Source organism: Akkermansiaceae bacterium (assembly GCA_017798145.1).
GTDB lineage: Bacteria > Verrucomicrobiota > Verrucomicrobiia > Verrucomicrobiales > Akkermansiaceae > Luteolibacter.
The window spans coordinates 2,764,754-2,822,424 of the sequence record CP059069.1; the positions used below are offsets into that span (position 1 = coordinate 2,764,754).

The 57,671-nt window shown below is 62.7% G+C and carries 45 protein-coding genes and 2 pseudogenes (2 of these 47 running past the window's edge); 24 read left to right on the forward strand and 23 right to left on the reverse strand.

Annotated features, from left to right (window positions below):
* The 3 genes from HZ994_11785 to HZ994_11795 form a co-directional block, all read right to left on the reverse strand.
* Positions 1 to 1,250 carry the 5' portion of a right-handed parallel beta-helix repeat-containing protein gene (locus tag HZ994_11785; protein QTN32974.1) on the reverse strand. Its footprint begins 307 nt before the window's first position, so the window shows 1,250 of its 1,557 coding nt (coding positions 1-1,250); the start codon lies at positions 1,248 to 1,250; the stop codon falls past the left edge of the window.
* Positions 1,247 to 5,062, reverse strand: a complete 3,816-nt coding sequence (locus tag HZ994_11790; protein ID QTN32975.1) for an autotransporter-associated beta strand repeat-containing protein — start codon at positions 5,060 to 5,062, stop codon at positions 1,247 to 1,249. The genes HZ994_11785 and HZ994_11790 overlap by 4 nt, the downstream gene beginning before the upstream one ends.
* A gap of 473 nt (positions 5,063 to 5,535) precedes the next feature.
* Positions 5,536 to 7,338, reverse strand: coding sequence for a sulfatase-like hydrolase/transferase (locus HZ994_11795; protein QTN32976.1), 1,803 nt, complete (start codon positions 7,336 to 7,338; stop codon positions 5,536 to 5,538).
* Between the two features lie 219 nt (positions 7,339 to 7,557).
* Between HZ994_11795 and HZ994_11800 the strand changes: the two genes are divergently transcribed.
* The 4 genes from HZ994_11800 to HZ994_11815 are packed head-to-tail and all read left to right on the forward strand — an operon-like array spanning position 7,558 to position 12,836.
* A complete protein-coding gene (locus HZ994_11800; protein QTN32977.1) occupies positions 7,558 to 7,989 on the forward strand; it encodes a hypothetical protein in 432 nt (143 codons plus the stop codon).
* A complete protein-coding gene (locus HZ994_11805; GenBank protein ID QTN32978.1) occupies positions 7,964 to 10,765 on the forward strand; it encodes a DUF1800 family protein in 2,802 nt (933 codons plus the stop codon). Before HZ994_11800 ends, HZ994_11805 begins: the two co-directional genes overlap by 26 nt.
* Positions 10,766 to 10,773: 8 nt before the next feature.
* A complete protein-coding gene (locus HZ994_11810) occupies positions 10,774 to 12,336 on the forward strand; it encodes a DUF1501 domain-containing protein (protein ID QTN32979.1) in 1,563 nt (520 codons plus the stop codon).
* Positions 12,333 to 12,836, forward strand: coding sequence for a hypothetical protein (locus HZ994_11815; protein QTN32980.1), 504 nt, complete (start codon positions 12,333 to 12,335; stop codon positions 12,834 to 12,836). The genes HZ994_11810 and HZ994_11815 overlap by 4 nt, the downstream gene beginning before the upstream one ends.
* Here HZ994_11815 and HZ994_11820 read toward each other — a convergent pair.
* A complete protein-coding gene (locus tag HZ994_11820) occupies positions 12,823 to 13,686 on the reverse strand; it encodes a mitochondrial fission ELM1 family protein (protein QTN32981.1) in 864 nt (287 codons plus the stop codon). The two genes, HZ994_11815 and HZ994_11820, sit on opposite strands and share 14 nt — an antisense overlap.
* Before the next feature lie 87 nt (positions 13,687 to 13,773).
* On the opposite strand from HZ994_11820, the gene HZ994_11825 reads away from it, so the two are divergent.
* Entirely contained in the window at positions 13,774 to 14,403 is a 630-nt protein-coding gene (locus tag HZ994_11825) for a C40 family peptidase (protein ID QTN32982.1), read from the forward strand.
* Here HZ994_11825 and HZ994_11830 read toward each other — a convergent pair whose 3' ends face one another.
* Positions 14,404 to 15,411, reverse strand: coding sequence for an ATP-binding cassette domain-containing protein (locus HZ994_11830; GenBank protein ID QTN34384.1), 1,008 nt, complete (start codon positions 15,409 to 15,411; stop codon positions 14,404 to 14,406). It lies immediately after the preceding gene.
* Positions 15,322 to 16,068 (reverse strand): annotated as a pseudogene (locus HZ994_11835) (hypothetical protein). The gene HZ994_11830 and the pseudogene HZ994_11835 overlap by 90 nt, the downstream one beginning before the upstream one ends.
* 315 nt (positions 16,069 to 16,383) lie before the next feature.
* On the opposite strand from HZ994_11835, the gene HZ994_11840 reads away from it, so the two are divergent.
* The 9 genes from HZ994_11840 to HZ994_11880 all read left to right on the forward strand — a co-directional run bounded on the left by HZ994_11840 (position 16,384) and on the right by HZ994_11880 (position 27,084).
* Positions 16,384 to 17,049 (forward strand): prepilin-type N-terminal cleavage/methylation domain-containing protein, encoded by a 666-nt coding sequence (locus tag HZ994_11840; GenBank protein QTN32983.1) that lies wholly within the window; start codon positions 16,384 to 16,386, stop codon positions 17,047 to 17,049.
* On the forward strand, positions 17,046 to 17,579 hold the full coding sequence (locus tag HZ994_11845; GenBank protein ID QTN32984.1) for a type II secretion system protein: 534 nt from the start codon (positions 17,046 to 17,048) through the stop codon (positions 17,577 to 17,579). Before HZ994_11840 ends, HZ994_11845 begins: the two co-directional genes overlap by 4 nt.
* Positions 17,576 to 18,319 carry a prepilin-type N-terminal cleavage/methylation domain-containing protein gene (locus tag HZ994_11850; GenBank protein QTN32985.1) on the forward strand — a complete coding sequence of 248 codons (744 nt, stop codon included), beginning with the start codon at positions 17,576 to 17,578 and terminating at the stop codon, positions 18,317 to 18,319. The genes HZ994_11845 and HZ994_11850 overlap by 4 nt, the downstream gene beginning before the upstream one ends.
* Complete coding sequence (locus tag HZ994_11855) at positions 18,316 to 21,033, forward strand: hypothetical protein (GenBank protein QTN32986.1); 2,718 nt, start codon at positions 18,316 to 18,318, stop codon at positions 21,031 to 21,033. The genes HZ994_11850 and HZ994_11855 overlap by 4 nt, the downstream gene beginning before the upstream one ends.
* Positions 21,017 to 21,682: a PEGA domain-containing protein gene (locus tag HZ994_11860; GenBank protein ID QTN32987.1), complete on the forward strand. Its 666-nt coding sequence runs from the start codon at positions 21,017 to 21,019 to the stop codon at positions 21,680 to 21,682. Before HZ994_11855 ends, HZ994_11860 begins: the two co-directional genes overlap by 17 nt.
* Before the next feature lie 5 nt (positions 21,683 to 21,687).
* A complete protein-coding gene (locus HZ994_11865; protein QTN32988.1) occupies positions 21,688 to 22,257 on the forward strand; it encodes a hypothetical protein in 570 nt (189 codons plus the stop codon).
* A gap of 48 nt (positions 22,258 to 22,305) precedes the next feature.
* Positions 22,306 to 26,028, forward strand: a complete 3,723-nt coding sequence (locus HZ994_11870) for an Ig-like domain-containing protein (GenBank protein QTN32989.1) — start codon at positions 22,306 to 22,308, stop codon at positions 26,026 to 26,028.
* Positions 26,029 to 26,246: 218 nt separating this feature from the next.
* Complete coding sequence (locus HZ994_11875) at positions 26,247 to 26,642, forward strand: translation initiation factor (GenBank protein ID QTN32990.1); 396 nt, start codon at positions 26,247 to 26,249, stop codon at positions 26,640 to 26,642.
* A 208-nt stretch (positions 26,643 to 26,850) separates the two neighbouring features.
* A complete protein-coding gene (locus HZ994_11880) occupies positions 26,851 to 27,084 on the forward strand; it encodes a hypothetical protein (GenBank protein ID QTN32991.1) in 234 nt (77 codons plus the stop codon).
* Between the two features lie 51 nt (positions 27,085 to 27,135).
* Here HZ994_11880 and HZ994_11885 read toward each other — a convergent pair whose 3' ends face one another.
* From HZ994_11885 to HZ994_11895, 3 genes are all read right to left on the reverse strand, one after another.
* Positions 27,136 to 27,399 (reverse strand): DUF465 domain-containing protein, encoded by a 264-nt coding sequence (locus HZ994_11885; protein ID QTN34385.1) that lies wholly within the window; start codon positions 27,397 to 27,399, stop codon positions 27,136 to 27,138.
* Between the two features lie 229 nt (positions 27,400 to 27,628).
* Positions 27,629 to 28,285 carry a PEP-CTERM sorting domain-containing protein gene (locus HZ994_11890; protein QTN32992.1) on the reverse strand — a complete coding sequence of 219 codons (657 nt, stop codon included), beginning with the start codon at positions 28,283 to 28,285 and terminating at the stop codon, positions 27,629 to 27,631.
* Positions 28,286 to 28,459: 174 nt separating this feature from the next.
* Positions 28,460 to 29,263 carry a TatD family hydrolase gene (locus tag HZ994_11895; GenBank protein ID QTN32993.1) on the reverse strand — a complete coding sequence of 268 codons (804 nt, stop codon included), beginning with the start codon at positions 29,261 to 29,263 and terminating at the stop codon, positions 28,460 to 28,462.
* A 142-nt stretch (positions 29,264 to 29,405) separates the two neighbouring features.
* Here HZ994_11895 and secA point away from each other — a divergent pair, with 142 nt between their 5' ends.
* The 4 genes and pseudogenes from secA to HZ994_11915 all read left to right on the forward strand — a co-directional run bounded on the left by secA (position 29,406) and on the right by HZ994_11915 (position 35,462).
* The gene (secA, locus tag HZ994_11900; protein QTN32994.1) at positions 29,406 to 32,591 is read left to right on the forward strand and encodes a preprotein translocase subunit SecA; all 3,186 of its coding nucleotides are present in this window, start codon (positions 29,406 to 29,408) and stop codon (positions 32,589 to 32,591) included.
* A 208-nt stretch (positions 32,592 to 32,799) separates the two neighbouring features.
* Positions 32,800 to 33,951, forward strand: coding sequence for a hypothetical protein (locus tag HZ994_11905; GenBank protein ID QTN32995.1), 1,152 nt, complete (start codon positions 32,800 to 32,802; stop codon positions 33,949 to 33,951).
* Positions 33,948 to 34,397: pseudogene (locus HZ994_11910) on the forward strand (L,D-transpeptidase). The gene HZ994_11905 and the pseudogene HZ994_11910 overlap by 4 nt, the downstream one beginning before the upstream one ends.
* Before the next feature lie 732 nt (positions 34,398 to 35,129).
* Positions 35,130 to 35,462: a hypothetical protein gene (locus tag HZ994_11915; protein QTN32996.1), complete on the forward strand. Its 333-nt coding sequence runs from the start codon at positions 35,130 to 35,132 to the stop codon at positions 35,460 to 35,462.
* 66 nt (positions 35,463 to 35,528) lie between these two features.
* Here HZ994_11915 and HZ994_11920 read toward each other — a convergent pair whose 3' ends face one another.
* Positions 35,529 to 36,329 carry a M23 family metallopeptidase gene (locus tag HZ994_11920; GenBank protein QTN32997.1) on the reverse strand — a complete coding sequence of 267 codons (801 nt, stop codon included), beginning with the start codon at positions 36,327 to 36,329 and terminating at the stop codon, positions 35,529 to 35,531.
* A 74-nt stretch (positions 36,330 to 36,403) separates the two neighbouring features.
* On the opposite strand from HZ994_11920, the gene HZ994_11925 reads away from it, so the two are divergent.
* Positions 36,404 to 36,766 (forward strand): (2Fe-2S) ferredoxin domain-containing protein, encoded by a 363-nt coding sequence (locus HZ994_11925; protein QTN32998.1) that lies wholly within the window; start codon positions 36,404 to 36,406, stop codon positions 36,764 to 36,766.
* Here the strand turns inward: HZ994_11925 and HZ994_11930 are convergent.
* From HZ994_11930 to HZ994_11945, 4 genes are all read right to left on the reverse strand, one after another.
* Positions 36,747 to 37,784, reverse strand: coding sequence for a quinone-dependent dihydroorotate dehydrogenase (locus tag HZ994_11930; GenBank protein ID QTN32999.1), 1,038 nt, complete (start codon positions 37,782 to 37,784; stop codon positions 36,747 to 36,749). The genes HZ994_11925 and HZ994_11930 overlap by 20 nt on opposite strands.
* Positions 37,785 to 37,884: 100 nt before the next feature.
* Positions 37,885 to 38,913: a class II fructose-bisphosphate aldolase gene (gene fbaA, locus HZ994_11935; GenBank protein ID QTN33000.1), complete on the reverse strand. Its 1,029-nt coding sequence runs from the start codon at positions 38,911 to 38,913 to the stop codon at positions 37,885 to 37,887.
* A gap of 131 nt (positions 38,914 to 39,044) precedes the next feature.
* Positions 39,045 to 39,698: a 23S rRNA (guanosine(2251)-2'-O)-methyltransferase RlmB gene (rlmB, locus tag HZ994_11940; protein ID QTN34386.1), complete on the reverse strand. Its 654-nt coding sequence runs from the start codon at positions 39,696 to 39,698 to the stop codon at positions 39,045 to 39,047.
* A gap of 83 nt (positions 39,699 to 39,781) precedes the next feature.
* A complete protein-coding gene (locus HZ994_11945) occupies positions 39,782 to 40,447 on the reverse strand; it encodes a PEP-CTERM sorting domain-containing protein (GenBank protein QTN33001.1) in 666 nt (221 codons plus the stop codon).
* 325 nt (positions 40,448 to 40,772) lie between these two features.
* Here HZ994_11945 and HZ994_11950 point away from each other — a divergent pair, with 325 nt between their 5' ends.
* Complete coding sequence (locus HZ994_11950; protein ID QTN33002.1) at positions 40,773 to 43,778, forward strand: UvrD-helicase domain-containing protein; 3,006 nt, start codon at positions 40,773 to 40,775, stop codon at positions 43,776 to 43,778.
* Between the two features lie 33 nt (positions 43,779 to 43,811).
* On the opposite strand, the gene HZ994_11955 is transcribed toward HZ994_11950, so the two are convergent.
* Entirely contained in the window at positions 43,812 to 47,333 is a 3,522-nt protein-coding gene (locus HZ994_11955) for an ATP-binding cassette domain-containing protein (GenBank protein ID QTN33003.1), read from the reverse strand.
* A 301-nt stretch (positions 47,334 to 47,634) separates the two neighbouring features.
* Positions 47,635 to 48,048 carry a hypothetical protein gene (locus HZ994_11960; GenBank protein ID QTN33004.1) on the reverse strand — a complete coding sequence of 138 codons (414 nt, stop codon included), beginning with the start codon at positions 48,046 to 48,048 and terminating at the stop codon, positions 47,635 to 47,637.
* A 20-nt stretch (positions 48,049 to 48,068) separates the two neighbouring features.
* On the opposite strand from HZ994_11960, the gene HZ994_11965 reads away from it, so the two are divergent.
* The gene (locus HZ994_11965; protein ID QTN33005.1) at positions 48,069 to 48,230 is read left to right on the forward strand and encodes a hypothetical protein; all 162 of its coding nucleotides are present in this window, start codon (positions 48,069 to 48,071) and stop codon (positions 48,228 to 48,230) included.
* Here the strand turns inward: HZ994_11965 and HZ994_11970 are convergent.
* From HZ994_11970 to HZ994_11980, 3 genes are all read right to left on the reverse strand, one after another.
* Entirely contained in the window at positions 48,206 to 48,748 is a 543-nt protein-coding gene (locus HZ994_11970; GenBank protein ID QTN30774.1) for a hypothetical protein, read from the reverse strand. The genes HZ994_11965 and HZ994_11970 overlap by 25 nt on opposite strands.
* Before the next feature lie 45 nt (positions 48,749 to 48,793).
* Positions 48,794 to 49,243 carry a hypothetical protein gene (locus HZ994_11975; protein QTN30775.1) on the reverse strand — a complete coding sequence of 150 codons (450 nt, stop codon included), beginning with the start codon at positions 49,241 to 49,243 and terminating at the stop codon, positions 48,794 to 48,796.
* 618 nt (positions 49,244 to 49,861) lie between these two features.
* Positions 49,862 to 50,248 (reverse strand): hypothetical protein, encoded by a 387-nt coding sequence (locus HZ994_11980; GenBank protein QTN33006.1) that lies wholly within the window; start codon positions 50,246 to 50,248, stop codon positions 49,862 to 49,864.
* A gap of 207 nt (positions 50,249 to 50,455) precedes the next feature.
* Here HZ994_11980 and HZ994_11985 point away from each other — a divergent pair, with 207 nt between their 5' ends.
* Positions 50,456 to 50,674, forward strand: a complete 219-nt coding sequence (locus tag HZ994_11985; GenBank protein ID QTN33007.1) for a hypothetical protein — start codon at positions 50,456 to 50,458, stop codon at positions 50,672 to 50,674.
* A 29-nt stretch (positions 50,675 to 50,703) separates the two neighbouring features.
* Here HZ994_11985 and HZ994_11990 read toward each other — a convergent pair whose 3' ends face one another.
* Both HZ994_11990 and ileS read right to left on the reverse strand, forming a co-directional pair.
* Entirely contained in the window at positions 50,704 to 51,288 is a 585-nt protein-coding gene (locus tag HZ994_11990) for a signal peptidase II (GenBank protein QTN33008.1), read from the reverse strand.
* A 51-nt stretch (positions 51,289 to 51,339) separates the two neighbouring features.
* Positions 51,340 to 54,090, reverse strand: a complete 2,751-nt coding sequence (gene ileS / locus HZ994_11995; GenBank protein QTN33009.1) for an isoleucine--tRNA ligase — start codon at positions 54,088 to 54,090, stop codon at positions 51,340 to 51,342.
* A 139-nt stretch (positions 54,091 to 54,229) separates the two neighbouring features.
* Here ileS and HZ994_12000 point away from each other — a divergent pair, with 139 nt between their 5' ends.
* Complete coding sequence (locus HZ994_12000) at positions 54,230 to 55,057, forward strand: acetyl-CoA carboxylase carboxyltransferase subunit beta (protein QTN33010.1); 828 nt, start codon at positions 54,230 to 54,232, stop codon at positions 55,055 to 55,057.
* 42 nt (positions 55,058 to 55,099) lie between these two features.
* Positions 55,100 to 55,618 carry a hypothetical protein gene (locus tag HZ994_12005; protein ID QTN33011.1) on the forward strand — a complete coding sequence of 173 codons (519 nt, stop codon included), beginning with the start codon at positions 55,100 to 55,102 and terminating at the stop codon, positions 55,616 to 55,618.
* 40 nt (positions 55,619 to 55,658) lie between these two features.
* Here HZ994_12005 and feoB read toward each other — a convergent pair whose 3' ends face one another.
* Positions 55,659 to 57,542 carry a ferrous iron transport protein B gene (gene feoB / locus HZ994_12010; protein QTN33012.1) on the reverse strand — a complete coding sequence of 628 codons (1,884 nt, stop codon included), beginning with the start codon at positions 57,540 to 57,542 and terminating at the stop codon, positions 55,659 to 55,661.
* 8 nt (positions 57,543 to 57,550) lie between these two features.
* Positions 57,551 to 57,671, reverse strand: the 3' end of a protein-coding gene (locus HZ994_12015; protein ID QTN33013.1) for a ferrous iron transport protein A. The gene runs 128 nt beyond the window's last position; the window shows 121 of its 249 coding nt (coding positions 129-249); the start codon falls outside the window, past its right edge; the stop codon is at positions 57,551 to 57,553.

Sequence of the window (57,671 nt, forward strand, 5' to 3'; positions counted from 1 at the left end):
CGCGCCTCGTAGCTGCTGGATTCGTGCAGGGCGAAGATGCGGCCGATGCCGCCGCTGTCGATGATGGTGTTGTTGGTGAAGCGCAGGTCGGTCACCGGAGCCTTGTATTGCAGCAGCTCGCGGCCTGTGAATTTGCCGCCGCACGCCGCTTCGAAAATGTTGTGATGGATGTTGTGGTTCCGTGGGTGCTTCTGCCAAACCGCGATCGGATAGAGTCCGCCGAAGAAGTGATTACGGTCGATCTCGACGTTGTCCATCATCGCCTCCACCGCGTAGGCGTAGCGCCCCGGGCCGAGGTTGAAGAAGTTGTGATGGATGCGGATGCCGGTGCCGAGCGACGCGGTGCCCGCCAGCGAGATGTGGTTGTTGATGGTGTTGTGGTGGATCTCACAATCCTTTAGCGCCATGCCGAGAAACTCCGCGGAAATGGCCGGAGCTTTCCCGTTTTCCCAAGCTCCAGTGGTGGGAACGATCAGCGTGTTGTGATGGATCCTGAGGCCTTCCAGCACGTTCGATTCCGATACGGAATATTTCCGGTCCTGCGCCTTCAGGGCATAGCCGCCGAAGTCCGGGCGCAGGTTGCCTGTTTCCTCGATGTGGTTGTCGTGGATGCTGAGGTTCTTGCCGCGGTGATATTGCACGGCTCCGCTGTCGCCGCCACCCTCTCCGGCGGCTTTGGGGTTTCCATAGGTGTTGTTCTTGAAACGGCTGAAGCGGAGGGTGGTGTCATGCGCCTCGATGATCCACAGCCCGCTGTAGCGGAAATTCCTCACATGAAGATCATCGAAGACCACGCCCCGCGCCGATGCCGCGAAGATTCCGCCGTGGCAGCGCTTTTCCTGGCCGTCCAGCGAGAAACCTTTCACCACCTGGTTGCTGCCGTTCATCTGGAGGACGAAATGCTCGGGAAAGGTATGCACATGCGGGTTCGCATTCGGAATTGCGTCGGTGAGGTTGAAGTGGTGGTTCACCCGGATGGTGGTCTTGTCCGAACCCGCGCCGATGAGGCTGACTCCGCTCTTGAGCGTGAGGATTCCGCTCTCGATGAAGGTGCCCTCGCCGATATGTATGGTATGGCCCTCATCCGCTGGAACCGCATCGCAGGCCTTGGCGAGCGTGCGCCACGGGCTGCTTTCGAGGCCGGAATTGGCGTCGTTTCCGTCCAAAGCCACGTAATGCGAAGCGGCGGAGCCTCCGCCGACACCCAAGGCCGCGCAAACGACCCAAATGATGGATGATGCGATGCTCATGGGTCGGATGGACCTGAGGTGACAGCCAGTGAGCCGCCGCCGGTGAAATGAACCGGGTCTTTGGCCGCGTTCCAAACACCTTGCGGCTGTTGGATGCCATCGATCACGAGGGTGCCGACGGTTTCCGATACGCCGGGGGCGAGATGGAGTTTCCCGGTTCCGTTGAGCGTCACGGTGGCGTTGTCGGCCACGGCGCCGGCGGCATTTCGGAGCACGCAGGTCGCGCCGTTTTCGACTGTGAGGTTGCCGTTGCCGGTTTTTCCGGTGGTCTCGATGACGAGCGTCCCGGCGTTGACCGACGTCGCGCCGCTGTAGCTGTTAGAACCGGAAAGGGTCATGATGCCGTCGCCCTGCTTGGTGAGGTTGCCGTCGCCGCTGAGCGGGATGGAAACCAGCAGATCGCAGGTTTTATCGGAACCGCGCGCGATGTCGCAGAGCAGGTTTTTCCCGTTCAAGGACAGGCCGTAATTCGGCGCGGCGGAGAACAGGTTCTGCTCCCCGCCCGTGGAGCGGATCGTCATTTCGCCTTCCACCATCCAGGTCAGCCAATCCGATGAACCCCTGTTGACAAGCGTCCCGCCGCCGCCGGAGAGGAACTCGATGGTGACGTTGTTGAAGGTCAGCGGGGAAACCTGTCCGGAAACCGCAAACGTCGCGCCCTTGCCGATCCGGAACGTGCCGGACGCGTGATTGCCCTGCCAGAACGAGGAAGTCAGTTCCAGCGAGCCTTCTTCGATCGTGGTTCCGCCGGTCCATGTGATGGAGCGGTTGAGCCAGAGCCCGCCGCCGCCGGTTTTCCTAACAGCGAAGTTGTTTTCGTCCTGGCCGTGACCGCCCAAGGTGCCGTCAAACTGGTTTTGCCGGCTTTCCTCGATGTGCAAGGTGAGCGTGCAGGGCGTCGCGCTGCCGTTGATCACCCGGTTGCCGGCAGTTGCGCCATTGTCATAATCGGCGGTCCACAATCCATCCAGTTCCTGGCTGCAGCCATTGAGCTTGAGCGTGCCGAAAGAGGCCGGGCCGCCACCGCCGAGCGTGACGACGGTGCCCGGCGGCAGGCGGTTGTCCCCGCCACTCAGGGCCAGCGTGCCGCTTTCGACCGTCGTCGTGCCGTTGTAATTGTTGCTGCCGGACAAGGTGAGCGTGCCCGGACCGGCCACACGGATGCCGCCCAAACCGGTCATCGGCGCGCTGATGGTCGCGCCGAAAGTTTTAACGTCGATGGTGGTCATCGGCGCGTTGACGATGATCGGTGATGTGCCCTCGAGTGCGTAACCGGGTGCGGTGAAAATCAGGTCATCGGCAACGAGTGGAGCCGACAGGGTGATCGTGCCGCCCGGCTCCGCGAAGACCGCGGACTTGTCGCCCGAAGCAGCACTTGTCGGATCATCGTATAGCCCGATTTCCTCTACGGGAATCGCCCGCATGCCGAGGTTCCAGAAAAGGGTCGGGGCTATGGTTTTCCTCAACTCGACGCCGTCCACAAACCCGGGATCGGTGCCGGTGCTGGTGTTGGCGATGTACTGCCAACCGCCCCATTCGCTGTCCGCATAGTTGCTGTTTTTCGCGTTCGTTCCCGCTGCACTGACGCGCACGAGGGTGGAGCGCCAGATGGAATTCCGGCCCTTGCCATCGGAGAGATTCGCCAGCTCGGGAAACGCGGCGAGATGCGCGGGCGACACGCCGTTGGGCAGCCCTTGTGCGTACATGTGATTGCCGCCGTCGAAGTAGCCGTAGTTCAATCCCCGGCTGTCGGTGACGAGGTTGTTGTCATAGATATTGTCCCGGCCGCTGTTGTTTCCCATGACTCCGGCCGAGGTTCCCCACAGGTTGAAATGGGTGAAAAGATTGCCATACACCGTCTGTCCGCTGATCGCGTCATCGAAGCGGAAGGCGCTGGTCCCGAAGTGGCGGTTCTGCACCCATCCCTGGGTGTAGCCGCCGCCGCAATGGCTGAATTTGTTGAAGCGCCAGATGTTGCCGCGCCAGGTCGGGTTGCCCCACGCGTAGATCACGCCGTAGTCTTCGTTTTCGTTGCAGCAGTTGCGGAACTCATTGTATTCGACGAGAAAATTGAACCCTCCGAACCCGATCGCGCTGGACGGACAATCCTCAAAAACACAATGGGTGATCCGATGGCCCACGCCATTAAGGCTGATCCCCGGCGAGCGGCTGGTTCGCCCGAAATTGCGGAACCGGCAGTTGGCCAGCACATGGCCGCCCGGCGTGAGCGTATCGATGTCGCCGCCATTGATGTGCATAGCCGCGTCCTCCAGATCATGGAGGTTGCAGCCGATCATGGAATTCCGCTGGCCGCCGTTGATGCTGACGCCAATCCCGCTCACATTGCGCACGGTGCATCCGGCGATGAGGCAGTCGCTCGAATTCTCCAGCACCAATCCGCCGCCGCGGGAGCTTTCAAACACCAGGCCTTCGATGCGCACATGGCTGGCGTTGTTCACCGTGAGCATTGTGCCCGGCAGCATCGAGAGATCGACGACCGCCGTGCCGGGATCGACGCCCGGATAGAGGTAAAGCAAGCCGTTGGAGCGGTCCAGATACCACTCGCCCGGCTGGTCGATTTCTTCCAACAGATTGAAGATGGCGTAGGGGTGTCCAGACTTGATGTCCGGCCAGCCGCTCAAGCGATTGTAGCACCAGGCGGTGGTGATGGTCCTGGCTTGCGGATCGATGGAGCCGATGGCGACCGAGCCATACATCCAGTTGGTGGCGAGGTATCCCTGGAGCCAGGCGTCGGGCGCGGTCGTCCAACGCGATATGCGGTCGCTGGTGGTGAATATCTGCGGCCGGTTCTTCGTCGGGTCCTCGTGGTCGATGTTGCCGTTGTCCACCATGGTTCCGACCCTGACAAAACCCGAGTTCGGCCAGCGGGCGAGGTTCTGCGGCACGCCGTTGACCGCGAGGTTCACCATCGGTTGCTCTTGGATCGAGCCGAAATCGGTGATGCCTAGTTCCGTTAGATTGCATTGGAGAACTTTCCCCCGCGCTTCCTCCGGCAGGCGGGCCAGCACCGATTTTTCCGTCACCGCCGTGAACCCCGTCAGCCGCTTGCTGCCGGAGATCACCGCCGTGCCCGGCGTAGCCACACGGATGCTCAGTGGCGCATCGGGCTTGCCACTGTCGGCATCTGTTAGGGCGATCGTTTCCCCAAGCGGATAGCGTCCGGCGGCCAACTCGATGGCAGTCCCGCCCGCCACCGCCCCGGCCGCGCGGTTGGCGGCGAGGGCTTGATTCACGGTCGCAAACGGCAGTTCGCGCGTGCCCGGATTTGTGTCCTTGCCATCGGGTGCCACATGCAAGGTGCGCCCGGGTTTCGGCGCGGGCGTCACACGCACCCGGCTCACTTCGGGATCGCGCCCCGGCTTGCCCTGCGCGAGGCGGTCGCACTCCGCCTTGCATTCGGCGCCCTCGATCTGATGGATCTTCGGATACTCCTTGTTGTTCGCGATGACCCCGAAAATGGCGCCTGCTTCCTGGAAATCACCCGCCGCCTGATAGCTCCGTGCGTAGCGCAAATGAGCGATGCTCCGCCACGGCGCGGACAGTTCCGGGTCGTTGAAAACCTCCGGCAACGCGCTGCGCACTTGCTCCCAATCGCCAGCCGTCCACGCCGCGTCCGCCGCCGTCATCCGGCCCGTCGCAAGGGCGAAATGATCCATGGTCGCGCCGGAGGCATTCGACTCCGTGGCCGCGGCGAATTTGACATCATCCGCTGCGGTGGATCCGAGGAGAGATGCGCAAGTGAGGATGGCGAGAGATGTGAAATTGAGGTTTATGGCGGGCGGGGTGCTCATTGATTGCAGGGTCTCCTCCCCGTTTTCGTTTCCAGCGGACGATGACCGGTTTTCAATGAGAATGAGGCCGATGAAGATTCGGGTCTATGACGCCAAAGAGTCATTTGCGGGCGGGAGAACGAAAAAAGCATTGGTAGCGGCGCGGCAGCCCTGCCCTTGCCGGATCGTGGTCATCCCGTGGCCTGGCAACGGATACCGAGGAGGAATGAGCCATGCCTTTTGTTTCGAACGATCTCTCTCGTCGCCGGCGGTGTCGTCCGCTTCAACCTCAATGCGGAGAAGGCGGGGTCTTTCGCGAGGATCCGGAGCGCGCTCCCTGCGGCATGGCGATTTCCCGCCAGGAGGAAGCGGACAAATCGCTTCGCAAGGGTTCGGTCCCCCACGCTCACGCCGAGGCCGCCGTGCCCGAGGCAGCCCTGCGCACCGCCACCTCCCGCATCCTCGGCTGGTGAAATGCGCGGACGGATTTTCGTTCAGTCGCCTTTTGTCCTTTTTGAAAAGCGCTGGATGTAATCGTAGTCGCCGCCCTTCATGTTCTTGCCCTTCGCCCAGTTTTCCGGGAGTTGGTCGAGCAGGTCGAGGCGGCGGAGGGTGTTGAGGAGGTTGAGAAGGGAGGAGGCATCCATGTCCGATTTCACGTCCGCGACGAGGGCTTTCGAGCCGGCTTCCTTCTTCCCGAGGTCAACCAGCGTTTCCCCGGCGCTTGTCCGGATCAGGGGATGGCTGTCCTTGAGAAGCGGGAGCAGAGCATCCGTCTCCGCGGCGGCCTTGGCTCCGAGCAGGCGGATCCCGACGATCCCCCAGTAGCGCTCGACGACATCTTCCGACGCGAGCGCCTGCTTCAGGCGGGGAAGGTTTTCGGGGTTGATCTCGGTGGCCGTGAAGGCGAGGTCGGTGATCTTGCCGACGTCGAATTTGTCGCTTTGTGCATAGTCGGCGATGGTCGAGCCCTTGGAAAGCGCATCGAACAGCGGCTCGGGGATCAGACCGGTATCGACGATTCCTATCATGGTGCTTTTCAGGCGTTCGCGCAGGGATGCGAGTTTCTCCGCGTGGGCCGGATCGGCGGCGAGGTTGTGCATTTCCCATGGATCCGCGGAAAGGTCGTAGAGCTGTTCCGAGGTGCCGGGAGCTTCCCAAATTGTCTTGGGATAACCGCTGAGCTTGCCCTCCTCGAAGGCTTTCTGGTAGGCGACCCAGCCGGGCTGGCCGAACTGATAGAAGGAGTAAGGAGCGGTTGGGCGGTCGGGATTGAAGTTGCGGATGTATTTCCATTTGCCGTCGGTGAGGCCGCGGCGCATGCCGTAGAGTTCGTCGAAGCGGTCGGCGTAGAGGAACTCCATTTCATCGGCTGCTGGCTCGACGCGTTTGCTGCCGAGGAAGGGGCGGCCTTGCATTTGTTCGGGTTCGTCGAGGCCGAGGATGGAAAGGAGGGTGGGGGCGAAATCGACGAAGGAGACCGGCTCGGTCACGCGCTCGCCCGGCTTGAAGGGGGCGAGGTGCCGGAATTTTTCCGGAATTCGGATGATGAGCGGGACTTTCACGCCGGTTTGTTCGAGGTAGCGTTTGCCACGTGGCAGGATGCCGCCGTGATCAGCGTAGTAGAAAACAATCGTGTCGTCCGCTAGGCCGGATGCCTCAAGTTTTTTGAGGACTTCGCCCACCCGCGTGTCCATGTCGGTGATGCGGTCGTGGTAACGTGCCATGTCTTTGCGGATCTCCGGGAGATCGGGGAGGTATGGCGGGAGATCGATTTCTTCGGGTTTCAGGCGCTTCGGTTCCTTGGGCTTGTTTTCGAAGAGGGAGCTTTCGTGGGATTCGGTGAAATTGAAGACGGAGAAGAAGGGTTTGCCGTCGGGGCTTTTTTGGAAGTCGCCCTTGTCCCAGTAGGATTTGTCGTTGCCCTTGAAATTATAGTCGGTTTTCCCCGGGTTCGTGCAGTGGTAACCGGCGGCGCGGAGGTATTCCGGATACGGGCGGAATTTTTCCGGGATGGGATGGCGTGAGCGCATGTGCTGGGTGCCCATGCTCGGGGAGTAGGCGCCCATGAGGAGGGTGGCGCGGGCGACGGCACAGACGGGTGCGTTCGAGTAGGCGTTTTCGAAAAGGATGCTTTCTTTGGCGAGGGCGTCGATGTTCGGGGTCTGCGACTGCTTGTTGCCGTAGCAGCCGAGCCAGTGAGAGGAATTGTCCTCGCTGACGATCCAGACGATGTTGGGTTTGTCAGCGGCGGGCAGCAGGGAGCAGAGGGCGAGGAGGATGAGGAGGGGTTTCATTTGCTGCGCAGGGTGAAATCATTTCCCCAAGCGGTCTAGGCGGAAGTTTCCCCGAAGGAATGGAAGCCCAGCGAAAATGCCTATTGCCCACCCTTGCCGCAATGCCACGCCGCCATGGAAAACCGCTAGCCTCCGCTGATTATCAGAGACTTCCCGCCCGATGCGGGGTAGATATCCATGAGTTTGATGAGAAATCGCAGCTCCATCTCCCTTCTTTGCATGGCATGCCTCCTGTCGGACGCCCAGGCGATCGACACGAACGGCGACGGCATGTGCGATGTCTGGGAGGCGAGTTACCATGCGGGCGCGCTGCTCCCCGGCGACGACACGGATGGGGACGGCTTCACGAACCTCATGGAGTCAACGTCCGGAACCGACCCTTTCGACGCGATGTCGCACCCGAGGGCTTCGGTCGGAAACCTGCTTCCGGGAAACGCCGAGATCGTGGTGCCTTCCCTTCCCGGGAAACGCTACAGGCTGTTCACCGCAACCAGCCTTGGCGGTGAATGGATGCCTTCCGGCGAGGCCAGGACGGGCGACGGCGGCAACATGGTCTTCACCGAGCCACGCGGCGAAGACAGTCTTTTCTTCCGCGTCTCCGTCTCGGATGCCGATTCGGATGCCGATGGCGTTTCGGACTGGGCCGAGTAAACTTGCCGGTTTCGACAAGGATGACGATGACAGCTTCTCCTCCGGCAACGCGAACAACGACCTGGCCGCCGCAACCTCGCTCATGCAGGCGCTCCTCAACGGGGAAATCTCCGCCGAAGTGACCCAGAGGGATGCCTACGAAAAGGGAGCCCTGCCCGCGACGGTCGGCCTCACCCGCAGCGGGGCGACCACCTACCCGATGACGGTTTTCCTGAAAACCCATGGCGCCATCGATCCCACGAAATCCTCCGCATCCGCCACGGATTTCTCGCTCGCCGATGTTGTGGTGATCCCTGCGGGGAGCGCGTCCGCAAACCTTTCCGTGGTGCCGGTGGCGGACACCCTCAACGAGGTGCCCGAGGAGCTGCGTATCGACATATCCTTCGTCGCCGACGGACTGCTCACGCGGATCTGCGACGCACCGAATGTCCAGGCCAACGAGCGCTTTTTCTACGCCGCATTCACCTCCGAAGAGATCACACCCGCCTCGGGCTACAGCCTCATCCGGCTCCAGGGCGACAACGAGGTCGGCCTGCTTTCCTCCGTCTTCTCCGGCCTGACCAGTGCCCAGAGCGCTGCCGAAATCCACGTCCGGAACCCTGTCACCGGACCCTCGATCAAGTCGCTCGCCAGGGGGCAGCTCACCGATTACACATGGAATATCCGAGCCTCGCAGATCCTCCCCACGGATCAGGCCGTGCTCAACGCCCTCTTCTCGGGCCGCATCTACTCGGATGTCCAGACGGAGAACCATCCTTCCGGGGAAATCAGGGCGGACTACCTGCTCACAACGGCCTCGACGGAATTCGTCGCCCCGGCGGATGCACCGCCCATCGGATCCTTGGCGGACTCGGAACTCGACCGTGACATTTCCCGTTTCCTGACACAATCCACCTTCGGCCCCACTCCGGGCTTGATCGCGGAACTGCGGGATCTGGTGAATTCCCCGACCCATGGCGGCGACCGCATCTCCGCCTATTCCGCATGGCTTGATGAAAAATTTTCCGTGCCCCAGGCATCGCTGGAAGCCCTCGCCCGCGCAGAGGACGCGCAGCTCATCGACATCTACACGGGCGATCCATCGGCGCCATGGCACAATCCGTCATACTTCCTCCCTTCCTCTTCCCGTCGGCACTCCTGGTGGAGCGTCGCGCTTTTCTCGGACGACCAGGTGAGGCAGCGTGTCGCCACGGCGCTCATGGAAATCCTGGTGACCTCCTCGGTGGACGATGTCATCGATCAGCGCCATCTCGGCCACTCGCAGTACTATGACATGCTCGCCGCCGGGGTGGCGGGCAGTTACCGGAATCTGCTGGAAGGCGTCTCCACCCATCCCATCATGGGGCAATACCTTTCCAGCCTCAGGAACCAGAAGGAAATCACCGACAGCTCGGGCACGGTGATCGTCTCGCCAGATGAGAACTTCGCCCGCGAGATCATGCAGCTTTTCTCCATCGGCCTCGTGCAACTGCATCCGGACGGCTCGTTGAAACTCTCCGCCGCCGGCCAGCCCATCCCCACCTATGGCCAGGCGGACATCGTCGATCTCGCCCGCGTATTCACCGGTTGGTCGTTCTCAAAACGGAACAGCCCTTCGGCCTCGGACACCGTTATAGACAACACCAGCTTCACCTACGGGAACGGCAACTACCGCTATCAGGCGCAGTGGCTCCACCCGATGAAGCAGTTTCCCGCCTACCACGACACGGAGGCAAAAACCGTACTCGGCCTCGAATTCCCGCAAGGCCGCACCGGGGAAGAGGAGCTCACCGCCATCCTCGACCACCTTGCCGCACATCCGAACATCGCGCCCTTCATTTCTAAAAAGCTCATCCAGAGGCTCGTCACATCGAACCCCTCCGCAGGCTACGTGCACCGCGTCGCCACCGCATGGGCGGCTGGCGGCGGAAACCTGCAGGCCGTCACGAAGGCCATCCTGCTGGACTACGAAGCCCGCTCCCTTGATGCCGCCTCACTCATCGGCACCGGGAAGAAAAAGGAGCCGCTGCTCCAATACACCGGCTTGGCGCGGGCGCTGCAGGCGGACACCGAGCTGCGCATCGCGGATCTGGCTGCCTACGGCCCCGGCACGCTGCTTGCCGGATTGCCCGCAAATGCCGGGCGCTTCCGTGAGGGCAACACCGACTCCTCCCTCGGCCAGACCCCGCTTGAGCCACCCACGGTTTTCAACTGGTTCTACCCGGATTACTCCACCGGCAACGCCATCGCCGATGCCGGTCTCGTCACCCCCGAGTTCCAGATCGCAACCGAAATCAACACCATCTCCCACATCAACCGCAACCATACCCTCGCCACTTCCTCCAGCGGCGAATCCGCATCGAGCCTGCCGAACTTCTCCATCACCGGATACGGGAACAACGCCGACCACCTCATCCCAGACGTAACCCTCGGGCCTGCTGCGACCCAGGAAAGGGAAAAGGCCTACATGTCGGTCATGGATCAGGACGGCGATGGTTTCGTCACCGCCGCAGGCGACCCGCTCACCTTCAACAAGCCCGCGAAAATCCGCGAGGCCTGCGCAGCCCTCGTTGACCACCTCGACCTACTGCTCTGCGCCGGCACATTGAAAGCCGATCACGGGGCTGCTGCGGATCAGAACAATCCGCGCGACATCATCATCAACACGCTGGCTGCCGTCTCCACCAACCTCGACGACAACGACAACACCACCGATCAGGAAAAAGTCCGCCACGAACGCTACGAGCAGGCGGCCTACCTGATCTCCAATTCGCCCCAATCCATGATCCAGCGCTAGGGCTCCCCATGAAAAACCACGAAAAAGAAGAGCTCCGGACCCGCAGGGATTTCCTCCGGCAATCCGCCTGCGCCTCGCTCGGTGTCACCGGCATGGTCAATGTGCTCGCGAACCTCCGCCTCATCACCGCAGCCTCCGCGCAGGTGACGGGCGGCGGCTACAGGGCTCTCGTCTGCCTTTTCCAATCCGGTGGAAACGACTCCAGCAACTTCCTCGTCCCCCTCGCGGATGTCGGCGACCTGACGCTGCGGTCAGATTACCAGGCGGCGCGCGGAACCCTTGCCCTGCCGGTCTCGGACCCTGTTACCGGGGCGCCCGTCCTGCATCCGCTCACACCCGCCAGCAACGCCGCCTTCGCCCGCCATTTCGGCGGCACCGCCATGCCGATGGGCCTGCACCCTTCGTGCGCCGGCATCGCGGAGATGTTCGGCGCGGGTGAACTCGCACTGCTCGCGAATGTCGGAACGCTCAGCTACCCCGTGCCGACGCGCGAGGACTACATCAACAGGACCGTGCCGCTGCCGCAGCAGCTTTTCAGCCACTCGGACCAGCAGACCCAATGGCAGTCCTCGGTCTCCGACAAACCCTTCACCAGCGGCTGGGGCGGGCGCGCCGCAGACCTGATGAACGCATCCTACAACGCCGGGTCGAAAGCCTCCATGTCCATCTCGCTGGCAGGGGTGAACTCCTTCCAGGTCGGCACGGCGGGCGGGGTCGCACAATATACGGTGGGCACCGGCGGGGCGATCAGCCTCAGCGGATACGGCACCAACTACGCATCCGCCTACAACGATCCGGAAAACCCCTCCCTCGGATACAAAAACTCGGACACCGGCAGGAGGCTGCAGGCCTTCGAGCAAATCATGAACCTGACCCACGAGAACCTGCTCGAGGACCAATACAACCAGATCATCCGCGGCGCGCGCGCCACCGAGGGCGTGATCGGCGCGGCGCTCACCGCCGCAGCCGCCGGCGGAGTCGATTTCGATGCCCACTTCGCCGGGGCGCAGACAAAGCTCGGGGATCAGCTCAAGATGATCGCCAAGCTCATCGCCGGGCGCAACGCCCTTGGCAACAGCCGCCAGATCTTCTTCTGCCAGATCGGTGGGCACGATACCCACGCCTCGATGCTCACCGCCCACTCGAACCTGATGGCGGAGCTTTCCGGCGCCCTGCTCGCCTTCCGCAACGCCCTGAAAGATCCCGGCCTAGATGCATTCGGCGACGTGACCACCTTCACCATGTCGGACTTCAACCGCACCCTGCAGGCGAACGGCAACGATGCCACCGCCGGCTCCGATCACGCTTGGGGCGGCCACCATCTTGTGATGGGCGGATCGGTCAACGGCGGCGATATCTACGGACATTTCCCTCCCCTCAAGACCGGTGCCGGGCTGGACTCCCACAGCAGCCGCGGCCGCTTCATCCCCGAGACCTCCGTAGACCAGTATGCCGCCGTGCTCACGAAATGGATGGGCGCAGGCTCGAACGAGATCGAGGCGATCTTCCCGAACCTTCCGCGCTTCGACGACCCGTTTTCGGTGGCCAGCGCCAACCTCGGATTCCTGTGAAACGGAAGGCATGGCAAGCCGGCGCCTTGCTGATCGCGGCCATCGCGATGTTTTTTCTCTCCCGGCCGGATGACGCCGCTCCAGAGACGCCAACTGCGGCAGCCTCCCGGCCAAGCACCCCTTCCGGCGATCTCCCGCAGCCCCGCCCTGCACCAACCCGCCATCCCCTCGCGGAGAGCGCCGCAACGCTCAACGATCCCTCAACCACGGCGGATGACGATATCTCCATCCTGTCCCTCATCATTTCACAGTATGGGAAAATCCTCGGCGGCAACCCCGTCGGCGAGAACGAGGAAATCACCTCAGCCCTCATGGGAGACAACCCGAAGCGCCTGGCCTTCCTCCCGGCAAAGGGTGCTTTCCTCGACAGCTCGGGTCGGCTCACCGACCGCTGGGGCACGCCATATTTCTTCCACGCCCTGTCCGGATCGAAAATGGAAATCATCTCCGCCGGGCCGGACCGGAAGCATCGCACGGGGGACGATATCACATCCGGCTGAGAATGACCGCCGCACAGCGATCCGCCTCGGCCAGGGGTGCCATATCCCTGCCGTCCAGCCGTCCCTCCGCCTTGATTTTCTCAAGCCCCAGCACCACCCGCGCATCCGGCCTGAGCCTCGGCATTTCCAGCACGCCGACCTTCGCGCCGCCGGTGAGCGCCTCGTAGATCATCGAGACGGAGTCTTCGGTGACTTTAATTTCCTCCAGCTCCGGGATTTTCGCCGAAAGCCAGCCGTCCGGGGTATCGCGATGGTGGAAAACCTCAAGATCAGGAAGCCTTTTCCGGATCGCGGGCAGGAATGATGCAGGCGTCCTGCGCGAATCCGCAAGCTGCCAGCCACCGCCTGCCGCAAGCTCCGCGATGCGGGAGACCAGCGCGGCCTCATCATAGCCATGGGTTTTCGACGGCCCGCCGATGAGGAGAAGCTTCCCCTTTTTCTCCCGCTGCCCGGCGATCACGCGGTTCAGCGCACCCTTGCTGGTGATGACGTTCGCCGGCACCCGCTTTCCGTAAAAATCGTGCTCCGGCGCGATGCAGAAATCGAAGAGGCGCAGCGGCAGGCTGGGCCTCATCAGCACGATACTATGGGCATCGTACTTCCGGGAAAGCCAAAGAAGCGGAAGGTGGGTGGCATGGCCTGTGCCGATGATGAGATCCGGAGCAGGGAAATTCCCCGCCGCCCTGACGGCCTCACGCAGCCGTCCGGGAAACCATTTCCCGCCATCCAGCTCCAGCAGCTCCGAACGCACCGGGCGTATGCGCCCCATCGCCTCGGCTAGGCCCAGCGATTGGTTCGCGTGGCCGGGCTTGCCGTCGCTGAGGATGAGGATGTTCGTTGGCTGGCTCAATCTCGTTTGAAAATGACCCTTCGGGCTGGGCTTGGCAAAATGAATCCCTTGTTTGTGTCACCGGGCAATCCGGTGTTAACTGTCCCCATGCTCCGGTGTTTTTCCCTATCGCTCTGCCTGCTGCTGCCCGCAACCGGCCGGCTGGAGGCGCTGCCCCTGCTCGAAACCTCAGAGCTCCGGGATTTCGATAAGCTGGAGGAGCCCAGGAAAAAAATGATCGAAGCCGCGATCACCGCCGCAAAGGAAGTCGAGGGGATGCCATACAAGTACGGGGGGAACGGCCCGCGGGACGGCGGCTTCGATTGCTCCGGGGCGGTCCATTACATCCTCCACAAAATCGGGATCCAGCCGCCGCGCACCTCCTCCGACCAGTTTCTCTGGGTGAGGGGGAAATCCGAAATGCACATGGTGCCGCTCACCGCGAAGGACATCACTGACAAGGCCTTTGCCGACATGAAGCCCGGGGATCTCGTTTTCTGGGCCGGCACCTACGAGCCGGACGACGGGCGCAAGGTCGCCATCACGCATGTCGCCATTTTCATGGGTCATGAGAAAAAGGACGGGCACCCGGTGATGATCAGCGCAAGCGACGGACGATCCTACCGCGGCAAGAGGGGGAACGGCTTCGGCGTGTATGATTTCCGAGTGCCGCGCTCGGGCGGCAAATCCCGGATGATCGGCTTCGGCACTCCACCCGGACTGCCGGAAGGCGGCTGATCACCTCAGCTCCCCGCCGACCATCGCCTGGTAGGTCGGGTCGAGGTCGCGCAGCTCCTCATGGCTGCCGTCGCTGACGATGCGCCCTTCCTTGAAAACAAGGATCCGGTCGGCGATGCGGATCGTGCTGAAGCGGTGCGCGATGATCAGCGTGGTGCGGCCTTTCACCAGCTCCGCGAGCGCCTGCTGGACGGCCGCCTCGCTCTCCGTGTCCAGCGCGCTCGTCGCCTCGTCGAGGATCAGGATGGGCGCGTCCTTCAGGAAGGCCCGGGCGATGGCGATGCGCTGCCTCTGCCCGCCGGACAGCAGGTCCCCGCGCTCGCCCACCTGGGTCTCGTAGCCTTCCGGCTGGGCCATGATGAAATCGTGCGCGTAGGCCTTTTTCGCCGCCGCCTCGATCTCGGCGCGGCTGGCTTCCGTTTTCCCGATCCGGATGTTCTCCTCCAGGGTCCCGAGGAACAGCGACGGGCCCTGCGGGACGACGGCGATCCGGTCGCGAAGGTCGTGCTTGAGGAAATCCCGGATCGGGATGCCATCGAGACGGATCTCGCCTTGCTGCGGATCGTAGAAGCGCGGCACCAGGTGCGCGAAGGTCGTCTTGCCCGCGCCGCTCGGGCCGACCAGCGCCACGACCTGCCCGGCCGGGATCTCCAGGCTCACCTCATGGAGCACGGGGTGCTCGCCGTAGGCGAAGGTGACCCCGTGGAAGGAGATCCCCTCCCGCGGGGACGGGCAGGGCCGCGGGTCGGCCGGGTTCGCGATCGCGTCGTCGCAGTGCAGGATGTGTTCGATCCGGTCCACCGAGGCCTTGCCCTGCTGGAAGAGGGAGTGGATGTTGCCGAGCTTCTTGATCGGCTCGTAGGACATGTAGAGCGCCATCCCCAGGGCCAGGAAGCCCTCGAGGGTCATCCCCGCGCGCACGCCGAAGTAGAGCGCCGCCGCGAAGCCCGCCGCGGCGACCACCTCGATGGAGGGCGAGATGAGCTGGCGGTATTTCACCACCTTCATGCCGAGCCGGAAGATCTCCGCCACCTTCTTGCGGAAGCCGCGGACCTGCGGCTCCTGGAGGTTGTAGGCGCGGATCTCCAGCGCGGACTGGAGGCTCTCGGAAAGCGATGCGGTGAGATCCCCCCCCCGCTCCTGCAGCGCCGTCGCGCGCCGCGTGAGCTTTTTGCCCGCGGAGCGTATCAGCACGATGCACAGCGGCACCGTCAGCAGCGCGATGAGGGCGATGAAGAAACTGCGGTCCTGGTAGGCGAGCACGCCCACCGCGCCTAGCGCGAAGAGCAGCGTCGCGGGCTGCTTGATGAGGTCGCTCGACGCCTGCGCGATGACACCCTGGAGCATCTGGGTGTCGTTCATCAGCCGCGCCAGCAGGTCGCCGGACTTGTTGCGCCTGAAGAAGGCGAGCGGCAGCCCCTGGAGCTTGACGAAGAGGTCGGTGCGGATCGACTCCACCACCCGCATGCCGACGTGCTGGATGAAATACGCGTTGGCATAGCCGGCCAGCGCCCGCACCAGGAAAACCCCGGGGATCCATAGGCAGGTGTAGATGAGCAGTTCGTCGCGCGAGAGCGCCCCGAGCCTGGAGGCGAGCCAGTCGAGATACCATTCCGATTCCCCGCCGCCCTCGTTGAAAAGCACCGGGAAGACGACCTTGGTCATCAGCGGCAGCCCCGCGCCGGATGCGGCGGCATAGACCAGGCCGGCGAAAACCCCGATGAGGAAGTGCCACTTCACTTCCAGAAGGTGGCGGTAGTATGGCAGGAATTTCTTCAAGGGCTGGCCGGAAGTCTTCCCCGCATGCCCGCAAGGGGCAAGCTGGGAATGGGGGGGCGCCCAGCGCGCTTTTCCGCAGCCGTGTGACGAAATCTCCACGAGATTATGGGGTGCATTGGTGTGATTTCTGTATTTACTTGGTCGTGGCACCTGAAATGCTGGATAGTTGCCCCGGCAAGACGGCCCCCCAAGAACCAGAACATGCACGCCAGACCTCACAGCACCATCGCAAGGGATCGCCGTCAGAAGGCCTTCAGCCTGATTGAGTTGTTGGTGGTGATCGCGATCATGGCCATCCTGATCGCTGCGGCCGTGCCGGTTTTCTCCAACACCCAGAACAACGCCCGCCAGGCATCCCGGGAAATCATCAAGGCGCACCTCCAGCAGGCGCGCGCGCATGCGATCGCCGCTTCCACCCCAACGGCGGTCGCCATCCCCGTGCTCGCATCCGGCGGCGATCTGGGCGCACGTGCGGTCTCGCTCTTCGAGGTGGAGCTGGACGGCAACAGCTACGTGCCGCTCAAGGACGCTGCCGGGAAAGACCGCCTGCTCCAGCGCTGGACCATCCTGCCGGGCAATTTCCATTTCCTCGGCTCCGCCCAGCTCACATCCGGGCAGGCGACCATCGTCGACTCCCCCGAGACCATGCCCGCCGAAACCAAGGGCAGGGCGCTCACCTGCCACATCATCGTTTTCTCCCCCAATGGCCAGATCGTGCGCCCGGCAGGCACCATTCAGATCGCCACCGCCCAAGCGGCGCGCAGCGGGAACACTCTCACCCCCACGCAAAAAAACGATGGGAAACCCGTATCCGACCTGCTGCAGGTGAATCGCCTCACCGGTCGCACCCGCTTTGTGGAACCATGATGAAACCCGTCCGGAAACATCTCGCCCGCCGTGGCATGACCCTCATGGAAGTGGTCATCGCCATCGGCCTGGTCGCCTTCGTCGTGCCCATCATCCTGACCATGACGGCCACCACCGGCAACAACCGCCGCAACGCCGAGGCGGACACCCGCTCCGCGTGGCTTGCCCGCGAGGTGCAGCGGCAGGTCCTTTCGAAATGGGCGGAGCCGGTGCGCGAATCCTTCATCACCGCCAGCCCCGGCTTCCCCGCATTTGCCAGCGAAGCATCGCCTCTGGTGCTTGCGTTCGATTCCGCCGGGACATTCATCTCGGAGGGCGGCGCCCAGGATCTCAGCGCCTCCAGCAAGATCCCGAAGGCGTCCTACCTCGTCACGGTTTATGGCGAAGCCCACACCCCTGCTGGCACCGGAAATGCGCCGGATTTGTTTTCACTGCTCCGCATCCGCATCCTGCACCCCGCGAAATCCGCACCCGCAGCCCGCTCGGTTTTCCGCTACAACCTCATCACGACACGCCAGGGAACCCTTTGAAGACACGCCCCACACACCCGGAAAAAGCCCGCAGCGGCTTCACCCTCATCGAGTTGCTCGTCTCGATGGCGATCACCTCCGTGCTCATGCTCGCGCTGTTCTCCCTCGTCGGCCAATCCACCGCCAGCTACACGCAGAACCAGCGTGCGGTCAACGCCGTCTCCCAGGCACGCGCCTTCCTCCAGTTCTTCGATCGCGAGCTCTCCACCCGCCTTCCCGCCACCCGGCTCATCCATGAAACGGACCCGGGCTCCAGCGCCACGGACAAGATCGCCTTCGTCCGGGTGATCTCCGCCGACGAGGAGCTCGCCGCAGATCCGGGAGACCTCAACACCCCGTTCTACTACGTCGCCTTTTCCGCAGACGGCGCGGACTCGGAGTCCCCCAAGCTTTTCCGTGGCAACCTCGGCGCGGCGGAAACCCAAGCCCTCCTCACCGCAGGCGGCTCCCCCGCTTTTCCCGATGCGGATCCAGCCACCGACGAGCCCATCGTCCCGAACATCATCGCCTTCCAGGCCAGGCCAAAATTCCTCGCCGGAAACCCCGCCGCACCGCAGGACTGGACGGACACCTCCCCGGAGCGCCCCTCCATCATCGAACTGTCCGTCAGCTTCATCGACGATTCCTCCGCCCGCCGCTTCCGAACCCGTGCGGATTGGCAGCGCCTCGCCACTTCGCCGCGGGATTCCGAGCTGCAGCTCATCCGCACCTTCACCCGCACCATCGCCATCGCGAAATGACTCCGGCTTCCATCAGAAAAGGCTTCGCCCTGCCGATGACGATCATCGCCGTCGCAGGCCTGACCCTGCTCCTCATCGGACTCCTCACCGTCCTCACCCTCGAGCGCAAGACCGCCCGCTCCTACTCGGACTCCGCACGCGCCGAGCTCGCCTTGGAGAGCGGCCTCGCCATCGCGCTGGGCAAGCTCGGGGAAATCGCCCGGCGCGACGATTCCCTCGTCTTCCGCCTCGACGATCCCGCCACCCCCACCGTGCCTTCCACAGAGCGCCCCCTCGGCTACCGCGAGCAGTTCTTCACCTACGGCGCCACCTTCGGGAAAGACCTCGGCAACCCGAGCCGCTTCTCATGGACCGCCGTGCCGCTTTTCAGCGGATCGGATCCATCCACGATCAGCCCGCCGGTCCCGGGCGACACAGCCTCACCCCCCTCCACTCCCTCCCTCCTTGCGGGTCTCGCCGACTACTCCGGCGAAGCCATCCAGATCGGCCGCCTCAATCAGCACGACCAGAGCATACCCCGAGCGAAGTGGGTGGACGTCCCCTCCACGGACCCCAAGGGCTACACCATGCGCTATTCCTATTGGATCGAGGATCTCTCCGGGCGCATCGACGGAACAAAGGCCGGCGCGGAGCCTCGCACCCTCGGGAAAACAACCGCCGAGCTGCCCCTTTTCAGCTTTTTCGGGGAAACGCCAGGCCCGCAGCAGGACACGCTCGTCTCCAGGCGCTCCGACCTGCGCACCCCCGCTTCGGTGCGCCAACTCCTCGGCATGGAGCCATCCAAGCTCATCGAGCCCTACATCGACTACAGCCACTCCCCGGCCGCCGTCCCGGCCGCGAAACTGGTGCCCGCAGGCTTCGGTTACAAGGACGCGGGGCAGCCCGCCAGGGATATCAACGAATTCGTCAGCGACTCCAACATTGCGGGCCTTGCCGACTACATCGCGGAAAACCTCCCGGATTTCGATGACCGCAAGGGTGCCTTCCGCCAGGACCATGACTACGTCAAAACCCTCGCCGCATCCATCATCGACTACGCGGACACCGACTCCAACCCCACCGCGGGCACCGGCTACCGGGGCATCGATTCCTTCCCCTTCGTCAACAAGATCTACGACCGCTACGAATGGCTCAACCCCAGCCCGACGGCAACCAACGTCCAGATCCGCATGGACACCTACGTGGAGTTCTGGAACCCCTCCAACAAACCGGCCAACGGCCAGGCGAGGTTCCAGATCATCAACCCCGTAAAGGCGAAGATCTCCACCCTGGGAGACCTCCCCTTCAGCCCCGCAAACCCCATCTACACGATCGGCGCCCTCAGCATCGCACCGAACCAGCACCGCGTCGTCAACATCGGCGGACGCGTCTACACCTTCCCCAAGGGCGCCTTCAGCACCGCGACCGTGGAGCTCACCTCCAGCACGGAAACCAACGGCATCAGCGATGCGAACTACTCCCTGCTGTGGCGCGATTCCTCCGCTGTCCCCTTCCAGGAAATCGACACCGCATTCGGCGGCAGCCAGCGCCAGTTCAACACCCTCACCACCAGCTCCACCAAAAAGTGGAAAGGCGCGGGCTCGCCCAACCTCAACACCGACGCCTCCCAATACGGCGATCCCCGCGCTTCCATGTACATCGCGGAATTCCACTACTCCAACACCTACACCACCAACGCCGCATGGGGCGGAAGGGTCTTGAAAACCACCGGCCCGTCCGGCGCGAGGGACGGCTTCGTCAGCAGATGGAATGACCGCGGCAGCAACACCTCTCCGGGCGTCGCGGCAGGCAACGAGAGCTTCACCCCCGGCCCCACGGGGATTCTCAACGCCTCCGGAACACTCACCAGGCCATACCCCGCCGCCCAGCCGGACCGCGCACCCGCCGTCATCTCAAACTCCGGCCGCTACGAATCCATCGGGGAACTCGGAAATATCTTCGATCCCGCCCAGTGGGCCAACGCCGCCCTGCCCTCCAGCACGCCGGACCGCATTTCCGGAGGCGGCATCACCCTGGCGATCGGCCGCCCCGAATACCATGCCTTCGACCAGGAAGGCCGCCGCGCCGCCCAGCTCCTCGATCTATTCTCCGCACAGCCCACCCTGCCCGGCACCCCGGCACGGCCCATCAACATCAACACCGCCTCCCCGGAGGTGCTCCGCAGCCTGATGGCGGGGATCACGCTCGGCGATGACCCGCTGCTCAACGGAACCCTCCCGCCCAAGGCCGCGAAAACCGGCGACCTCTTCGCACGGTATGTCTCCGCCCACAGGAACATCTCCCCCCTCCGCGGGCCATCGGATCTCAACCTGCTCCGCCCCCTCAAGGAACTCGCCCCCGCCGCCCAGGTGCAGCGCAACCACAGCTCGCCTTCGGACGACACCTACTTCGGCTCCCACAACATCTACCCGGCCGCATCCCGCCCGGCGGATGCCGCCCCCGACCCCGGCAAAGGCGGCTCCACCACGGAATCCCCCGTCTGGTCGGACGCAGGACGCGAGGAACTGCTACGCAAGACGCTCGATCTCGTCTCCTTCACCTCCAAGTCCTTCCGCATCGTCGCCGCCGGCGAGGTGCGCAGCGCCAGCGGCGAACTCCTGGGCCGCAAGAACCGGGAATACCACTACACCATCGAGCCCGAGCGGGACGCCAACGGGCTTGTTGTCGCCGGTGGCAAGCTTACCATCACCAAACACTATGAAAGGGATCTCTAGGAAAATCCTCTGTGCCCTCGCCATCCTCTCGGCACCTGCCGCAGCCCAGGAGGAGGAGCAGGAATTCGGAACGCTCAACATACTCAGCCTTGTCGCGGGGGACACCCCTTGCGAGGTAAAGCTCTCCGGGCAAGCCGTCATGCCGGACGGCCTCAAGGCAGGCAACACCACCGGCTGGTTCTTCATCCCCGCCGGCAAGCACGAGATGCGCATCGGGCACCCGGAATTCAGGGACGCCTCCGGCACCATCGAGGTGGCCAAGGGCAGCACCCAGGTCGTCGTCGTTTTCCTGATGCCCTCCAAGCGGATCAAGGTCGATGGCACGCCCTACCCGCCCGATCTCCGTATCCGCCGCTACCCCGCTTTCGAAACCCCGAAGGGCTTCGCACTCAAGGCCGCCTCCATGCTTGAGGAACCCGCCCGATACTCCATCGGCGGGAAAACCTTCTCCTTCGAGAAGGCCGACGCCATCGACATCCCGAATTGGAACGGAAACGGCTTCAAGGTCAGCCAGGGGGAGAAAACCCTCGCAAGCATCTCGAACCGCGAAGACCGCGGCTCCTACTACGTGTTTTTCGCAGGCAACCCGGACGGCACCCACCTCGCGGGTATCGTCCATGCCAATCCCATCGCAATCCCAAAGCCCTGAGAAAAATGAAAACACCGCTCGCACTCGCAGCCCTGCTTGCCGCTCCCTGCCTCCTCGCCGGCCCCTTCAATGTGGCGAACCTCTCGATGGGGGACATCTGCAAATTCACGGTCGCATCCGATGGGGTCACCCAGGATTTCATCCTCTCCTTCGGCCAGACCAGCGGGACCTTCTTCCTGCCCGAAAAGAAGGCCAGCCTCAGTGTCGATTCCCAGGGCAAGCCTTCGGTCGATATCCCCGCCGCCGCGCATCCGAGGCTGGCGATCCTGCACAAGGTCGACGACAAGCTTGAGTTCCGCATCATCGAGTCCAAGCCCTCCCCGGACAAATGGACCTTCCGTATCCTCAACCTTGGCAGCGAGGCCATCACCATCGGGCATGGCAAGGATTCCCATGAAATCCCCGCCGGCGCGGAAACCAGCCCGGCGATCAAGGGTAGGAACGACATCCGCTTCACCACCCCGGATGGCACCGCACACGCCATCCCGGCCAAGGAGACCGAACCCACATCCGTCCTCGCCGTCCTCATCCGATCCGAGGAGGGATGGCATGTAAGCTTTGTAATGGACCGTTGAAAAGCCTTCCATACCACCCAACCAGAATCCCCCAAAATACACAACACCATGAACACCACCAGATCCCGGGCCTCCATCGGTTATTTCCGCAAGGCCGCCGCCTCCGCATTCCTGCTCGCCTCCCTCGCACTGCCCCATGCCGCACAGGCTCAGACGGCCCATTTCATGTCCACCGGGGATTTTTCGGAAAACTTCGATGACATCGCGGACACCGCCGCCTGGCCGAACGGCTTTCTCTCCACCGAGCCGTGGGCATCTGTCGCAACCGACACCACCGGCACGGTCCCTTCCGCGACGCGCATCACCACAAGCACCGCCACCTTCAGCACCGGGTCTTCCGGCGGGGTCCAGCGCGGCACCCAGAACATCCAGCTGCTCTCCACCGGCGGGAATCCGGGCAACACCACCTCGGCCGCCATCGACCTGTTGCTGGATTTCACCAACCGCAATGCCGGAACCCTGTCTTTCGATGCGGCTACAGTCTTCAACGGCACGGGCAACCGCGAGGGCGAGATCAAGGCCTACTACACCACCGATGGAATCGCATGGACGGAGATCACCGGTGGCGGGCTGCCTTACACCGCAACCAACAATCTTACGGGAAGCGCCGCCGTCAGCGTCCAGCTGCCCGCGGCCCTGGACGGCGCCGCGTCCGCGAGGTTCCGGTTCTACTACTACAACAAGGCCAGCGTCGGGACGGTCTCGGGAAGCCGCCCGAAAATCTCCATCGACAACCTCACCGTAACATCCACAGCGGCAGGCCCGGACACCACCAAGCCCACGCTCGCCGGACGCCTTCCCGCACCGGACGAGCCCGCGGCACCCATCGACACCCAACTCACCATCACCTTTTCCGAGCCGGTCGTGGCAGGTGCCGGGAACGTGACGCTTTACGCAGCCTCCGCCCCGTCCACACCCTTGCAGGTTTTCGCCGCGTCGAGCGGCTTGTCCGAGGGCGCATCCGTCTCCTTCACACCCTCCGCCGCGCTTGCCTACGAGACCTCCTATTTCGTCACCGTGGATGCCACGGCCTTCGCCGATGCAGCCGGAAACACCTTCGACGGGATCAGCTCCCCCAGCGGCTGGGCTTTCACCACCGCACCGGAGCCCGCACCCGTCCCTCCGCTCATCGTCAGCGTCACTCCCGGCTTCAATGCCGTGGATGTCCCCCTCGGGGATGTCTCCCTGGAAATCGAATATGACGTCGCGTTGCTGCGCGGCTCCGGCACCTTCAACGTGTTCGACATCGACGATTTCGATTTCCCGCCGACTCCCGTCGCAACCTACGATGTCAGCGATCCCGCCCAGGTCGCCATCACCGGCAGCTCCGTGTCTTTTGTGACCCCCTTCACCGGTGCGGCAGGAAAAACCTATTACATCGAGGCACCCGCCGGGCTTTTCCTTTCCGTCGCCGGCAATGTGGAATCCAAGGCGTTCGGATTCGGAACCGGTGACGTTTACTGGCAATTCCAGATGGAGACCCCGGACGTAACCCCGCCGGCCATCGTCTCGACCAGCCCGCAGAACGGCCAGGGAGCCGCTTCCACAAGCGTTCTCAGGGTGACCTACAACGAGATCGTCACCCTCGGCGCCGGGCCATGGACGGTCACGGTGTTCGATGTGACCGCAGGGCAAAACCTCGCCGTGTTCACGGAAACGGACACCGCCAGCGTATCCGCCGCCGGCACCCAGCTGAGCATCACGCTGCCGCAGGCGCTTGAGTTCTTCAACCAATACAGGGTCACTCTTACGGAGGGGATCGTCAGGGACGCGGCGGGGAACATCTCCCCCGAGGTCGCGGGGGCGGCATGGGAGTTTACCACCGGCGCACCCTTCGCGGCCGGGCAGGTGGTCATTAGCCAGGTATATGGCGGAGGCGGCAACGCATCGGCCCAGTTCACCAACGACTTCATCGAGCTCTACAACACCACCGCAAATCCGATCTCCCTGAGCGGCTGGTCCGTCCAGTATGCCTCGGCGACCGGAACCACATGGTCGGCCAGCAACCTGGAAGGCGTGATCCAGTCGGGCGGCTATTTCCTCGTCCAGCTGGCTGCTGGCCTGAACAATACCCTCCCACCATCGGAACCGCTCCCCATCCCGGACTCCACGGGGACTCTCGCCTTGTCCGGCACCAACGGCAAAGTCGCGCTCTCGAATTCCATCACTCCGCTCTCCGGATCGAACCCTGCGAGCGACCCTGCGGTGAGCGATCTGGTGGGTTATGGGACAGCCAACGGCTTCGAGGGAACCGCCGCCGCCTCCGGACTTAGCAACACCACGGCGGCGATCCGCAAGGTGGCGGGCAGCCAGGACACAAACGACAATGCGGCGGACTTCACCACCGGCCCGCCTGCCCCGAGAAACAGCTCCTCACCCCCGTTCATACCCGGTGCGGACGGCAGCGGCAGCGCCTTGGCCTCGAACGCAACGGCCGGCTCCGCACTCCTTGGCTCCGGGATTTTCCCTTCCATGGCATCCGGCCAAACCCTGAAAATCGATCTCAGCGGCACCTTCCCCGGGGCGACGCTGACGGATGTGGAAATCGACATCCCGTCCGGATTCGGCGTTCCTAACAGCGGGAACCTAACCTTGTCCGGGCCCGCGGCCGGCAGTGGCTCGGCGACCGCAAACGGCCAGACCATCTCGGTCAGCGGGGTCGTCATCACGCAGGCAAACCCGCTCTCCATTGCCATCGGCGGCCTCAGCGTCCCGGATATCTCCATGGATCCCAATGACGCGGGGACACGCAGCTTCACGATCCGCACCGCATCGGGCGGTGGGACACTCACGGCGATTGTGGCCTCGCCATCGGTGCGGGTCGCCATGCCCGTCGCGGATATCGCAACGCTGCGTGCGGTCACGCTTCCCACCCCCAAGGCCTACCTCATCGGCACCGAGGCCATCGTCACCTACGTGGAGTCCGGCAATTTCCGCAACCAGCACTACATCCAGGACGCAACCGCGGGCATACTCATCGATGACCAGCCGGTGAGGCTGGGCGCATCCTACCTTGCGGGCAACGGCCTCAGCAACCTTGTCGGCGGGCTGACCTCATTCGGCGGCATACTCCAGTTCACCCCGGTCGCGGCGACTGCCAGTGTGACCTCGACGGGCAACGCCCCGGCGCCAGCCGTGGTCTCGCTCGCCGATTTCATGGCCAGCCCGGACACCTACCAGTCACAGCTCGTGCGGGTGAACGGAATCACTTTCCAGGATGCCACGGGAGCATTCGCCAACAACGGCACACGGGTGCTTGTGCAAGGCGCTGACACCGGAAATTTCAGGACTTTCTTCAATGCCGAATACACCGGAACGGCACCCCCCGCCGGCACCTTCGACATGATCGCCATCGCGCGCAGGACCACCGACGGTTCCGCAGGATCGCTTTCCCCCCGCCAGCTCGCCGATTTCATCACCGGCTCGCCCCCGGCGCCGGATTACCAGGACTTCGCGGACAATTTCGCCGGCGGGCCAGGCCCCTTGCTGGACTTCGACAACGACGGGGTTCCCAACGGACTCGAATATCTCTTCGGGGTCTCCTCCGGCGGCTTCACGCCCACCCCGCAGATCGCCAACGGAGAGATCTCATGGCCCATCGATCCGACCCGCACGGATGTCGGGTTCATCGTCGAGACCTCATCGGATCTTGTAAACTGGGATCCAGTTCTCATCGGAGATCTTGACCTTTCTGATCCAAACACCGTCAGGTATGTCGTTCCCAGCGGCACAGATCCGTTCTTCGTCCGGATAGGCGCTACGTTTCCCTAGTTATCTTCGTTAGGATCGTTCGGAAAATCAGGCCGGATTTTCCAGTTCGGTCCTGACGTCTTTCTTCGGAGCGAAACGAGGGCCAAGGTGCTGCGGATGCTTACTTTCTTCTTGGGGTGGTGGTCCGCAACCGTATTCGGCAGTGATGGCCGGTTCACCCAAATTCAGGTTCACGTAAAAAGCGTCCGATTCCCGTGATTCGTCATTGAATGGACTCGATGAGCAGGAAGAAACAAAACGCGCAGCACCCGTCAGAGGCCTCCATCCCCTTCGGATCCCTGGATGCACTCGGCGATCTGCCCGCCGGCTGGCAGGAACCGGCTCCCTCCATTCCTGTGAAAACCTCCAAACGGAGACACATAAACACCAATCGGGGCAGGGTGGACATCATCCGCTCAGGAGCCCATCGCGGCGGCAAAGGCGTCACCATCGCCAAAAAATTCAACGGCATCTGCCTTGCCGGGAAACAGAGCCTCGCGAAGAAAATCCAGAAAGCCTGCGGCGTAGGCGGCACCGTGAAAAACGGCGACATCGAGATCCAGGGCGTCAAGAGAGATGAGGTGAAGCGCATCCTAACCGAAGCCGGACTCAAGCCGGTCTTCTCCGGCGGATGAATCCGGAACGGGCTTCCATGAGTGGCTGCGAAATGCAGGGCATGACAATGATTTTCATGCTCCTGCAGGCATTCAGGATCTTGATCCCGTGATCTCAGATACAAGGTTATGTGCCTGAACGCCAGCCCATGCCAACCTGGGAAATCCGGCAATACTTCGGCGCGCCGATCCGCTCACACTTCGACGTCTTCACAACGGGTCGGGGGAGATGATGACAAGTGAGGAAGGGGACGGGCGTTACCTGGGAAAAGTCGTGGCGACCATGTATGGCGGGCTGCCCGGAGGACGGGACATCTACCTCGCGATCGGCGAGACCGCGAAGCGGAGCCAGATCATCAAGTTCGGCGATTCGGAGTGCCTCAAACCGAGCGAAACCGAGCTGGATCTGCTGCTCCTCAAAGAGCTTGGGATCGAGGTGGAATCGCCGGGTGGGGAAACGTGAAGGTTCGCTTTCAAAAATCAACCGCGAGGATGCGGAGCGGCTCACCGGACTTTACGGTCCGAAAGCCTGCTGGCCTTCGGCTTTCACAATCATAGCCAGCAGTTCGTCCTTGAGCATGAGACGGGTCTTTTTCTTTTCGGTAAGGACCGAGTCTTCCGGGGTCTCGATGTTCTCCTCCATGCGCACGATTTCCTTGTCGATGGCTTCGTGCTCGCCCATCAGGCGCTGGAAGTGGGCATTCTCCTGTTTCAGCTGGTGGATGGTTTCGCTGTGCTCGGGAAATTCGGCTGCTAGAGAGTGGTGTTCGATGGATATGGATTCAATGAAACCCTAACCCGGATCTCCAGTCGATGGGGAAAATGCCAAATCGACCGGAGGCGGCTCCGGCAGAAGGGGGATCGCCTTCCCTCAGCTCTTCCGGAAGTGGAAAACACCGCCCTGACCAAGCACGCGCCGGACAAATGGTTCCTGCGTGCCGTAAACCTCGGCTTGGAACCCGCATCTACCCGACCCCGAAAGACCGGAACTTGCCGTGGGAAACGATTCAGCGCCGGCGCCGGATCAGTGCAATTGCACCGCCAAGACCGAAAAGTCCGAAGACCGATGGCTCCGGAACCAACGCCTGGCCGAAGGTGACGCCGGAAATGGTGAAGGTCTCGCCGTTGTTCGCTGGAAGTTCAAAAAGATCCAGACGGAATGCGGTGGCATTGCCGCCCCCCCAGCCAGTTGCCCCGGAGGTGTTCGTCCCACCGTCATTCAAGTCGATGACCACCGAGTATGAGCCGGAAGTGGAGACTGTTCCTGTTCCCAGCCCGGTGGAACTGTTGTTAGGGCCGCCGATCCCGCTGTCGGAATCAGCCCAAAAAATTGAGAGGGGGCCGTCCACCGCACCGGAAGAGGCGGCAAGGAAATCGATCTGGACGAAGGTATGGGTCGCCGTAGGAATGGTGATGCCGCTCCAGGTCACATAGAAATCGTTATTAGCCGGGGTGGTGCTGAACGTGATCGCGAGATTGCCTCCCGCAGTGCTTGTCGAAGCGATATTGGGAGAGCCGGGGCCACCTCCACCAGCGACTCCTGTCGTCGGGTCGACTGAAATGGGCGATGCTCCTCCCACGGTCTGTCCTGTAGTGATCAAGGTGGCTCCGTGGGCTGTTGCGGCAAAGAGGCCGAGGATGGTAAAAGAGTAAAACGGTTTCATGGTTTTTTGGGTTATCTGGCCAATTGGCGGTAAGGAAATTTCCTTACAACGGGAATGATTTGAAAAATCTCCCCAACAATGTTCCCTCGTGTCAATAGCAAATTTTCAATCCACCTTGTTGAGTGGGCAGGCTTGGCACCAAGAGCAGTGGCCGGGAAGCTGGTATCGCTGTTTTCATCCGTGCGTATCCGGAGTGTTTTTCTTCTCTCCCCGGAAGCGCCGCCCGTTTTCCCAGATCCGCTCCATGGTGCCGGCACCCAGTTCGCGTTCGAAAGCCCCCGCGATTTCGCAGAGATTCGCCGGATGATTCACTCCCTCGCCGAGCGGGAAGTTCACGAAACCATCCGGCGGCATCATGTCCGGGGCGTCGGTTTCGAGGAGGATGCGGTCATGGGGAAGTTTCCTGAAAACCTCCAGCACCTTGGCCTTCCGCTCCTGCAGGAAATAGCCGGAGAAGGAGAACCACGCGCCTTTTTTCAGGAGCCGCTCCGCCACCTCGATGGAGCCGCCGAAGGAATGCATGAGGAATTTCTCCGGCCAGCCCTCCGCCTGATCCATGGCGGAGAAAAGCTGCTCCCAGGCCTTGAGGCAATGGACCGTCATCACCCGCCCCATCCCGGCGGCGATCTGCGCCTGTTTCACAAAGACCGGCATCTGCACCTCCATCGCCGGCGAGTCCACCCAACCATCCACGCCCACCTCGCCGACGGTCGCCAGGGGATCATTTTCCAGCCGTTTCCGCAGCCTCTGCTCCCAGCCTTCTTCCGCCGTGTCCGCATACCACGGATGAATCCCGTAGGCAGGAAACACAAAACCCGGAAACTCCCGCGCAAGCCCCGCCACCGCCTCCCAATCGCCCTCCCGGGTCGCATTGACCACGCAGCCCGCGATCCCGGCGCCCTTCATGTCCCGCACCAGCCCGGCCACCGGTTTGCCGAAACGCCCGCTCTGCAGATGGTTGTGTGAATCGAACAGCACAGCCGCAGCCTAAACGGATTTCCACCGCATCCATAGCTCTTCCTTGGGTTTTGAAAGTTGAAATTTGAAATTTCCCCACACTTGCGTCCCCGCGCCTCCCAGTGTATCCCCCTTCCCCCAGCCCGCACCGGGCCCATCTCTCATGATCAAGTGGATTCTACAAAAAATCGTCGGCAGCAAGAACCAGCGAGAGCTACGCCGCATCAAGCCGACCGTCGCCCGCATCAACGAGATCGAGGAGGCATTGCAGCGCGAGCCTGAGGAAAAGCTCCGCGAACTCACCGCGAAATGGCAGGCGCGGCTTGCCCACTACCACCATCTCGATGCACCGGCCAAGCCTGTCATCGCTCGCATGTCCGCCGAGGAACTTTCGGAAACCGCCGCCGCCCTCGAAGCCCGCTTCAAGGACATGCGCGGGGAATTCCCCTCCCTCCCCGCCTCCATCAGGGCCACCCCGGAAGCCATCGAGGAGGCGAAAGCCGCCTTCCACGAGATCGAGCCCGCCTTCCAGCAGGCCCGCGCGAAATACTTGGAGCAGATCCTCCCGGACGCCTACGCGGTGGTGAAAAACGCCGCCCGCCGCATGTGCGGCAGCGAGATCACCGTCAGCGACCACACCATGGATTGGCAGATGGTCCACTTCGACGTGCAGCTCGTCGGCGGCACCGCCCTGCACCGCGGCATGATCGCGGAAATGCAGACCGGTGAGGGCAAAACCCTCGTCGCCACGCTGCCGGTTTACCTCAACGCCCTCACCGGCCTCGGCGTCCACGTCGTCACCGTCAACGACTACCTCGCCAAGCGCGACTCCGACTGGATGGGATCCCTGTTCCGCTACCTCGGCCTCACCGTCGGCTGCATCCAGAACCAGATGCCGCCATGGGAGCGCCGCGAGCAATACGCCTGCGACATCACCTACGGAACCAACGCCGAGTTCGGCTTCGACTACCTCCGCGACAACGGCATGGCATCCTCCAAGGAAGACCAGGTCCAGCGCGGCCACTACTTCGCCATCATCGATGAGGTGGACTCCATCCTCATCGACGAGGCGCGCACCCCGCTCATCATCTCCGGCCCCACCGCCCAATCCACCCACCAGTTCGACAAATACCGCACCGCCGTCGATACCCTTGTGAAAAAGCAGACCCAGCTCTGCAACGATCTCGCCGCCGAGGCCAAGAAACTCGCGGATGCGGGCGACATCGACGGGGCGGGCCGCCTGCTTTTCAAGATCAAGCTCGGCCAGCCGCGCAACCGCATGCTCATGCGCTTCATGGAGGAACCGGAGAACCGCCGCCTCATCGAGAAAACCGAGCTCTCCTTCTACCAGGACGCCCAGAAAAAGGAGCTCTTCGCCCTCAAGGAGGAACTCTATTTCACCATCGACGAGAAAGGCAACGACGCCGACCTCATGGAAATGGGTCGCGAATTCCTTTCCCCCAGCGATCCCGAGGCATTCACGCTCCCGGATCTCGGCTCGCTCTTCGCGGACATAGACACCGACCTCTCCCTCACCGCGGAGCAGCGCATCGCCAAAAAGGAAGAGGCCCAGGACAGCATGAGCGTCCAGGCGGAGAAGATCCATAACATCACCCAGCTCCTCAAGGCCTACTGCGTCTATGAAAAGGACGTCCAGTACGTCGTCAAGGACGGCAAGGTCATCATCGTCGATGACAACACCGGCCGCGAGATGCCCGGCCGCCGCTGGTCCGACGGCCTCCACCAGGCCGTCGAGGCCAAGGAGGGCGTCGCCATCGAGAAGGAGACCCAGACCTTCGCGACGATCACCATCCAGAACTACTTCCGCCTCTACGAGAAACTCGCGGGCATGACCGGCACCGCCGAAACGGAGGCCGCCGAGTTCCACGATATCTACCGCCTGGACGTCCTTCCCATCCCGACCAACACGCCCAACGTCCGCGTTGATGAGAACGACCAGGTGTTCAAAACCCGCCGCGAAAAGTTCAACGCCGTCATCGCGAAAATCCAGGAAGCCCACGAGAAAGGCCAGCCGGTTCTCTGCGGAACGGCCTCCGTCGAGGCCTCGCAGACCCTGGCCCGCATGCTCCAGCGTTCGAAAATCCCGCACTCCGTCCTCAACGCGAAGTTCCACGAGCAGGAAGCGGAAATCATCTCCCAGGCCGGCCAACCCGGTGCCGTAACCGTCTCCACCAACATGGCCGGCCGCGGAACCGACATCAAGCTCGGCAAGGGCGTCCCGGAAGTCGGCGGCCTCTTCGTCATCGGCACGGAACGCTACGAATCACGCCGCGTCGACCGCCAGCTGCGCGGCCGCTGCGCCCGCCAGGGCGATCCCGGCCGCTCCCAGTTCTTCATCTCCTTCGAGGACGACCTGATGCGCAACTTCGCCGCCGCCGACCGCATGACCGCGATGATGGAGCGCTTCGGCATGAAGGACGGCGAAGCGCTTGAGCACTCGTGGCTCAACCGCTCCGTCGAGACCGCGCAGAAGCGCGTCGAACAGCGCAACTACACCTGGCGCAAGCGCGTCCTGGATTTCGACGACGTGATGAACAAGCAGCGCGAGGTCGTCTATGGCTACCGCAACGAGGTGCTCTCCACCGAGACCCCGCGCGACCTCGTCAACGAGATCATCGAGGAAACCATTCCGGCGAAGGTCTCCGAGTACCTCGAAGACCGCGATTACGAGGCACCCGATCACATGGAGCTCCTCGGCTGGGTCAACGCCACGCTTCCGATCAGCATCACCATCGAGGAACTGGATGTCACCAAGACACCGGGCCAGATCGCCGAGTACCTCGTCGCGAAGGTCAAGGAAACCTATGAGCTCAAGGTCGGCAACCTGCCCTACGAAGTGCTCGACCAGGAGGAGCGCCGCATGGTGCTCGTCGCCATCGACAAGCAATGGCAGGCACACCTCTACAACATGGACGCGCTGCGCGAAGGCGTCGGCCTCCGCGCCCAGGGCCAGAAGGATCCGCTCATCGAATACAAGAACGAAGCCTACAAGCTCTTCGTCACGCTGATGGATGAGATCAAGCAGGAGGCGCTCACCAACCTGTTCCGCTCCGCCGCGAACCTAGAGGATTTCCTCAAGCAGCTCCACAGCCGACCGCGCCAGCTCCAGGGCGGGGAGTCCGCCCTCACCGGCGCGAACATGGCCACATCCGGCAGCTTCGAGAACATCGACCCGTCGCGCATCGAGGGCTCCGAAGACACCCCGGCGCTCAAGCTCAACCTGCCGAAACGCAAGCCGAGCTTCTCCATCGAGACCACGGGCCGCAACGCCCCCTGCCCCTGCGGCTCCGGAAAAAAATTCAAGCAATGCTGCGGGAAGGAAGCCTGAGATATCGCTGTGACCGGATGGGTGATCCGCCGCGCCCGTGAACCGGCGACCAACAAATCTCCCCCCCATCACATCCCTTCGCACAAGTCATGCCCTGAGTCCCTTTGCGGCCTCTGTGGCTTGGCGGTGAGAGATGGGAATTCCAGCCCCGCAATCCGGGGTGAATGCGATCCGGCAAAGCGGTTTGGTGTTGCCGTCCGCGCCCAGCTTGCTACCGCAGTGCATCAGCTTTTCCCAATCCATCGTCGGCCTCGGCGCCTTGTCCTCCCTGGGGCATGATGTGGAAGCGCATTTCGATGCGATCTCCACCGGCAGGACAGGGATCCATGCGCTTGGCGGCTTGCTTGGGAACGACAGCCTTCACGCGGCAAGGCCCGGTGCATGGATCTCACCGAGGGAGCTGCTGACGAACAGGAAATGGAGCCCCGCCTCGATGGCCGCGCTGCACGTCGCGCGGGAGGCGGTGGCCGCAAGCGGATGGGGAAAGGATGAACTGCGGGATACGGCGCTAATCGTCGGCACCAGCCGGGGCAATGCCGCGGGCTGGCTGTCCCCATGGCCGGGGCGGCGGCCTTTCCGGCTGATGGCGGCGAGCAACACGATCCACAGCGAGCCGTCCACCGCCGTATCCATCGAACTCGGCATCCTCGGCCCAAACCATGTCGTCGCCAGCGGCTGTTCGGCGGGGCTCGATGCACTCGGCTTGGCGAAACTGCTGCTCGACTCCCGGCAGGCGAAACGTGCGCTGGTGGTGGCCGTCGATCTCCCGCTGGTGCCTGTCCTGCTTGATAATTACGCAAGCTCGGGTTTGCTCGCGGAATCCTCGCCGCTCAACCCGTTCTCTAGCGGCGCCTGCGGATTCATCCCCGCTGAGGGCGCCGCGGCGATCGCCCTCTCATCGGGGCAACAAGGGGACATCGAACTCCTGCATTTCTCTAACAATTCCGATGGTGCGGATCCGGTCGGCATCCCGCAAGGCGGCGGGCGCACCAGTGAGCTGCTTGACGGTGCGATCCGCCTGACAGGATCTCCCGCCGCCATCTGCCCCCACGCAACCGGCACGAAAATCCAGGCCCGCGCCGAGCGGGCTTTCCTCGGTGCGCTGCCAGGTGACAAACCCACGCTGCATCTGTTGAAGCCGTACTTCGGCCACACGGTCGGCGCGAGCGGGCTATTGGAAAGCACGGTGCTGCTGCGTTTCATGCAGGATTCCAGGCTGCCGCCCAACCTCCCCGGAACCTTGGGGGCGGGCGGCATGGAGGCCCCGGCGGAGGCCATCGCCTGCTCGGGGAATGTCTTCAAACTTGCCCACGGCATGGGCGGGCACAATGCTCTGGCCGTTTTCAGACAGACGACATGACACGAATCGAAATCTCCCTGGATAGGCAAACCCTCGATCTGTTCGCGGACGGAAGGCATGTCCGCACCTTCACTATCTCCAGCGGGGAAAAGGGCATGGGCTTCACGGAAGGCAGCTTCCGCACCCCGACGGGCCGCTTTGCCATTTCCGAAAAAATCGGCGGGGGCGAGCCGCTCCACACCCGCTTCGTGGCGAGGGTGCCGGTCGGCCTCTGGGTTCCCGGCGATTCCACCGGGGACGATCTCGTGCTTACCCGCATCCTCCGCCTGGCCGGTCTGGACGCGGAAAACGCGAACACCATGGACCGTTACATATATATCCACGGGACCAACCGGGAGGATCTCCTCGGCACTCCCGCCAGCCACGGCTGCATACGCCTCGGCAACCGGGATATGGCCGAGCTGTTCGAGGCCGTCGCTGAGGGCTGCGAGGTGACCATAAGCCAACTAACCGTTAGCCGGGCGAAACTGTTATTCATTGATTGTGATTCCACATTGTCATCCATCGAGGGGATCGATGAGATGGCCAGGTTTTCCGGACCGGATGTTTTTTCGGAAGTTGTGGCTTTGACAAATGCGGCGATGGACGGGGAGGTTCTGCTTTCCGATGTCTTCGGGAGGAGGATGGAAATCATCAGGCCGGACCGTGCGATTGCGGAAAAGGTAAGCCAATGTTACCTGGATCATGTCGTACCCGGGGCGGAAGAGCTGGTGCGCACGGCGAAGGCCAATGGCTGGATGCCTGTCATCCTTTCCGGCGGCTTTGCGCCGCTCATCGCCCCGCTTGCAAAGCGTCTGGGGATACGCCATGTGGAGGCCGTGCCCCTGTTTTTCAACGAATCCGGTGGATACGCGGGATATGGCGAATCCTATCCGACGACGCGCAACCTGGGCAAGAACGAGATCATCCGCGAGTGGAAGGCGGCGCTGCTGCCGCAGCGGGTTGTTATGGTCGGAGATGGTGTTTCGGATCTTGAGACCAAGCCGGATGTGGATGCGATGGTAGGCTTCGGCGGTGTTGTGGCTAGGGAAAAGGTCAGGAACGGGGCTGACATATGGGTTGCCGATTCCCTAGGTTCGGAGGCGCTTTCGGAGCTGCTGCGCTGTTAGCTTTTTTGCAACAAAACTGATAATAATATTCCTTGCCATGTAAGAACCGCATAGTAGGTTTCCGCCGCAATGAGTACATCACCAAAGAAGAACACCGTTCGCGGGAAACGTTACACAGCAGAAGAGAAAGCCAAGATCGTGGCATTTGTGCAGGAATACAATGCCACCAACGGTCGCGGCGGACAGAGCGTCGCGGCAACCAAGTTCGGCACCTCGCAGCTGACCATCTCAACCTGGCTGAAGGGTGCCGGTGTTTCCGGCCGCAGCAAGGTATCCGGCGGCAAGGGCAGCATGCAGGGCAAGCTCGCCACCATGCTCACCCTGGGCCAGGATATCGAAAGGCTTGAGCGCGAACTCAGCACCAAGCGCAGCAAGTTCGAGACCCTCAAGGCCTCCCTCTGAACCATACAAAACCCATAATTGAACCGCCTCCCCATGACGGGCAGGCGGTTTTTTCTTTTCGCCCCCCTACTCCTCCAGCCCGGTGAATTTCTCAGCGCCCTCTATCTCCAGCGTCGTCCACGGTGCGGCCGGTGCGAGGCCTGCATAACCCAATGCGGAAGGTGAAATGCCATCCGGCCCCGCATCGTGGAGCGCCGCGATGACGGCCGCCGGATCCAGCCTGTTGAGCGGGCGGGACACGTATCCCGCTCCGATGTCCACGCCATCGCTTTCCCGCGCCTCAAGGTGGAGGTGGGCCGGGTAATGCCCTCCCGCCGTGCCGACTGTGCCTATCACCCGGCCGCGCGGGACGAGCGTGCCGAGGCTGGTTTTGATATCGAGAAGGTGGGCGTACATCGTGTGTACGGGTTTTCCTTCCGGATCCCTGTGTGCGAGCACTACGATGTTTCCCCAGCCCGGGGAAGGTTCTCCGGCATAGACGACCAAGCCATCGCCGGCGGCGAAAACCGGATCGCCGAGATCCGTGTTCATGCCGCCGATGCCGTTGAGGTCGTCGCCGGTGTGGTGGCCGCCGCGCTTCTCGTTCATCTCCCAGAATTTCTGCGCGTTGTACACCAGTGCGCCGTTCTCGGAGCCCATCGGGGTGTCCATTTTTGTGGCGGTGGGGATCATGTTCGCCTGCCAGGGGGAGAGGAAATGGAAACGCATGTCGGGCTTGCCGTCCTCCGGCATCCCAAACGGGACGTCGTAATCCTGGAAGCCCACAACCTTCACCTCCGCAACATTCGTCCGGGAGCTTTTCCAGACCGCATAGCCGACGATGCCCGCCGCGATGACGAGGGTGATGAGAAGGCGTGCGGATTTCATTCTTGGGATTACGGGTTCCCGGCGGGTGGGTTTTCAGTGTTCAGCTTTCCGGGGATAGGTCAAACTTTCCGGGCATGGATGTGGAATTGCAGAAAAGCGTGGCCGCCCTGAAGCTCGGAAAGATGGAGAGGCATATTTTCCTCTGCGCCCAGCCGACGGAAGCGAAGTGCTGCGATCCTGCGGCAGGCGCGGCCTCATGGGATTTCCTGAAACGCAGGCTCAAGGAACTCGGTTTGTGTGGGAATGGGGAGAGGGTGATACTCCGCACCAAGGCGGACTGCCTGCGGGTCTGTGTGAGGGGGCCGGTGGCGGTCGTGTACCCGGAGGGTGTCTGGTACCACTCCTGCACGCCGGAGGTGCTGGAACGGATCATCACCGAGCACCTCGTCGGCGGAAACGTGGTGGAGGAATTTTGCGCTAGGAAACCAGCTCCCTGACCAGCGCCGGGCCCTGATAGACGAAGGAGGTGTAGATCTGGACCAGATCCGCCCCGGCCCTGAATTTCTCCTCGGCATCCGCCCTCGATGAAATGCCGCCGACCCCGATGATGGGAATTTTCCCGGAGAAGGCGGAGTGGAAGGCGGCGAGCACATGGTTCGATTTCTCGAAAACAGGTTTACCGGAAAGGCCGCCCGCCTCGTTGGCCCACGGATGGTCTTTGACGGCATCGCGGTCGAGGGTGGTGTTGGTGGCGATCAGGCCGTCGAGGCCGCCGGCGAGGAATGCCGCCGCAAGATCCGCGACCTGCCCGTCGGTCAGATCGGGGGCGACCTTGAAGAGGATGGGCACCTTTTTCCCATGCTCTGTGGCGAGCTTCTCCTGGGAACCTTTCAGCAGCTCCAGCAACCGCGCCGAGGAATCCGCCGCCTGCAGGTCGCGCAGGCCGGGGGTGTTCGGCGAGGAAAGGTTCACCGCGATGTAATCCGCGACCGGATAGGCTTTCTCAAGGCAGGCGAGGTAGTCGTCCGCCGCGTTCTCGTTGGGCGTGTCCTTGTTTTTCCCGATATTGAAACCGATGGGGCCGGAGAAATGTTTCGAGGCGCGGACGTTTTCCACCCCGGCATCGATGCCGGGGTTGTTGAAGCCCATGCGGTTGATGATGGCCTCATGCGGGATGAGGCGGAAGAGGCGCGGCTTCGGGTTCCCCGCCTGCGGGCGCGGCGTGATCGTGCCGATCTCGATGAATCCGAAGCCCAGCCTCCCGAGGGCGTCGATGGTGTTGCCTTCCTTGTCGAGCCCGGCGGCGAGGCCGATGCGGTTCGGGAATTCCAGCCCCATGAGCTTCACCGGCTCGCCCGCCAGGAGTGGTTGGGAGAGCGCTTTGAGCAGCCCGGTTTTCTCCGCAAGGCGCAGGGCCGCCATGCTCGCATGGTGAGCCACCTCCGCATCGAGGGAGAAGAGGATCTTGCGGGCGAGTGGGTAGGCGGCGGCGATCACGCGGGGATCTTGGGCCATGGGCACGGATCTGGAAATCCCGAAAGATGGGACAGGATCACCGGCATGGTCCCAGGGGCACGGTTATTGCGGGGGTTTTCAGGCTCAAGCCCGCGCCGCATCATTTCCCGAAGATGGTCTTGCCGGTGGAGCGGAGCTCGTCGCAGGCCTGCTTCATGCGGTCGCAGAGGCCCTGCTCGCCTTTCTTCAGGTAGGAGCGTGGGTCGTAATGCTTCTTGTTGCCGACCTCGCCGTCGATCTTGAGCACGCCCTCGATGTTCTGGCAGATGTGGGTGACGATGGGGCGGGTGAAGGCGTACTGGGTGTCGGTGTCGATGTTCATTTTCACCACGCCGTAGTCGAGGGTTTCCTGGAGATCCTCGGAGGAGGTGCCGGAGCCGCCGTGGAAGACGAGATCCATTTCCGCAGCAGCGCCGTGCTTGTCGGTGACGGCTTTCTGGCCGTCCTTGAGGATGGAGGGCTTGAGTTTCACCGCGCCGGGCTTGTAGGCGCCGTGGACGTTGCCGAAGGTGGCGGCGAACATGAAACGGCCGATGCCGCTGAGCGTTTCATACACCTGGAGCATGTCCTCCGGGGTGGTGTAGAGCTTCTCGATGGGCAGGCCGGAGGTGTCGTGGCCGTCCTCCTCGCCGCCGACGCAGCCGGCCTCCACCTCGAGGATGATGCCGAGTTCCGCGCATTCCTTGAGAAGCCCGACGGAAATCCTCATGTTCTCATCGAGATCGACGACCGAGCCGTCGAACATGTGGGACTGGAACAGCGGGCCCTTGCCGGCGGCGATGCGTTCGCGGGAGGCCTGGAGGAGGGGCTTGAGGAAGCCCTCCACTTTCTCCGGGTGGCAGTGGTCGGTGTGGAGGGCGATGAGGACATCGTGTTTTTCCGCAAGGAGATGGCAGGCTTCGGCCAGGACGATGGCACCGAAGGCGGCGTCCTTCACGGCGGTGCCGGATGCGAACTCGCCGCCACCGGTGGAGACCTGGATGATCCCGTCGGATTTCGCTTCGGAAAAGGCTTTGAGGGCGCCGTTGATCGTGGTGAGTGAGGTCACGTTGATCGCCGGGTAGGCGTAGCCGCCTTTCTGGGCGGCATCGAGCATGGCGGCGTATTGTGCTGGGGTTGCGATAGGCATAGGGACGCTGCGTAGCGGATTGCGTACCAAGGGGCAAGCCCCAAGAATCGCGCTTTTCGGAAGTGCCCCGGAGAGAAACCTTGAGCGGCGGGGGCGGGAAGGAACGCAATGCCGCGGAATCGACCGCGAGGTTACCCGGCTGATGCGGTTGTGCCCCTCTGGCGCACCGCCTCGAAGAGACACACGCCGGTGGCTACGGAGACGTTCAGGCATTCCACCTTCCCGGCCATGGGCAGCTTGGCGAGGAAATCGCAGTTCTCCTCGGTCAGGCGGCGCATCCCTTTTTCCTCCGCTCCCAGCACAAGTGCCAGCGGCCCCTTGAGGTCCAGCTCATAGAGGGTTTTCTCCGCCCGGTCCGAGGTGCCGACGAGCCACACACCGGCCTCCTTGAGCTGCTCCATCGTCCGCGCGAGGTTTGTGACCTGGGCGAATGGCACGTGATCCGCCGCGCCGACGGATACCCGCCGCACCGTCTCGGTGATCCCCACCGCCTTGTCCTTCGGCGCGATGACCGCATGAACCCCCGCACCGTCCGCCGTGCGCAGGATGGCGCCGAGGTTGTGGGGGTCCTGCACGCAATCGAGGATGAGCAGAAACGGCACTTCCGTTTCCGAGACGATGCGCATCAGGTCGTGCTCGTCGAGCGATGGGGTCGGCTTTTCCTCCGCCGCGGGTTTCACATGGCGGTTCTCCCGCGCTTGCCGGTTCCTGTCCCCATGGCTCCTCTCGCCGTATCCCTTTTTCTTCACACGGCGAGGGGAAAGCTTTTGGCCGCTAAGTTCAATCGCGAATCATGCGGATGCAAAAAGACCGGCGATCTCAGCAAGATCGCCGGTCTCAGGTGAATCGAACGATACCCAACCGAACCCTAGCGGCGGCGGCGGAGAAGCGCGAGGGCTCCGAACGCGCCGAGGAGGGCGGCGGAGGGCTCGGGGACTGCGTTAATCTGTACGTTGTCGATACGGTTATTCCCGGTCGTGCCAGTGGCTCCACTGAATGTGATTCTGACAAAAGCGGTTGCTGCGTTGTCCAGAGCGCTTATGGAGGAAAGGTCGATTGTTTGAACCGCATACGAAGTGGCAGGGTTGTATGGCGTGCCGAAAGGGGTAAAAGCGGTTCCATCCGTAGAGTAAGAAACCTGATTGGAGATGAATCCTGTCGAAGTCTTCTGAGTAGCAAAAGTGATGATCGGATCGGTGAGGCCGGTCATTACGAAGGAAAACGTCATTGTGGCTCCGTTATTGGGAGTTCCGGTGCTCGCCCCTCCCTGTAGTGACAGCGACTGGCCACTAGGATCCGAATTGAGTGCGTTGACCGTACTCCCGCCGAAGGATGTAATGCCGGTGGAGCCCGTTGTTGTCCAGCCAGCCAGCGTGATGCTTCCGCTACCGCTTGTAGGTGCATAAGTCGTGCCATTGTTTGTGCTGGCAGTGAGCGTATTGAAGTTCCAGTAGGCGATGGTCGCACCGTTACCGGAAACCGCTGCAAGGGCGGAGAAGGCCATGACGGCCAGGGATGTTGATTTGATTTTCATGGGGAATTGGATCCGGAGGGGAAGTTCGCGTCCGGACGTTTCAGGGATACGAGAAAGCAGCCTGCGTGCCAATGGAAAACTGTTACGGTTTCGCCATCTAACGACCCCCCTCGGCTGTCCCTAAGGGGGGAAATGGTTGATTGGACAAGGCATTTGGCGCGCGGCGGGAGCCGGGAAAAAGTGTGGAAATTTTCCGCGCAAAGGAGCAAGGCAAGAGGATCAACCCGATTGGGAAGGCTGCCATCGCCGGGCATTTTCCGACTTCACCCCGTTTTCCGAAACCGCGCGTGACAAGATCCCGGTATTTTCGGAGTTTCGGGTGGAGATGGATGTTCTGGAAAAAAACCTGCTGTTGCTCGCTTCCGCCGGGTCGGGAAAGACGTTTACGCTGAGCGACCGGGTGATCGGCCTGATGGCGAAGGGCGTTGAGCCGGAAAAGATCGTGGCGCTGACCTTCACGCGGAAGGCGGCGGGGGAATTCGCCGATGCGATCCTGAAGAAGCTGGCGGATGCGGCGGACGATGCGGGCAAGGCGGCGGAGCTGGAGGGGAAATTCGGCGGGGGCGGTGTGGATTTCCCGGAGCTGCTGGAGAAGGTGGTGGGGAAGCTGCCGAGGCTGACGCTGGGGACGATGGACGGGTTTTTCGCGAAGGTGGTCAGGGGCTTCCAGTACGAGCTTGGCGTGACGGGAGGGCGCTTCGAGCTGCTGGAGGGCGAGGCGGCGGAGGGCGTGAAGGACGAGCTGCTGGAGGGGCTGCTGGACGGCGGCGCGGTGGTGGATGAGGAGGAGTTCCTGAATGTTTTCCGGAGGGCGACGGCGGGAAAGGAAGGCACGCGGGTGCTGGAGGAGCTGCGGGATTTCATCCAGGCCTGGCACGGCCATTTCCTCGGCGCAGCATCCTGCGAGTGGGGCCCTGCGGGGCTCTCCGGGGTGGAGATTTCCGATTGGGAAAAAGCCAAGGGCGGCCTCATCGCGCAGGCGCGGCGCGATTGGCCGGGGGTGGTGACGACGGACAAGCGGCAGGAAAAGGCGTTTGCCGCAATGATGGATGCGCTGGAGCGCCACACGGTCGGCAGCGGATCTCTGGACAAGGCCACGAGCCTGCTGAAGAGCGTGATGGATGCGGCGGCGGAGAGCGGCGGGGCGCTGGAGGTTTCCTTCTACAAGCCCTTCACCATCCCCGGCCTTGGGGCTCAGGCGCTGCGGGATCTCGTGGAGCTGGCGGCGCGCTGCGAGCTGGCGGCGGCGCTTTCCCGCACCCGCGGCGTTCACGGGGTGATCGCGGCCTACGATGCGCTCGTCGAGAGCGAGCTGAGGCGCAACGGCAAGCTGGGCTTCGACGACGTGAAGCGGCTGATGGGTTGCTGGATGAACGCGGAGGACGCCCGCCTGCGCAGGGAAGCCGTGGATTTCCGGCTGGATGCGAACTACGGCCACTGGTTGCTCGACGAATTCCAGGACACCAGCCGCGACGAGTGGAATGCGCTCAGCCCGCTCATCGACGAGGGCATGAGCGACGGCGAATCCACGGTGTTCGTGGTTGGGGACAAGAAGCAGGCGATCTACGCATGGCGCGGCGGCGAGGTCGGGCTCTTCGGTGAGCTGAAGGATCACTATGGCGATGGCCTGAAGACCGAGACGATGGCGGAATCCTGGCGCTCCTGCCCCGAGGTGCTGGAGCCGGTGAACCGGGTCTTCGGGGATCATGAAACCATGGCGCGCCTTTTCGGCGGGGCGGCGGCGGGCGGATGGGAGTGGGAGGACCATGTTTCCGCGGAGCCTCTCAGGGATGCATCAAGGGCCGGGCACTCACGCGTCGAGGTGATCGCCAAGGATGACAAGGCGGAGCGGGTGATCGCTTTGCTCAAGGAGCTCGGGATCGGTGAGAAAAGGCTGACCTGCGGGGTGCTGATGGATACCAACAGGCATGTTCGGGAGCTGGCCGATGCGCTGCGGGAGGCCGGCTTCCAGGTGGTGGAGGAAGGCGCGCGGGAGCCGGGCAAGGATCATCCGGTGGGTGTGCTGGTGTGGCAGCTGCTGCGCTGGCTGGCGGATCCGGCGGACAATTTCGCGCGTCAGACAGTGCTGATGTCGCCGCTGCGGGCGGTGCTGGAGGAGCGCTACGGGACGGCGTGGCAGGCGGCCTGGGAAAGGCTCGGCGGGCGCGTTTCGGAGGCGGGTTTCGCCGGGATGCTTGGTGAGCTGCTTGCTGAAATCCATGGAGTGCTGGGCGATTTCGGCAGGCGCAGGGTGGCGGATCTGCTCGAAGCCCTCAGGGAGTTGGATCGCAAGGGCGTGCTGACCGCCAGGGAGGCGGCGGACTGGATTGGCCGGATGAAAATTTCCCAAAGCCCGGGTGTGGCGGCGGTGCAGGTGATGACCGTCCACAAGTCCAAGGGGCTGGGCTTCGATGTGGTCGTCCTGCCGGACATCCCGAAGGACAAGATCCCGGATTTCACCCACTACCGGACGGTGAGGGGCGAGGGCTGGCTCACCGCCGCACCCGCCAAATGGGCGCGGGCGATGATCGCCGAGCTGCGCGTGCCGGAGGAATCGTGGGTCATCCGCCAGACCTATGAGGAGTTCTGCAAGCTCTACGTCGCCATGACGCGGGCGAAGCGCGGGCTCTACGTTTTCCTCGACACCCCGGCTGCCAGTGCGGACGAAGAAAAGGCCAGCCTGCCCAACTGGCTGATGGCATCGCTGGGTCTCGGCATGGGCGACAGCGCGGTTTTCGAAACGGGGAATCCGGATTGGGCGGAGGGGATCGAGACTTTGCAAAAACCGCCTGCGGCAGGCCCGGCGGCCTTGGGGCGGGCGGTGGCGAAGCGCTCCCGCAGCACCCCGAGCGGACGGAAGAAAGACTCCGCCCCAGCAAGGGCGGGCGGGGGCGTGGGGCGGCGCTTCGGCACCGCCGTCCATGCCGCCTTCGAGCAGCTCGGCTGGCTCGATGAAGCGGAACCGGAGCTTCCCGCCGGGGAGGCTGGCGAGTGCGTCCGAAAAGCCCTCGCCGTAGGGGAAATCAACCGCCTTTTCCGCAGGGATGGCCGGGCGATCTCGCTTCACCGCGAGCAGAGGATCGAGGCGCTCATCTGCGGCAGCTGGATGAGCGGCGCCATCGACAGGTTGCACCTCCACCGCGATGGGGCGGGCAAGGTGGTGCGCGCCGAGATCATCGACTTCAAGACCGACCGGGTGACAAGCGCCGAAGAGCTGCGGGAAAAGTACGCGGGACAGATGGCCGCCTACCGGGAAGCCATCGCGCTCATGCATCCGCAGGCGGAAATCAGCAGCCTGCTGGTCTCCACCGCGCTTGGGGCTGTGGTGTGATGGCGGAATCCGCCTCCCGCCTGCGTTGCGCGCTCAGACGACACTGCGGTTCTGCCTTCCGATCACCAGCGCGGCAAGAGCGGCTGAGCCGATGCTGACACCCACAAGCACCCAGCCGCTGAAGCGCATCGTATCGGCCTGCCTGTCGGCGAAGGGCACAGGTTTTTCCAAGGCCAGGAAAACATGGCGCGGCTTCTCGTTGCGGTAGTCGTTGCGGAAGGTCTCCGCCTCGCGGACGAGCAGGTCGATGCGCTCGTTGACGAAATAGGTGTAGGTCGGCTTGGCCTCGCCGCTTTCCGGCCAGACCTTCATGGTGGCCACCTCGATGGGCGTGCCCTTGTCCACCATGCGGCGGATGCGGGCGACCAGCTCGCGGGCTTCCCGCTCGTCCGACGCACCGGATGCAAGCAGGCGGCGCAGGCCCTCCTTGACCATCTCGAAGCGCTCGATGCCGTCTTTCCCGAGTTCGTCCCCGCGGTCCCGCGCCCGCTCGATTTTCCGCTGCAGGCGGATGCGCTCGATCTCGAAGGGGTTGCGCGTAGCCTGGGCGATGAGCATGCCCTCGAAGGCGTAGCGCAGGGGCATGATGCGGGCGGGGACGGGGACGCCGCCGCGCTCGCGCTCCAGCTTCGCCTCATCGAAGAGGCCGCGGTTCATTTCCTTGTAGGGCACCAGGGCACCGGCCAGCAGCATCTGCGGGACGAGCAGCAGGGGCACCGCGGTGAGGGCGGCGCGCTCCGTTTTCACCACGGAGGAAACGAGCAGTGCCAGGCCGGTGCCGGTGAGCGCGGTGAGCGTCATCCAGATCCAGTGGTAGGGGAGGACTCCTTTGATCTCGAGGAAATGATTCCCCACCACCAAATAGGTGAAACACTGCACGCCCGCCACGATGCCCAGGGCGAGGAACTTGGCGCTGACGTAGGAGAAACCGCCGGGCTGGCAGTTGCGCTCGCGGCGGAGCAGTGCGCGGTCGCGGAGGATTTCCGTGGCGGAATTCGTCAGCCCGAGGAACATGGCGACGGTGACGCTGAGGAAAAGGTAGGCCGGAATGTGCAGCGCGGTGGAGAACTCGTAGCTGCCCGTGGGCGAGGAGCGCAGGGTGATGGCGGTGAGCGCGGCCAACAGCGGAGCCTCCAGGAAAGTGCTGTAGACCGTTCCGCGGTTGCGCAGCTTGGAGAGCAGGGAACGCTCGAAATGGGTGAAGAAAACCAGCAGCGCGGCGCGCCAGCGGCGGGTCGGCGAGGGCGGAATGGGCAGGCCGCTGCGCACGCCCGCCTCCTTGCGCGTTGGCGGCGCCGCATCGCGCTGCAGCGAGCGGAGCAGCGACACGCTCTCAAAGCGCTCCTGCCAGAAGGTCGGCGGGAAACGCCGCGCCGCGCCGGTGTTGCCACCATCGCCGATGGCGCTGAGCGGCGTTTCCAGCACATCGAAGACAAAGTCCGCCCCCAACGGGGTCTTGGCGATCATGGAGGGGTGCGAGATCCCCAGCTCCTCGCAGGCCTCGCGGAAATACCCGACCATGTGAGCTGGCGTGCCGAAGAAGGCCATTTTTCCCCCTCCATCCAGCAGCAGCACCTTGTCGAAAAGCCGCAGCACGCTCGCTCCCGGGCGGTGCAGGGAAGCGATGACGATCTTCTCCCGGGCGAGGGAGCGGAGCGTTTCCGCAACGTGTTCGGAGTCCTTGGAGGAAAGGCCGGAGATGGGCTCGTCAAAGAGGAAGACCTCCGCACGGCTGCCTAGGTCAAGGCCGAGGTTCAGGCGGCTGCGCTCTCCGCCGGAGAGGGTCTTGTCACCGGCGGAGCCGACTTTTCTCCTCGCCAAGGCCTGCAGGCCCAGCTCCGCGAGCATGGAGTCCACCCGCCGGTCATGCTCCGCGAAGGAGAGCCCGGGGCGGCGCACCATCACGGCATGCCGCAGGTGTTCGCGGACGGTCAGCTGGGGGTTGAGCGCATCCTCCTGCGGCATGTGCGCGATGAAGGGCACCAACCGCTTGCGCTCGTCGTAGAGCGAGATCCCGTTGAGCGAGACCTTGCCGCGGGTCGGCTTGAGCTGGCCGGAAAGCGCCGCAAGCAGCGTCGATTTCCCGCTGCCGCTCGGGCCGATGATGCAGAGCATCTCCCCGCGGCGCACCGCGAAGTTCAGCTGGTCGAGCGCGCGCGCGTCCTTCCCGAAAAAATGGCTGAGACCGTCCACCTCGATGGACTCGATCTGCGTCCTTTCCTCATCCAGGAAACCTTCCGAAAACCTGCACCGCACCGCCTGGCTGCCGGAAAGCCGGATCAGCGAGCCATCCCGCAGCGCGGCCTGCTGACGCACCGGCAGGCCATCGACGAGGACGGTGCCGCCGGACTCGCGGATCTCCAGCGAGCCGCTCGCACCCTCGCCATCGTAGCGGATGAAAAGCACCATGCGCGGGGCAAGCTTCGCACCGAGCAGCAGATCGCCGCTGCCCAATGCCGAGGCGTCGTTGGAAACGAGGTATTCCTGCCTCTCGGCGGCCAGGCGGAACCTGCGCCCGGATTGCAGCGCACGCTTCCGCAGGTCATTGACCGTCAGGCTGAAGCCCGCCGCCCCGCCAATGCGCTCGTGGTTGCGGCAGTGCACCACGTCGCCCTTGGCCAAGGCGCCCTTGCTGCCAACATGAAGCCCGGTTTCCGCCAGCACCTCCACCTCCGCCTCCAGCCCGAAGCGCACCCGCAACTCGCTGCCGCGCGTGCGGGTGCGCTCCGCAACCAAGCCCTCCTCGCCCGCCTCGATGAAGAGGGAGGGCATGCTGCCCATTTTCCTGACATCGAGGAAAAAGCGCATGTCGTCGTAGGTCATCAGCCATCCGGGGATGACGAGTTCCTGGCGCTCCCGGACACGCATGAACGCGCCGGTGTTCAGGGATTTCCCGCGCACCCAGAGCGGGGGTGTGCCGGTGTTGCGCAGCAGCATCAGATCCCCGGCGCGGTAGAGCCGGAACTCCTGCGCACCTGCTGCCGGCGGCAGCACCACATCCGCCCGCTCGCCCCCGAAGACCAGCCGCTCGAAGGGCAATTCCCCATCCCCGCCCTCGCCCCGCATTTCCCGCAGGATGGCCGTGCCCGTTTCCGGCTGGCCCAGGCGCCGCATGAAGACCTCGAAGCTCGCGCGGCTTCGCTCCGAGCGACCCGCAGCATCCACCAGCGTAAACAGCTGTAGGCCGACGGCGAGCTTGCCGGTCTCGTCAAGGCTTTCGCGAAGCTCCGTGGCCAAGCCCTGCATGGGCTTGGGGTTTTTCACGGCGCGACGCAGCCGGCGGGTGAGCCACGCATGGTCCACCTCCGGAAAGGCGCTGCGCAGCATGTCGAGGATCAGATCCGCCTCCGTCGCACTGAGGATGTCATCGAGCGTCGCGAAGGCGGCAAAGGCATCCACCAGCGCACCGACCTGCCCCTCCGCCCGTTTCCCCGGCCTACCGTAGCGCCCGGATCCCGGCCTCCAGCCGAGAAGATCCGCCAGCCACGTGCGTTTCCTGGAAATCCCCTTCGCACCACCGCCACCGGTTTCCGAGTTCTCCGCGTCGCCTTCCATCCGGCCACATTTCCGCCCATGCCCAGCGCCTTTGCAACCCGCATCTTCACGCTGGGGATCTGAAATCACGGTTCGGAGCAGCCGGGATTGCAGCGCCCCACCTCTCACCTCACCTTCGCAACCACCCGCTCCCGCATACCCGCCGCCGCTTGAGGTGAAACGTCGGGGTCGCGTTTGCTCCGCTTGCGGTTTCACACGGTTGGGGCCTTTCCGGGAAAAAACCAGCCGGGATCGCCGCCGGATTCTGGTTCCATCCGATCAGAAGCCTCCAAAGATTCGCAAATCTGACGCAGGCCCTCTTTTATCCAGCGGGCTTGATTGATGCCACCTCGATCCTGTCGCCGCGAATGACTGCTTCCCCACCAGGATGCGATGGTGCCTGTATGATCGCATCCCCTTCTTTCGGATTCCATTGTTCACCCGGATTCCATGCACCAGCGACGATGACCTCTCTACCGATAAACCTCTTGAGGGTCTCCTCAGGAACTGTCGTCGTCGCAATCACAGGCGTGTCGCCCACGAGGAAGTTGTGCCCATTCCATGCCTGCGCACTCTTGACGTCGCTCGGGAAGTGACGCAGCACACCTTTGGCCGTCCTCTCCTCACGGACACTCCCTTGCCCTGAAGCAGGGCTGCGCTTCGATTCGGTTTTATGTTCGGAGCAACCCAGGATGCAGCATCCCATGACGAGAATGGCTGTCGGTTTCGCTTTCATTTGTCGGACACGCAAAGCGCGTGCACCCCTATCAGCGGCGGCGCACATCGGTCATGGGTTGGGTTGGAATCCATAGAAAGCATAGAAACGGTGAGGCTGATGGGGCTTGCCCTGTCTCGGCCTGTTATGCCTCTTCATCGCTGTCCGCATGCCTCGCTCAGACCTCGAACCATTCGACGTAAGCGATAATGTAGTCCGGATCTTGGTCGAGCGACAAGAAAACCTTGAGACCCCCGTTGTGCCATCGCTGGTCGTCGCAGAAAATTCCATCGGCAGACCTTCGAAGTGATTCAAGAACAGGGTGCTTCGATGATCCCCCGATCCGCTTGATCCTGGATTCCCAAGTCGTGCGCCAGTGGGGTTCGATATCCTTGAGGGATTCGGAATCCTTCTCATCCCACTTCGAGTCCTTCCAAAATTCAGGCAATCTGCCCTTGGGAAATCGAATCACAAGATCCATGCGATCATCCATGCCAGCAGTGAAATCTCGATACAACACATCCGGCGCTGGCGTCATGGTGATTCCCACAAGCGACAACGCATCCCCATCCGACTTTGGTTCATTCGCTGAAGTGATGCTGATGCCTGCACTCCGCGATGAACTCGCACTTCCGCCGCCATGGCTTGAAGCTCTCTTGCATCCAGCAAGGAGACAGAACCCAACGAGGGCAATAACCCGGATGGCAGTCAGCCTGTTCATTTTGCACAACGTCACGGGAATGGCGCCGCCGGGTCAACGCCCGATTCAATCAGACGGCTTCCTCGGCATCGATGGTTCGGAGGGGATTCCTGGCCTGCGGAATCGCATCTTGAAAGAACGAAGCGCGCATGCAATTCCGCACCAAATCGCGGAATAGAATAGGGCGAAGAGGGTTCCGAGAAAAATCGGCTCGAAAACCGCATCCGTGTCCGACGCAGCTTCTTCAAGCTCGGCGGCGGTAACGGCGAGTGCCTCAATGGTTCTCCAACTGGTGTCGCACCAGAGGTAATAAAAGAACCAAGTCGCGACCACAGCGACCAGCGTCATGCCGGCGATTACGGACCAGTGCCATCTCCGTAATGCAGGAACGAGCACCAGGAGAGGCGCTGCAAGGAGAAGGGGAATCAGCCACAGGTTCAAACGCGCTGTAATGCGCGCTGCCTCTACTGCCTCTAGGTATTCCGGTCGGATGGCTCCAATTATTGTCTGATCCATGAGGGATAGCCTTACACGCCAGAGTGAGGTTTTTGTGAAGATGGCATGAAATCCAGATGAATTCTCCGCCGAACATCAAAAGCCATGCACCCCTGGCCGGAAGGCGCCCTTCCGACTGCGGGTTGATGGTTCTGCTGCCAGTGATCATCGAAATCAGGTCGGGTCGGGGTTTGTGCGCTCCGGCCTGTCCGCCATCTTATCCCGCTGAATTCGGGTGGCTTTTGTCTCACTTGAAATGGAATCATCCGCAGCATCATCGTGATTCGGATCTCGGAGATTGCCTTGATGAGCTTGTCATCGATTGCCCGAGATTGCAGTGGAAGCCAGAACGCAAAAAAAGCAACACCCCTGCCATTGTGCGGTTCTCCTCATAGATCATTGATAAAATCCCATCGTGAATAGGATGACTCCTCCAGTCGTTGAAATCGAAAGGCCGTATTCCGGATTTTGTTCATGGGTATTCAGGCAATCACATTCGGTTCATGCCCGGATCGCAGAATAGCGTGCGCCAGGATTGGCTCAGGAACGAAGGACGCAGGCAAAACGCTGTGCGCGAAGAATTGTTAGGCGCTCCGGGTTTGCCTGGCAGGATGAAGAGCCAGCCTGATACGCACTTTCCTATTGCTCCTTCTGCATGATCTCCGATTCTTCATCTGCCACGTTCATCGTTATGGTGCGCACTCCAGCGTGCATCAAGGATTCCTGAACAGCGTTGGTAATGCTGGCATCCTGAACCCCATATACCGCAAGATAGACCCCGATCTCGGGGTCATAATCATACTTATTTATGCCCATGAGCTCATCATGCGAAACGATGCGTCCGCTGATCCGGGCCATCTTGTCGGAGTCGATATGAATTTTGTAATACGCTTTCCCTTCGTGCTCGAAAATCGATCTTCTCAAAGCTTCCGCCAAACCAATTTCTGCACTCGGCGGCTCGGCAGATGAAGGTTTGCCGCAACCACAAAGCACGGCGATCAGAACGCAGGTCAGGATCTCTTTCATTTTGTTCATCGAACGTCGAAGTCCTCCTACGCCTGACCGGGGGCGCGACTTCGACTGCGGGTTGAGGGGTGGAATGGTCATGACGGATTGAACTCGGTGCGCGCCAGGCCTTAGGTGCGACTCCTTGTTCTGCTGCTTGGATACAGTAAGTAAGTGCACCGCTAGAACCTTGCAAGGGTGAAGGGATAGCGGACATAAGCACCTGCCATGAAATACACACAACTGAGCAAGGAGGAACGCCACCAGATCACGGCGCTGAGGATAGGGAAGAGGAGTTTTCCGAGATCGGCCGGGCTCTGGGGCGGGCGGCCCGCCGATGCGGAAAGCCGGGCCACCTGCGGCCACTGGGAGGCCTACACCCTCCACGGACCCGGCAAGGACGAGCCGACCGCGCATGACGCACTGCGAGAGCTGATCGGGGAGTGATTGCGAGATCGGCCAAGTTCGGCAGAGTGTCACACGGCCTTTTCCGCCGCCGCCCTGGCCTTCTCCTCCTTCAGGCCGCCGATGAACAGCAGCGCGGCGGCGATGCAGATGCAGGAGTCCGCAACGTTGAACGTCGGCCACCAGCCGCCGCTGGCGGGGGAGATTTTTTCGTAGAAGGGGAGTTTGACGGAAATGAAATCGACCACGTATCCGGAGGAAAGCCGGTGCCAGAGGCTGCCGTCCTTCACCTCTTCGAGAAGGAATCCCTGGACGAGGCGGTCGGTGAGGTTTCCGAAAATCCCGCAGAGCAGCAGGGCGACGGCGATGCGGGAGAGGATGTGATCGAAGGCTCCCTTTTTCCAGAAAACCCGGATCAGTGTGAGGGCGATGATGGGGACGATGAGGAACACGACAGGCGCCCAGTCGGTGCCGTTGCCAAGGCCGAAGGCGACGCCCTGGTTGTGGACGCGGATCCAGCGGAACACCCCGTCGATGATCCAGATCTCGCGGGCGTCATCGGACCATGGGGGCGCGAAGTTCGCCACCGTCCATGCCTTCGTCACCTGATCGAGGATGTAGAGGGGGAGGGTGAGGATGAGGAGGAGGCGCGTCATGAAACCTTAAACTTTAAATGTTAAACCCGAAGGAAGAGCCTTCATTCGCGGTCATTGGCGTCCATTGGCGGTTGAAACGACGTCATCGCAGCGGTGGCAGAGGCCGGAGGCAAGGACCGGTTCGTGTTTGCGGCAGCGGGGGCAGAGGGGGAGTTCGGTTTTCCTCGCGCTGGCGGTGAGCTCGGGGGCTTCCTTGACCGTGAGGCCGGCGATGATGAAGAACTCGGTGGCGAAGTCGCGGTCGTTGAGTTTTTCCAGGAGAAGCGCGTCGGATGCCGGGAGCGTGAGCTCCACGTCGGCTTCGTTGTTGCGGGTGAATTCCTTGGCCTGGATCCTGGCTTCGATGGCGGTCTGCATCGCGGCCTTGATCTGGAAGAGGCGATCGACGTCCCTGCTGACCTGGCTTGGCGCGTGGGCGGGATCCGGTTTCGGGAAATCCTGTTCGTGGATGCTGCCCTCCGTGAAGGGCGCGTGCTCCCATGCTTCGTCGGCAGTGAAGGCGAGGATGGGGGCGAGGAGTTTCGTGATGGTGGTGAAGATCTCGTGCATCGCTGCCTGGGATGCGAGGCGGCGGGCGGAATCCGGGGCGTCGCAATACATGCGGTCTTTCAGGGCATCGATGTAGATGGCGGAAAGATCGGTGGTGCAGAATTGGTTGATCGAGTTGAAGACTTTGCGGAACTCGAAGGATTCGTAGGCGGCGAGGCATTCCTTGGTGACGGTGTGGAGGCGTTCTAGGATCCACTGGTCGAGGAGGGGGATTTGGGATTTGGGATTTGAGATTTGAGATTTCGAAGGATCAAAGCCATCCAAGTTCCCCAGGAGAATTCTCAGCGTGTTGCGTAGGCGGCGGTAGGGCTCGGCGACCTGTTTGAAGAGGTCTTCGCCGAAGGGGACTTCGTTTTGCCAGTCCACGCTGGAGACCCAGAGGCGGACGATGTCGGCTCCGTATTGGTTGTAGAAATGGGCTGCGTCTGTGGGTTTGGCGCTTTTCTTTTCGTCCGACTTGGAGGTTTTTTTCCCGGTGTCCTTGTCGACGACGAAGCCGTGGGTCATGACCGCCTTGTAGGGGGCGTGGCCACGGTATGCGGTGGAAAGCATCAGCGAGCTCTGGAACCACCCGCGGTGCTGGTCGGTGGCCTCGAGGTAGAGATCGGCGGGGCAATGGAGCTCCGGATGGGTGTCCATCACGGCGGCGTGGGAGCAGCCGGAATCGATCCAGACATCGAGCGTGTCCTTGCCCTTTTTCAGGCCGGCGGGGAGGCCGAGCTTGGCGGCAAGTTCGTCATCGGTGCTTTCAAACCAGACGTTGGTGCCTTCGGACTCGACGAGATCGGCGACTTTCAGCGCAAGCCCGGAGGATAGGATGGCCTTGTTGTTTTCATCGAAGAAAACCGGCAGCGGCACACCCCATGTGCGTTGGCGGGAGATGCACCAGTCGGGGCGGGACTCGACGGTGCCGTAGATGCGGTTGCGGCCCCATGCGGGGAGCCATTTCGCCTTGTCGATTTCCGCGAGGGCTTTGTCGCGAAGCCCATCGAGCGAGATGAAGAACTGCTCGACGGCGCGGAAGATGATGGGTGTCTTCGAGCGCCAGCAATGCGGGTAGGAATGCCTGTATTCCTCCTGGCCTAACAGATGGCCGCTTTCCGCGAGGATCTCGATGATTCGGTTGTTCGATTTGAATACGTGTTTTCCGACGAGCTCGGCGAGGCCGACTTCCTCGGTGAAATTCCCTTCGTCATCGACGGGGGAGAGGACGCCGAGGCCGTTCTGCTGGCCGGCGACGTAGTCGTCCGCGCCGTGTCCCGGGGCGGTGTGGACGGCGCCGGTTCCCGTTTCGGTGGTGACATGGTTGGCGAGGATGACTTTCGAGGTGCGGTCGAGGAATGGGTGTTTCGCTTCGGCGCCTTCGAGTTCCTTGCCTTTGATTTCCCGGAGGGTTTCCTTGAGCGCGTAGCCGGTTTTCTGCCCGAAGGCTTCGATGAGCTCGCGGACGACGATCAGAGTCTCTTCGGTTTCGCCGTTGGAGAATTTCCCGACGACGTATGTGAACTCCGGATGGAGGGCGATGCCGAGGTTTGCGGGAAGGGTCCACGGGGTGGTGGTCCAGATGGGGATGCTCGCTTTTCCCGCGAGTTCGCCGATCACAAGCGGAAATTTCACGAAGATCGCCGGGGAGACCTTGTCGGCGTATTCGACCTCGGCTTCCGCAAGGGCGGTCTGGGCGCCGTAGGACCATTGGACGGGCTTCTTGGATTGGTAGATGGAGCCGTTCTCCACGAGCTTGGCGAAGACGCGGAGGATGTTCGCCTCGTAGGCGGGATCCATGGTGAGGTAGGGGTTTTCCCAATCGCCGAAGACCCCGAGGCGCTTGAAGGAGGCGCGCTGGATGTCGATGAAGCCTTTCGCAAACTCGGTGCAGCGGCGGCGGATTTCCGCCGGCTCCAGCCCGGCGGCCTGCTTGACGACCTTGAACTCGATGGGCAGCCCGTGGCAGTCCCAGCCGGGGACGAACGGCGAGTGGAAGCCCGCCATGGTCTTGGATTTCACCACGAGATCCTTGAGCAGCTTGTTGAGTGCGGTGCCCATGTGGACGTCCCCGTTCGCAAAGGGCGGGCCGTCGTGGAGGATGAAATCGGGTGCGCCCGAGGCTTTCCGGGCGGCGGTGATCTTCGCATAGAGGCCGGATTTTTCCCAAATCGCGAGACGCTGCGGCTCGTTTTGCACGAGATCCCCGCGCATCGGGAAGCTCGTCTGCGGCAATGTCAGCGTGTCTTTGTAATTCGGGGCGTTGCTCATGGCGGGCGCGGAAGCTAGCAACCGCATTGCGCGGGGTCAACACCGGGGGATGAGGTGCAAATCGGGGTTGTCGCAGGGCGATCAGGTGCCTAGTGTCGCGGGAGTTTCCGTTCCACAACCCCCACCCGACAGCATTCCCATGGGCATTTTCAAGAAACCTTCCCTCCGCAGCCAACCCAAGCGCGACGACATGCCGGAAGGCCTGTGGTCGAAGTGCCCGGAGTGCGGCGCGATGATCCACGCCCTTGAGCTGAAACAGAATCTCCAGGTCTGCCCCCCCTGCGGCCACCATTTCCTGATGGATTCGATGGATCGAATCTTCCTGCTCGCGGATCAGGGGACTTTCGAGGAAACGGAAACCGGCCTGTTCTCCGCAAACCCGCTCGGTTTCAAGGGCTACGAGGAAAAGATCGACGTCCTGCGCGGCAAGACGAAGATGAACGACGCGGTTGTCACCGGGCGGCTCAGCATCCTTGGCAAGCCGGCGATGATCGCGGTGATGGATTTCAAGTTCTTCGCGGGGTCGATGGGTTCGGTGGTCGGTGAGAAAATCACACGGGCGATCGAGACGGCCATCGCCGAAAAGCGGGGGGTGATCATCATTTCCGCCTCGTCCGGGGCGCGGATGCAGGAAGGGATGCTCTCGCTCATGCAGATGGCCAAGACCTGCGGCGCTCTCGCCCGGCTCGGAGAGGCGGGGCTGCCCTACATTTCCATCCTCACCCACCCGACCACCGGCGGCGTCACCGCATCGTTCGCGACGATCGGCGACATCAACCTCGCCGAGCCCAAGTGCATGATCGGCTTCGCGGGGCCGCGGGTGGTGAAGGAAACGACGCACCAGAACCTGCCGCCCGGCTTCCAGACGGCGGAGTTCATGCTGGAGCATGGCTTGGTCGATGCGATCGTGCCCAGGCACCAGCTGCGCGACAGGCTCGGCAAGCTGCTGGGCTTCATGATGAAGTGAAACGTGGCGGCGGATTGCACCCGCCAAGCCAATCAACAAGCGATGAGCTTCAGGGACTGGCTGCCGATCACGCCAAGGAACAGAATCGCGCTGTGCCTGGCGCTGGCTTCCCTGGTGATGTTCGTGGCGTGGAACTGCCTGCCTTACTACGAGATGGAGGGCGTGCCATCGGAAGGGATCGTGGCGACCGCCGCCTGGCCGGAGTTTTTTTCGCCCGACAATTATGTGTATGTGTTTCAATCCCCCGACATCGAGGGCTTCCTGAATGTCACAGCCAGCCTCGGCCTCATACTCGGCGGTCTGGTTGTGTTGCTGACGGTGCCTCTCTGGCAAATCCTGCACGCTTCCAATTACATACGGTTGCCGCTCGCGGTGCTCAACCTGCTCGGTGGCGCGGTCATATCTTGGCATCTGTTCGATTCGGCGATGGATGATCCCGCACCCTATTGGATCATCACAATTGCGCTCATGGCGCTGAGCCTGTTCGGGGTATCGGCTGCCTTTTTCCTCTTCAGGAACGAGCTCGCCCTGCGCAACGCGCGGGCATCGGGAATGCGATAGGTTGCGGGCCGGGACTCGCGGCGAATCCCTGCCCACTGTTTCAGAACCCGGCGAGGCGCCCGAGCTGGAAGACCAGAAGCGAGGCGACGTAGGCGAAGCCCGACATGAACACGAACTGGCCTGCGGCCCATTTCCAGGAGTTGGTCTCCCGGGCCACCACGGCGGTGGTGGGCAGGCATTGGAGGGCGTAGATGAAAAACACCAGCAGCGAGACGATGCTCAGCGGGGTGAACAGCGGCCTGCCGTCAGGCCAGGTGGCCTGGGCGATGCGCTCGCGGATGCGGGTGCGGGTCTCCTCGTCCTCCTCCGCTTCCTCGACGCTGAATATGATGGCCAGCGAGGAGACGAAGACCTCGCGGGCGGCGAAGGAGGTCAGGATCGCCGTGCCGGTGCGACCATCGAAGCCGAGTGGCTCGACGGCTGGCTCGATCACCTCGCCGATGCGGCCCATGGCGGAGTGGGCGAGGGCTTCGGCGGGGTCTTCGGATTCGCTTTTCGGATAGGTCTGGAGCGCCCAGAGCAGGATGGAGAGGCCGAGGATCAGCGTGCCCGCCTTGCGGACGAAGGCCCAGCCGCGGTCGAGGACATGGCGGAGGATGTAGGGCCACTGCGGCTTGCGGTAGGCGGGCAGCTCCAGCATGAAGTGGGAGGCGGTGGCTTCCGGCCCCAGCTTGCCGCGCAGGATGCGTGCTACGATGAACGCAGTAATGGTTCCCAGCGCATAGACGCCGAAGAGGATTAGCGCCTGTTTCCATGTGCCCTCATCCTCGTGCAGCAGGAGCGGGACGATGAGGAAATAGACGGGGAGCCGGGCGGAACAGCTCATCCACGGGGCGACGAAGATGGTGACCAGGCGTTCCTTCGCGGAGCCGATGGTGCGGGTGGCCATCACGCCTGGGATGGCGCATGCATAGGAGCTGAAGAGCGGCAGGAAGGCTTTCCCGCTCAGCCCGGCCTTGGCCATCACGCCGTCCATCAGGAAGGCGGCGCGAGCCATGTAGCCGGAGCTTTCCAGGAGGCCGATGAAGAGGAAGAGCAGCAGGATCTGCGGCAGGAAGATGAGCACCCCGCCGACACCCTCGATGACCCCATCGACGAGGAGCGAGCGGAAATCGCCCTCCGGCATGAGCGATTCCACCCAGGCGGCCAGCGAGCCTTTCAACCCATCGATCATGTCCATGGGGATGGATGCAAACGAGAAGATGGACCAGAAGACGCAGAACATCACCGCGAGGAAGGCGACCCAGCCGAGGACGGGGTGGAGCAGGATGGAATCGAGCTTGTCGGAAAAGGTGCGCTGGGCGGAATCCGGCCTGCGGGCGGCGAGCTCACAGAGGGCGGCGATGAAGCTGCGGCGCTGCTCTTCCGCATCCTCCGCCCCGTGCAGCCACGAGGCTTCCGAGGGCGGTGGAAAGGGATGGCGCAGCGCCTGTTTCAGGCCGGTGAGGCCTTTTCCGGCATCCGCCTGCATGGGCACGACGGGGATGCCGAGTTCCTCGGAAAGCTTTTCCGGATCGAGCCGCAGCCCGCTTTTTTCCGCCAGATCGACCATGTTCAGGGCGAGCACGCATGGCAGTCCCAGCTCGATGGTCTGGAGGGCTAGCTGGAGGTGGCGCTCGAGGTTTGAGGCATCGACGACGCAGACAACGAGATCCGGCTTCGCGGTGTTTTCCAGCCTCCCGGTGAGGGCGTCGAGGGCGACCTTTTCATCCGGCGAGTCGGCCCGCAGCGAGTAGCAGCCGGGCAGGTCGATGACCTTGAGTTTCTTGCCGTGGGGGTTGTAGGTCTCCCCGGTTTTCAGCGCGACGGTCACGCCGGTGAAGTTCCCGACCCGTTGGTTCTCTCCGGTGAGGGCGTTGAAGATCGTGGTTTTGCCGGAGTTGGGATTGCCGGCGAGGGCGACGCTGGGCGTGTGCTCTGACATGGCCGGGATCAGCGCACGGGTGAAACGAGAACCTGCTCCGCCAGCTCACGGCTGATCGCCATTTTCGCACCGCAGACCGAGCAGAGAAGGTTTCGGCCGTTGGAGATCTTCCGCAGCTGCATCTGCTCG

Coding starts and splice junctions, on each gene's coding strand:
- HZ994_11790 (QTN32975.1), bottom strand. CDS start 5,062: ATGAGCACCCCGCCCGCCATAAACCTCAATTTCACATCTCTCGCCATC.
- HZ994_11795 (QTN32976.1), bottom strand. CDS start 7,338: ATGAAACCCCTCCTCATCCTCCTCGCCCTCTGCTCCCTGCTGCCCGCC.
- HZ994_11800 (QTN32977.1), top strand. CDS start 7,558: ATGGCATGCCTCCTGTCGGACGCCCAGGCGATCGACACGAACGGCGAC.
- HZ994_11805 (QTN32978.1), top strand. CDS start 7,964: ATGGCGTTTCGGACTGGGCCGAGTAAACTTGCCGGTTTCGACAAGGAT.
- HZ994_11810 (QTN32979.1), top strand. CDS start 10,774: ATGAAAAACCACGAAAAAGAAGAGCTCCGGACCCGCAGGGATTTCCTC.
- HZ994_11825 (QTN32982.1), top strand. CDS start 13,774: ATGCTCCGGTGTTTTTCCCTATCGCTCTGCCTGCTGCTGCCCGCAACC.
- HZ994_11830 (QTN34384.1), bottom strand. CDS start 15,411: ATGAAGGTGGTGAAATACCGCCAGCTCATCTCGCCCTCCATCGAGGTG.
- HZ994_11840 (QTN32983.1), top strand. CDS start 16,384: ATGCACGCCAGACCTCACAGCACCATCGCAAGGGATCGCCGTCAGAAG.
- HZ994_11845 (QTN32984.1), top strand. CDS start 17,046: ATGATGAAACCCGTCCGGAAACATCTCGCCCGCCGTGGCATGACCCTC.
- HZ994_11855 (QTN32986.1), top strand. CDS start 18,316: ATGACTCCGGCTTCCATCAGAAAAGGCTTCGCCCTGCCGATGACGATC.
- HZ994_11860 (QTN32987.1), top strand. CDS start 21,017: ATGAAAGGGATCTCTAGGAAAATCCTCTGTGCCCTCGCCATCCTCTCG.
- HZ994_11865 (QTN32988.1), top strand. CDS start 21,688: ATGAAAACACCGCTCGCACTCGCAGCCCTGCTTGCCGCTCCCTGCCTC.
- HZ994_11870 (QTN32989.1), top strand. CDS start 22,306: ATGAACACCACCAGATCCCGGGCCTCCATCGGTTATTTCCGCAAGGCC.
- HZ994_11875 (QTN32990.1), top strand. CDS start 26,247: ATGAGCAGGAAGAAACAAAACGCGCAGCACCCGTCAGAGGCCTCCATC.
- HZ994_11880 (QTN32991.1), top strand. CDS start 26,851: ATGATGACAAGTGAGGAAGGGGACGGGCGTTACCTGGGAAAAGTCGTG.
- HZ994_11890 (QTN32992.1), bottom strand. CDS start 28,285: ATGAAACCGTTTTACTCTTTTACCATCCTCGGCCTCTTTGCCGCAACA.
- secA (QTN32994.1), top strand. CDS start 29,406: ATGATCAAGTGGATTCTACAAAAAATCGTCGGCAGCAAGAACCAGCGA.
- HZ994_11915 (QTN32996.1), top strand. CDS start 35,130: ATGAGTACATCACCAAAGAAGAACACCGTTCGCGGGAAACGTTACACA.
- HZ994_11920 (QTN32997.1), bottom strand. CDS start 36,329: ATGAAATCCGCACGCCTTCTCATCACCCTCGTCATCGCGGCGGGCATC.
- HZ994_11925 (QTN32998.1), top strand. CDS start 36,404: ATGGATGTGGAATTGCAGAAAAGCGTGGCCGCCCTGAAGCTCGGAAAG.
- HZ994_11930 (QTN32999.1), bottom strand. CDS start 37,784: ATGGCCCAAGATCCCCGCGTGATCGCCGCCGCCTACCCACTCGCCCGC.
- fbaA (QTN33000.1), bottom strand. CDS start 38,913: ATGCCTATCGCAACCCCAGCACAATACGCCGCCATGCTCGATGCCGCC.
- HZ994_11945 (QTN33001.1), bottom strand. CDS start 40,447: ATGAAAATCAAATCAACATCCCTGGCCGTCATGGCCTTCTCCGCCCTT.
- HZ994_11950 (QTN33002.1), top strand. CDS start 40,773: ATGGATGTTCTGGAAAAAAACCTGCTGTTGCTCGCTTCCGCCGGGTCG.
- HZ994_11955 (QTN33003.1), bottom strand. CDS start 47,333: ATGGAAGGCGACGCGGAGAACTCGGAAACCGGTGGCGGTGGTGCGAAG.
- HZ994_11960 (QTN33004.1), bottom strand. CDS start 48,048: ATGAAAGCGAAACCGACAGCCATTCTCGTCATGGGATGCTGCATCCTG.
- HZ994_11970 (QTN30774.1), bottom strand. CDS start 48,748: ATGAACAGGCTGACTGCCATCCGGGTTATTGCCCTCGTTGGGTTCTGT.
- HZ994_11975 (QTN30775.1), bottom strand. CDS start 49,243: ATGGATCAGACAATAATTGGAGCCATCCGACCGGAATACCTAGAGGCA.
- HZ994_11980 (QTN33006.1), bottom strand. CDS start 50,248: ATGAAAGAGATCCTGACCTGCGTTCTGATCGCCGTGCTTTGTGGTTGC.
- HZ994_11985 (QTN33007.1), top strand. CDS start 50,456: ATGAAATACACACAACTGAGCAAGGAGGAACGCCACCAGATCACGGCG.
- HZ994_11990 (QTN33008.1), bottom strand. CDS start 51,288: ATGACGCGCCTCCTCCTCATCCTCACCCTCCCCCTCTACATCCTCGAT.
- ileS (QTN33009.1), bottom strand. CDS start 54,090: ATGAGCAACGCCCCGAATTACAAAGACACGCTGACATTGCCGCAGACG.
- HZ994_12000 (QTN33010.1), top strand. CDS start 54,230: ATGGGCATTTTCAAGAAACCTTCCCTCCGCAGCCAACCCAAGCGCGAC.
- HZ994_12005 (QTN33011.1), top strand. CDS start 55,100: ATGAGCTTCAGGGACTGGCTGCCGATCACGCCAAGGAACAGAATCGCG.
- feoB (QTN33012.1), bottom strand. CDS start 57,542: ATGTCAGAGCACACGCCCAGCGTCGCCCTCGCCGGCAATCCCAACTCC.